The 56,486-nt window shown below is 66.6% G+C and carries 51 protein-coding genes (2 of these 51 running past the window's edge); 23 read left to right on the top strand and 28 right to left on the bottom strand.

What is annotated here, in order from left to right:
- The 5 genes in view from M3G03_RS07175 to M3G03_RS07155 are tightly spaced (at most 22 nt apart) and all read left to right on the top strand, a layout consistent with a single transcriptional unit that may run on beyond the window.
- Positions 1 to 905, top strand: the 3' portion of a protein-coding gene (locus tag M3G03_RS07175) for an ABC transporter permease (RefSeq protein WP_259809004.1). The gene continues 82 nt to the left of window position 1, outside the view; only the last 905 of its 987 coding nucleotides appear in the window; its start codon lies beyond the left edge, outside the window; its stop codon occupies positions 903 to 905.
- On the top strand, positions 902 to 1,975 hold the full coding sequence (locus tag M3G03_RS07170; RefSeq protein ID WP_259809003.1) for an ABC transporter ATP-binding protein: 1,074 nt from the start codon (positions 902 to 904) through the stop codon (positions 1,973 to 1,975). Before M3G03_RS07175 ends, M3G03_RS07170 begins: the two co-directional genes overlap by 4 nt.
- On the top strand, positions 1,972 to 3,006 hold the full coding sequence (locus M3G03_RS07165; RefSeq protein ID WP_259809002.1) for an ABC transporter ATP-binding protein: 1,035 nt from the start codon (positions 1,972 to 1,974) through the stop codon (positions 3,004 to 3,006). The genes M3G03_RS07170 and M3G03_RS07165 overlap by 4 nt, the downstream gene beginning before the upstream one ends.
- Positions 3,006 to 4,418: a hypothetical protein gene (locus M3G03_RS07160; RefSeq protein WP_259809001.1), complete on the top strand. Its 1,413-nt coding sequence runs from the start codon at positions 3,006 to 3,008 to the stop codon at positions 4,416 to 4,418. The genes M3G03_RS07165 and M3G03_RS07160 overlap by 1 nt, the downstream gene beginning before the upstream one ends.
- A gap of 22 nt (positions 4,419 to 4,440) precedes the next feature.
- Entirely contained in the window at positions 4,441 to 5,394 is a 954-nt protein-coding gene (locus M3G03_RS07155) for a dihydrodipicolinate synthase family protein (RefSeq protein WP_259809000.1), read from the top strand.
- A gap of 40 nt (positions 5,395 to 5,434) precedes the next feature.
- Here the strand turns inward: M3G03_RS07155 and M3G03_RS07150 are convergent, their stop codons facing one another.
- From M3G03_RS07150 to glpA, 3 genes are read right to left on the bottom strand one after another with little or no spacing between them, the layout of a single operon-like run.
- Positions 5,435 to 6,700 carry an anaerobic glycerol-3-phosphate dehydrogenase subunit C gene (locus tag M3G03_RS07150; RefSeq protein ID WP_259808999.1) on the bottom strand — a complete coding sequence of 422 codons (1,266 nt, stop codon included), beginning with the start codon at positions 6,698 to 6,700 and terminating at the stop codon, positions 5,435 to 5,437.
- Positions 6,697 to 8,013, bottom strand: coding sequence for a glycerol-3-phosphate dehydrogenase subunit GlpB (gene glpB / locus M3G03_RS07145; protein ID WP_259808998.1), 1,317 nt, complete (start codon positions 8,011 to 8,013; stop codon positions 6,697 to 6,699). The genes M3G03_RS07150 and glpB overlap by 4 nt, the downstream gene beginning before the upstream one ends.
- Entirely contained in the window at positions 8,013 to 9,587 is a 1,575-nt protein-coding gene (gene glpA, locus M3G03_RS07140; RefSeq protein WP_259808997.1) for an anaerobic glycerol-3-phosphate dehydrogenase subunit GlpA, read from the bottom strand. Before glpA ends, glpB begins: the two co-directional genes overlap by 1 nt.
- A 196-nt stretch (positions 9,588 to 9,783) precedes the next feature.
- Between glpA and M3G03_RS07135 the strand changes: the two genes are divergently transcribed.
- Positions 9,784 to 10,686 carry an SDR family oxidoreductase gene (locus M3G03_RS07135; RefSeq protein WP_259808996.1) on the top strand — a complete coding sequence of 301 codons (903 nt, stop codon included), beginning with the start codon at positions 9,784 to 9,786 and terminating at the stop codon, positions 10,684 to 10,686.
- Between the two features lie 124 nt (positions 10,687 to 10,810).
- Here the strand turns inward: M3G03_RS07135 and M3G03_RS07130 are convergent, their stop codons facing one another.
- The 4 genes from M3G03_RS07130 to M3G03_RS07115 all read right to left on the bottom strand — a co-directional run bounded on the left by M3G03_RS07130 (position 10,811) and on the right by M3G03_RS07115 (position 15,003).
- Positions 10,811 to 12,025, bottom strand: a complete 1,215-nt coding sequence (locus M3G03_RS07130; RefSeq protein WP_259808995.1) for an ABC transporter permease — start codon at positions 12,023 to 12,025, stop codon at positions 10,811 to 10,813.
- A complete protein-coding gene (locus M3G03_RS07125; RefSeq protein ID WP_259808994.1) occupies positions 12,022 to 12,906 on the bottom strand; it encodes an ABC transporter ATP-binding protein in 885 nt (294 codons plus the stop codon). The genes M3G03_RS07130 and M3G03_RS07125 overlap by 4 nt, the downstream gene beginning before the upstream one ends.
- A gap of 81 nt (positions 12,907 to 12,987) precedes the next feature.
- Positions 12,988 to 13,686, bottom strand: a complete 699-nt coding sequence (locus tag M3G03_RS07120) for a response regulator transcription factor (protein ID WP_259808993.1) — start codon at positions 13,684 to 13,686, stop codon at positions 12,988 to 12,990.
- Between the two features lie 42 nt (positions 13,687 to 13,728).
- A complete protein-coding gene (locus tag M3G03_RS07115; RefSeq protein WP_259808992.1) occupies positions 13,729 to 15,003 on the bottom strand; it encodes a sensor histidine kinase in 1,275 nt (424 codons plus the stop codon).
- Positions 15,004 to 15,129: 126 nt separating this feature from the next.
- On the opposite strand from M3G03_RS07115, the gene M3G03_RS07110 reads away from it, so the two are divergent.
- Entirely contained in the window at positions 15,130 to 17,490 is a 2,361-nt protein-coding gene (locus M3G03_RS07110; RefSeq protein ID WP_259808991.1) for an ATP-binding cassette domain-containing protein, read from the top strand.
- A 7-nt stretch (positions 17,491 to 17,497) separates the two neighbouring features.
- Here the strand turns inward: M3G03_RS07110 and M3G03_RS07105 are convergent, their stop codons facing one another.
- Positions 17,498 to 19,327: a DEAD/DEAH box helicase gene (locus tag M3G03_RS07105; RefSeq protein WP_259808990.1), complete on the bottom strand. Its 1,830-nt coding sequence runs from the start codon at positions 19,325 to 19,327 to the stop codon at positions 17,498 to 17,500.
- 170 nt (positions 19,328 to 19,497) lie between these two features.
- Positions 19,498 to 20,298, bottom strand: coding sequence for a helix-turn-helix transcriptional regulator (locus M3G03_RS07100; RefSeq protein WP_259809053.1), 801 nt, complete (start codon positions 20,296 to 20,298; stop codon positions 19,498 to 19,500).
- 399 nt (positions 20,299 to 20,697) lie between these two features.
- Between M3G03_RS07100 and M3G03_RS07095 the strand changes: the two genes are divergently transcribed.
- From M3G03_RS07095 to M3G03_RS07085, 3 genes are all read left to right on the top strand, one after another.
- Positions 20,698 to 21,246 (top strand): YceI family protein, encoded by a 549-nt coding sequence (locus tag M3G03_RS07095; RefSeq protein ID WP_259808989.1) that lies wholly within the window; start codon positions 20,698 to 20,700, stop codon positions 21,244 to 21,246.
- Between the two features lie 92 nt (positions 21,247 to 21,338).
- On the top strand, positions 21,339 to 22,217 hold the full coding sequence (locus tag M3G03_RS07090) for an aminodeoxychorismate lyase (RefSeq protein ID WP_259808988.1): 879 nt from the start codon (positions 21,339 to 21,341) through the stop codon (positions 22,215 to 22,217).
- A complete protein-coding gene (locus M3G03_RS07085) occupies positions 22,217 to 23,170 on the top strand; it encodes a PfkB family carbohydrate kinase (protein ID WP_259808987.1) in 954 nt (317 codons plus the stop codon). Before M3G03_RS07090 ends, M3G03_RS07085 begins: the two co-directional genes overlap by 1 nt.
- On the opposite strand, the gene M3G03_RS07080 is transcribed toward M3G03_RS07085, so the two are convergent.
- Positions 23,157 to 23,507 carry a hypothetical protein gene (locus M3G03_RS07080; RefSeq protein WP_259808986.1) on the bottom strand — a complete coding sequence of 117 codons (351 nt, stop codon included), beginning with the start codon at positions 23,505 to 23,507 and terminating at the stop codon, positions 23,157 to 23,159. The genes M3G03_RS07085 and M3G03_RS07080 overlap by 14 nt on opposite strands.
- 22 nt (positions 23,508 to 23,529) lie before the next feature.
- Positions 23,530 to 24,012 (bottom strand): hypothetical protein, encoded by a 483-nt coding sequence (locus M3G03_RS07075; RefSeq protein ID WP_259808985.1) that lies wholly within the window; start codon positions 24,010 to 24,012, stop codon positions 23,530 to 23,532.
- 52 nt (positions 24,013 to 24,064) lie between these two features.
- On the opposite strand from M3G03_RS07075, the gene M3G03_RS07070 reads away from it, so the two are divergent.
- Positions 24,065 to 25,042 carry a ribose-phosphate pyrophosphokinase gene (locus M3G03_RS07070; RefSeq protein ID WP_259808984.1) on the top strand — a complete coding sequence of 326 codons (978 nt, stop codon included), beginning with the start codon at positions 24,065 to 24,067 and terminating at the stop codon, positions 25,040 to 25,042.
- Here M3G03_RS07070 and M3G03_RS07065 read toward each other — a convergent pair.
- Positions 25,039 to 25,509, bottom strand: coding sequence for a GNAT family N-acetyltransferase (locus M3G03_RS07065; RefSeq protein WP_259808983.1), 471 nt, complete (start codon positions 25,507 to 25,509; stop codon positions 25,039 to 25,041). The two genes, M3G03_RS07070 and M3G03_RS07065, sit on opposite strands and share 4 nt — an antisense overlap.
- Positions 25,510 to 25,612: 103 nt before the next feature.
- Positions 25,613 to 26,464 (bottom strand): PIG-L deacetylase family protein, encoded by an 852-nt coding sequence (locus tag M3G03_RS07060; protein ID WP_259808982.1) that lies wholly within the window; start codon positions 26,462 to 26,464, stop codon positions 25,613 to 25,615.
- Between the two features lie 323 nt (positions 26,465 to 26,787).
- Here M3G03_RS07060 and M3G03_RS07055 point away from each other — a divergent pair, with 323 nt between their 5' ends.
- Positions 26,788 to 28,188 (top strand): hypothetical protein, encoded by a 1,401-nt coding sequence (locus M3G03_RS07055; RefSeq protein ID WP_259808981.1) that lies wholly within the window; start codon positions 26,788 to 26,790, stop codon positions 28,186 to 28,188.
- A gap of 98 nt (positions 28,189 to 28,286) precedes the next feature.
- On the opposite strand, the gene M3G03_RS07050 is transcribed toward M3G03_RS07055, so the two are convergent.
- On the bottom strand, positions 28,287 to 28,574 hold the full coding sequence (locus M3G03_RS07050; protein ID WP_259808980.1) for a WhiB family transcriptional regulator: 288 nt from the start codon (positions 28,572 to 28,574) through the stop codon (positions 28,287 to 28,289).
- Between the two features lie 194 nt (positions 28,575 to 28,768).
- On the opposite strand from M3G03_RS07050, the gene M3G03_RS07045 reads away from it, so the two are divergent.
- Positions 28,769 to 29,665: a MerR family transcriptional regulator gene (locus M3G03_RS07045; RefSeq protein WP_259808979.1), complete on the top strand. Its 897-nt coding sequence runs from the start codon at positions 28,769 to 28,771 to the stop codon at positions 29,663 to 29,665.
- Positions 29,666 to 29,671: 6 nt separating this feature from the next.
- Here the strand turns inward: M3G03_RS07045 and M3G03_RS07040 are convergent, their stop codons facing one another.
- Together M3G03_RS07040 and gdhA are read right to left on the bottom strand one after the other, a co-directional pair.
- On the bottom strand, positions 29,672 to 30,502 hold the full coding sequence (locus M3G03_RS07040) for a hypothetical protein (RefSeq protein ID WP_259808978.1): 831 nt from the start codon (positions 30,500 to 30,502) through the stop codon (positions 29,672 to 29,674).
- Positions 30,503 to 30,616: 114 nt separating this feature from the next.
- Positions 30,617 to 31,981, bottom strand: coding sequence for an NADP-specific glutamate dehydrogenase (gene gdhA / locus M3G03_RS07035; protein WP_259808977.1), 1,365 nt, complete (start codon positions 31,979 to 31,981; stop codon positions 30,617 to 30,619).
- Positions 31,982 to 32,144: 163 nt separating this feature from the next.
- Here gdhA and M3G03_RS07030 point away from each other — a divergent pair, with 163 nt between their 5' ends.
- Positions 32,145 to 33,227 (top strand): branched-chain amino acid aminotransferase, encoded by a 1,083-nt coding sequence (locus M3G03_RS07030; protein ID WP_259808976.1) that lies wholly within the window; start codon positions 32,145 to 32,147, stop codon positions 33,225 to 33,227.
- Between the two features lie 30 nt (positions 33,228 to 33,257).
- On the opposite strand, the gene M3G03_RS07025 is transcribed toward M3G03_RS07030, so the two are convergent.
- Positions 33,258 to 34,478, bottom strand: a complete 1,221-nt coding sequence (locus tag M3G03_RS07025) for a CapA family protein (protein ID WP_259808975.1) — start codon at positions 34,476 to 34,478, stop codon at positions 33,258 to 33,260.
- A gap of 148 nt (positions 34,479 to 34,626) precedes the next feature.
- Here M3G03_RS07025 and M3G03_RS07020 point away from each other — a divergent pair, with 148 nt between their 5' ends.
- Positions 34,627 to 35,595, top strand: a complete 969-nt coding sequence (locus tag M3G03_RS07020; RefSeq protein WP_259808974.1) for an IS481 family transposase — start codon at positions 34,627 to 34,629, stop codon at positions 35,593 to 35,595.
- Between the two features lie 103 nt (positions 35,596 to 35,698).
- Complete coding sequence (locus M3G03_RS07015) at positions 35,699 to 36,220, top strand: hypothetical protein (protein WP_259809058.1); 522 nt, start codon at positions 35,699 to 35,701, stop codon at positions 36,218 to 36,220.
- A gap of 30 nt (positions 36,221 to 36,250) precedes the next feature.
- Here the strand turns inward: M3G03_RS07015 and dusB are convergent, their stop codons facing one another.
- The 6 genes from dusB to M3G03_RS06985 all read right to left on the bottom strand — a co-directional run bounded on the left by dusB (position 36,251) and on the right by M3G03_RS06985 (position 43,404).
- Positions 36,251 to 37,420 carry a tRNA dihydrouridine synthase DusB gene (gene dusB, locus M3G03_RS07010; RefSeq protein WP_396121913.1) on the bottom strand — a complete coding sequence of 390 codons (1,170 nt, stop codon included), beginning with the start codon at positions 37,418 to 37,420 and terminating at the stop codon, positions 36,251 to 36,253.
- Positions 37,421 to 37,439: 19 nt separating this feature from the next.
- Entirely contained in the window at positions 37,440 to 39,587 is a 2,148-nt protein-coding gene (locus M3G03_RS07005) for an alpha-galactosidase (protein ID WP_311197501.1), read from the bottom strand.
- Positions 39,588 to 39,845: 258 nt separating this feature from the next.
- Positions 39,846 to 41,237, bottom strand: a complete 1,392-nt coding sequence (locus M3G03_RS07000; RefSeq protein ID WP_396121912.1) for a glycine--tRNA ligase — start codon at positions 41,235 to 41,237, stop codon at positions 39,846 to 39,848.
- A gap of 60 nt (positions 41,238 to 41,297) precedes the next feature.
- Positions 41,298 to 41,612 carry an antibiotic biosynthesis monooxygenase gene (locus M3G03_RS06995; protein ID WP_259808972.1) on the bottom strand — a complete coding sequence of 105 codons (315 nt, stop codon included), beginning with the start codon at positions 41,610 to 41,612 and terminating at the stop codon, positions 41,298 to 41,300.
- A 33-nt stretch (positions 41,613 to 41,645) separates the two neighbouring features.
- Positions 41,646 to 42,869 (bottom strand): Dyp-type peroxidase, encoded by a 1,224-nt coding sequence (locus tag M3G03_RS06990; protein ID WP_259808971.1) that lies wholly within the window; start codon positions 42,867 to 42,869, stop codon positions 41,646 to 41,648.
- A 31-nt stretch (positions 42,870 to 42,900) separates the two neighbouring features.
- On the bottom strand, positions 42,901 to 43,404 hold the full coding sequence (locus tag M3G03_RS06985) for a copper chaperone PCu(A)C (RefSeq protein WP_259808970.1): 504 nt from the start codon (positions 43,402 to 43,404) through the stop codon (positions 42,901 to 42,903).
- 79 nt (positions 43,405 to 43,483) lie between these two features.
- On the opposite strand from M3G03_RS06985, the gene M3G03_RS06980 reads away from it, so the two are divergent.
- On the top strand, positions 43,484 to 43,867 hold the full coding sequence (locus M3G03_RS06980; protein WP_259808969.1) for a Fur family transcriptional regulator: 384 nt from the start codon (positions 43,484 to 43,486) through the stop codon (positions 43,865 to 43,867).
- An 8-nt stretch (positions 43,868 to 43,875) separates the two neighbouring features.
- Here the strand turns inward: M3G03_RS06980 and recO are convergent, their stop codons facing one another.
- The 4 genes from recO to mmsA form a co-directional block, all read right to left on the bottom strand.
- Entirely contained in the window at positions 43,876 to 44,646 is a 771-nt protein-coding gene (recO, locus tag M3G03_RS06975; RefSeq protein WP_259808968.1) for a DNA repair protein RecO, read from the bottom strand.
- 70 nt (positions 44,647 to 44,716) lie between these two features.
- Positions 44,717 to 45,817, bottom strand: coding sequence for a sugar-binding protein (locus M3G03_RS06970; protein ID WP_259808967.1), 1,101 nt, complete (start codon positions 45,815 to 45,817; stop codon positions 44,717 to 44,719).
- Between the two features lie 62 nt (positions 45,818 to 45,879).
- The gene (locus M3G03_RS06965; RefSeq protein ID WP_259808966.1) at positions 45,880 to 47,187 is read right to left on the bottom strand and encodes a sugar ABC transporter permease; all 1,308 of its coding nucleotides are present in this window, start codon (positions 47,185 to 47,187) and stop codon (positions 45,880 to 45,882) included.
- A gap of 27 nt (positions 47,188 to 47,214) precedes the next feature.
- Complete coding sequence (gene mmsA / locus M3G03_RS06960) at positions 47,215 to 48,777, bottom strand: multiple monosaccharide ABC transporter ATP-binding protein (protein ID WP_259808965.1); 1,563 nt, start codon at positions 48,775 to 48,777, stop codon at positions 47,215 to 47,217.
- Positions 48,778 to 49,056: 279 nt separating this feature from the next.
- Between mmsA and M3G03_RS06955 the strand changes: the two genes are divergently transcribed.
- From M3G03_RS06955 to M3G03_RS06935, 5 genes are all read left to right on the top strand, one after another.
- Positions 49,057 to 50,217: an ROK family transcriptional regulator gene (locus M3G03_RS06955; RefSeq protein WP_259808964.1), complete on the top strand. Its 1,161-nt coding sequence runs from the start codon at positions 49,057 to 49,059 to the stop codon at positions 50,215 to 50,217.
- Entirely contained in the window at positions 50,214 to 50,966 is a 753-nt protein-coding gene (locus M3G03_RS06950) for an ATP-binding cassette domain-containing protein (protein ID WP_259808963.1), read from the top strand. Before M3G03_RS06955 ends, M3G03_RS06950 begins: the two co-directional genes overlap by 4 nt.
- Before the next feature lie 113 nt (positions 50,967 to 51,079).
- Positions 51,080 to 52,162, top strand: a complete 1,083-nt coding sequence (locus M3G03_RS06945; RefSeq protein ID WP_259808962.1) for a substrate-binding domain-containing protein — start codon at positions 51,080 to 51,082, stop codon at positions 52,160 to 52,162.
- 13 nt (positions 52,163 to 52,175) lie between these two features.
- Entirely contained in the window at positions 52,176 to 52,955 is a 780-nt protein-coding gene (locus tag M3G03_RS06940; RefSeq protein ID WP_259808961.1) for an isoprenyl transferase, read from the top strand.
- A gap of 118 nt (positions 52,956 to 53,073) precedes the next feature.
- Positions 53,074 to 53,466 (top strand): META domain-containing protein, encoded by a 393-nt coding sequence (locus M3G03_RS06935; RefSeq protein WP_259808960.1) that lies wholly within the window; start codon positions 53,074 to 53,076, stop codon positions 53,464 to 53,466.
- Here M3G03_RS06935 and leuA read toward each other — a convergent pair.
- A complete protein-coding gene (leuA, locus tag M3G03_RS06930) occupies positions 53,450 to 55,174 on the bottom strand; it encodes a 2-isopropylmalate synthase (RefSeq protein WP_259808959.1) in 1,725 nt (574 codons plus the stop codon). The two genes, M3G03_RS06935 and leuA, sit on opposite strands and share 17 nt — an antisense overlap.
- Before the next feature lie 190 nt (positions 55,175 to 55,364).
- Between leuA and M3G03_RS06925 the strand changes: the two genes are divergently transcribed.
- Positions 55,365 to 56,486, top strand: the 5' portion of a protein-coding gene (locus M3G03_RS06925; RefSeq protein ID WP_259808958.1) for an amidohydrolase. Its footprint extends 324 nt past the window's final position; the window shows 1,122 of its 1,446 coding nt (coding positions 1-1,122); the start codon lies at positions 55,365 to 55,367; its stop codon lies beyond the right edge, outside the window.

Genomic DNA, 56,486 nt, shown 5'->3' with positions numbered 1-56,486 from the left:
AACCAGAGTCATCGCTCCACGCCTATGCGAGGTCGTTCCTGCACAATCGCAACGCGATGCTTGGCCTGACGGTCATTGTACTGATGGTCCTGGCTGCCGTGTTCGCTGAACAAATCACGGGTTACAGCCCGACGCAAATGAATCCCGCTCAGTCACGACAGCCACCCAGCGCCGACCATTGGCTGGGTACCGATCAACTCGGTCGAGATGTGTTCGCGCGCGTGCTGCACGGGGCTCGGACCTCTATTTACGTCGGGGTCGCTGCTTCACTACTCGAGACTCTTCTCGGGACGGTATTGGGTGCAATTGCGGGGTACATGCGCGGTCCAATCGATGGCATTCTCATGCGCATCTCTGAGGTCGTGATGACGTTTCCGAACCTGATCCTCGTAATGATCTTCGTGTCCCTGCTCGGCCAAGGCGTCAACAATGTGGTGCTCGTGTTCGCGCTTTCCGGATGGATGACGACATTCAGACTCGTACGTAGTGAGTTCATGTCCCTGCGCGAGGAGACCTTCGTCGAGGCCACACGCTCGTTCGGGTACTCCCGACCGCGGATCGTGTTCAAGCACATGCTGCCGAACGCTCTCAGCCCCATCGTGGTGGCATTCACGATCAACATCGCCCACTACATCATCGCTGAGGCGGGTCTGAGCTTCCTCGGCTTAGGCGTCCCCGTGACTACCCCAACGTGGGGTAACTTACTTTCGGCAGCCGAGTCATCTGAGGTGATGAAGTCCTACTGGTGGCTGTGGGTCGCACCAGCCCTCGCGATCATCATCTTCGTCACTGGAATCAACTTTGTCGGTGACGGTCTGCGCGATGTCCTTGACCCCAAGACGCGTAGAACCCCAGTGCGCAAGATCCTTCGGGACAATCTGCTCGGAAAGAGGGTCGAGTCATGAGTCGGCTTGGGACCGATCCGATCCTCTCGATTCAGGATCTTGATGTGAAGTTCACAACATCCGAGGGGGAGGTGCACATCCTGCGCCAGGTAAGTCTCGACATTGAGCGCGGCAGTTTCCTGTGCATCGTGGGAGAGTCAGGCTGTGGCAAATCGGTGACGGTCCACAGCGTCGTCCAGCTGCTACCCGAAAATGGCGAGATCACAGGTGGACGAGTGTTGTTTACCGTCGATGGTCGAGACCAAGAGATCAGCTCGATGTCGCGATACGGGGCGCAGATCCGAGGGATCCGCGGCGCTCGGATCGGCATGATCTTCCAAGACACCATGTCTTCGTTGAACCCAGCTCACAAGGTCGGGCGCCAAGTTGCAGAGAACCTGCATCAGCACCGCAAGATCTCCCGCCGCGAGGCGCGTGAGTTAGTGGTCAAGATGTTCTCCAGGCTAGGTATCCCGGACGCAGAACGCCGCGTTGACGCCTATCCCCATGAGTTCTCTGGCGGGATGCGGCAGCGCGTGATGATTGCGATGGCGATGATCTGCGACCCGGATCTACTAATAGCGGATGAACCGACTACGGCGCTGGACGTAACGATTCAGGCCCAGATCATGGAACTGCTCAAGACGCTGCAGCAGGAGGCGGGCAAGACGGTCGTTCTGATCACCCACAACATGGGGCTGGTCTCTGAGGTCGCGGATGATGTCGCGGTCATGTACCTCGGCCGCGTAGTGGAACACGGCTCTCGCGAGCAGGTGCTGAAGAATCCTCAGCACCCTTACACACAGGCCCTGCTTCAGTCAGTGCCCTTCATGGGTATGGACCCCAACGTCCCCCTGCGCACGATCGCCGGACAAACGCCTTCACCGGCGTCGGTGACCGACGGCTGCGAGTTTGCTGGTCGCTGTCCCTACGTCCAGGACAGATGTCTGACAGGCAAGATCGCCTTCCGACAAGCCGCAGATGGACATGTGGCCCGTTGTGTGCTGCTCGATGAGGACGGGATGTCGGAATGCTCCAGAAGGGACGACGCCAGAGTCGAAGACTCCTCCGGTCAGGAGGCTCGCACGTGACCGGCACTGAAGCCATCGCCTCCCTCTATCGAGCCAGTAAACTGACCAAGTACTTCCCTGTTCGTAGAGGTGTCTTGCGCCGCCATGTAGGTGACGTAAAAGCTGTGGACGGCGTGGATCTCGAGATCGGCCGTGGCGAGACGGTCGCGGTCCTCGGCGAGTCCGGCTGCGGCAAGACCACCCTTGGGCGGGTGCTCGCTCGATTGGAGCGACCGACCTCTGGCGTACTCGAATACGATTTAGGCCAGGGCCTCGAGGACGTCACGAGAACGAGTGGGAGTGACGAGTTTGCCTTTCGGCAGCGCGTTCAGATGATTTTCCAGGATCCGTACACGTCCTTCAACCCGCGCCAGCGAGTGGGAGACGCGATCGCGGAGTTGCTCTCGGTGCACGGCATGGATTCATCGGAGCAACGTGCTGACCGCATCACCGAGGTCTGCGAGATGGTCAATATCCGCCCCGAGTACCTCCAGCGCTACCCGCACGAGTTCTCTGGCGGGCAGCGACAGCGGCTCTCGATCGCTAGAGGCCTGTCGGTACGGCCGGAGCTGATCGTCGCGGATGAGATCGTGTCCGCGCTCGACGTCTCGATTCAAGCCCAAGTCGTCAATATCCTTCGTACGGTCCAAGGAGAGACGCGCGTATCCATCCTCTTCATCTCCCACGACGTGGGTGTGGCGCAGTACATCAGCCGGCGCACCATGGTGATGTACCTCGGCAAGGTAGTGGAAGTGCTCAATTCGGCCACCCTGCATGAGCGCGCCGAGCATCCGTACACGCAGGCGCTCATCTCGGCAGTGCCAACCATGGACGAAACCGCGCGGCGCGAACGCATCGTGCTGCGGGGCGATGTTCCGAGCCCCATTAACAAGCCGAGCGGATGCCCGTTCCATACCCGCTGCTCTTATGTCATGGAAGTGTGCCGTGTCGAGGAACCCCTCTTGAGAGCCGCGCGCGACGCTGACCATCTGCACCAGGTGGCATGTCACCTGCCCGAACCCCCAGCCATGAGCCCGCTCAGGAGGCAATGATGAACACCTACCGCTTCCTCGACCCGGGAACGATCCTCCACCATTGGTGCTCGGGCATGGTCCTTCGGCCAGGTCCAGTGCGCAAGGATGAACGGGCACCGCTGCTTGAGGAGGAACTGTTCGCGACCCCCAGCCGACCATACGAGCCTCGCATCGACAACGGCTATCCCAATGTCATTCACGACCAGCGGGCTGGAGTGTATCGGCTCTACTACACCGAATTCGTGGTGGATGAGGTCTCAGCCGCAACGCCTCTGGCTGACCGTGCCCACATGGATTATGTCCCCGCCGTAGGTCGCCGTGTGGCGCTCGCCTACGCTGAATCGACAGACGGCATCAAATGGGAAAAACCTAACCTCGGCATCGTGGAACTTGACGGCACAACAGACAACAACATCCTCATCATGGATGCCCATGGCGCCGGGGTGATGCTCGATGAGCGAGACCCGGATCCCGCGCGTCGATACAAGGTGGTGACCCGTATCGACCACCCCGGCGGCGGTCATCACCTCGCGGCCGGCTATTCCGCAGACGGATTGCACTTCGGCGAGCTGGTGCCTTGGCCCGAACATCGCCCCTTGGCGGACACCCACAATGTCGTTTTCTGGGACGAAGAGTTCCAACGCTATGCGGTGATCACTCGAATCTGGGTCGACGCACTGCGCGTCCAGGCGCTTTCTACGAGCACGGATTTCATCCATTGGACCGAGCCCGAACCCTGCGCGCGCGGGGTGGATGCTTGGCACCAGTTGTACTCCTTCCCGGTGATGAGGCTGGATGACCTCTGGATCGGATTCGGCTCGATCTACCACGATGGTGATCGGCTCCGGGAGGACTGGGACACTGTTGACCTTAGCTTGATGTGCGCCCGAGACCTGAGGCACTGGCAGTTCCCCATGGCCTACCGTCCCTTCCTGCCCCGGGGAGAGGGGGCCTACCCCGATGGAGCCTTTGACGCAGCTTGCCTGTACGCCGCAGCGCCGGTCCAGGTGGGGACTCGCTGGTGGCTGTACTATTTTGGCAGCAATGGGCGCCACACCGGCTTTCGCGAAACCGCGTTGGGACGTGCGGAAGTCGACCTCGATCGCTTGGCCGGATACGAACCTACGGGTTCTGAAGGAACGCTTAGTATCGGCCCGTTTCGAGTTTTGGGGCCGGACCTGGAGTTGCATGCGGATGTAAATCCTGGTGGCGTGATCGATGTCGAGGTGATCGACTTGTTGACTCGTGAGCGGGTCGCCACCGGCTCCTCGCTGACGGGTTCCGGCTGGCAGGACCTACCCATCCACTGGCCGGCGGGACTCCCTGATCGGCAGGTAACCATCGTTCTGCGCTGTCGCGACTCTACGGTGTTTGGCGTTCGCGGCGAGCTTGTGCTGCATTCCAGCGATCTAATCCTCCACGAGTCCTGATCCTCTTCACAGAAGGAGTCTGATGTTCCACCCGCTCCGTGGCGTTGTGCCCCCAGTCTCGACTCCCTTCACTCCCGAGTTGTCGATCGACACATCCAGCCTAAGTCGGCTGGTCGATCATCTGCTCAATGGCGGCGTCCATGGCCTGTTCGCTCTCGGATCCACCAGCGAGGCGGCGTTCCTCACCGATCAGCACCGCGACACCGTCGTGGCCACCATCGTGGAAAGGGCAGCCGACCGTGTGCCGGTTGTGGCAGGTGTCATCGATATGACCACACTCCTGGTGGTCGAGCATATTCGACGCGCGAAGGACCTGGGGGCGCAAGGCATTGTAGCCACCGCCCCCTTCTACACGCGCACTCACCCCGTCGAGATTCGCCGCCACTATGAGCTGATCAAAGAAGCAGCCGGTGACCTGCCCGTTTATGCGTACGATTTGCCGGTATCCGTCGGCACAAAGCTCGATGCCGTGGAAGTCCTCCCGCTGCTGGAGGAAGGGATCCTCGCCGGTGTCAAGGACTCCTCAGGCAGCGATGCCGGCCTTCGTGCTCTGATTCTTGGCGCTCAAGAAAAGAACCTGCATGACGTTAGCCTGCTCACGGGCTCGGAGCTCACAGTGGACGGTGCCCTTCTGTATGGTGCCAGCGGAGTCGTTCCCGGTCTCGGCAACGTCGATCCCGCAGGCTATGTCCGCCTGTGGGAAGCTTGTCAGGAGGGCGACTATGGTAGGGCGCGCGCCGAACAGGAGCGGCTGTTTCGGATGTTCGGGCTCGTCAATGTAGCGGCTGGAAACCGCATGGGCCGGGGGTCATCGGCCCTTGGAGCGTTCAAGGCTGCACTGAAACTGCTCGGGCTGATCGATTGTGCGCTCACGGCCCCACCCTATGTTCCGCTGTCGAATGAGGAGATCGCTGCGATCGTGCCCTACTTGCGGGAGGCCGGCCTCACACCGTCTGAGCACGATCCACAGGCATGAGCCTCTTGCGGTTGAACCTTCGTGGGGTCACACCTTCCACCTACACCTTCAGGTCGTTCGACAGCCCCAGCGACTGGTGCAACAGCTCCACCGGGTGCACCATCCGGACGCCGGAGTGCTTCTGAATCTGCCAGCGGCACGTCTCGGTGTCACAGGTGCCCAGATCGGGGTTGGTCTCCTTGACCATGTCGAAAACCGGCTGCCCGACGGCCTTGGCGATCTCGTACTTCTCCTTCTTCAGGCCGTAGGTGCCCGCGATACCGCAGCACGGCTGACCGGACTCGACGACCTTCACCCCTGGGATGGCCTCCATCACCGTGACCGCCGGGGTTCCCATGGCCTGGGACTTCACCTGGCAGGGCTGGTGGTAGGGGATGGTCGCCTCGATCGGCGAGAGCATGTCCGGGGTCAGGATGCCCTCGTCGAGCAGCTCCAGCAGGAACTCCGAGGTCTCCCTGATCCGGCTGCCGACCTCCATCAGGCGGGGGTCGTCCATGCCGAGGATCTCGTGGGCTTCATGCTTCAGCATGCCCGTGCACGATCCCGAGCTGGACACGATGGTGAGGCCCTTGCCTGCCGACAGGAGGGCGTCCACCAGGGCGTTGACGCTGCGCCGGGCACCGGCGAACAGGCCATTGCTCTGCTGCGCCAGGCCGCAGCAGCCCTGCTTGGGGACCAGCACCTCGTAGCCCAAGTGCTCCAGCACCTCGACGGTCTTCTTCGAGGTCTCGACCTCGAAGTAGCCCCCCGCGCAGCCGTGGAAGAAGACGATCGGCTCACGCGTGGGCTGGGTCTTCGGTCGGGGACGCCGCTTGAGCCAGCCCTCGAAGCTCTGCATCTGGGCCGGCGGCATGGGCGCGTCCTCGGCCACCCCGACCACGGCCTGCATGATCTTGCGGACCGGCTTGTTCTTCAGCGCCATGTTCGCGACCGGTGCGAAGGGGGTCATGAACCTGCCCATTAGCGTGGTCTGGACGATCAGGCGGTCGCGCACGGGCATGTGGTCCTCCTTCATGACCGCGCGCGCGACGGTGTTGATCTCTGCGATCTTGACGCCTTGGGGGCAGGCCTGGGTACAGATACCGCAGGAGGAGCAGTAGTCCAACGACTTGTCCACCGATTCGCCATTGCGGAAACGTTCGGCCTGGGGGCCGACGAACTTGGGTCCGGTGAACAGCGGGGTCACGCGCGAGACCGGGCACTGGGTCTCGCAGATCGTGCACTTGACGCAGTTGTCAAGGCTGGCCCTTGCCAGGGTGTTGTGCTCGTGGCTCTCGCCCTGCTGGACGACCTCGTGGCTGGTCATGACAGGTCTCCTTCACAGATGGTTCGTGCCGCCTTGTGCGCACTGCCCAGGGCGATGCCCTCGCCGGACTTCTCGTGCCAGCGGATCGCCCCGGCCAGGATTCCGCCGGCGGCGAAGAGGTTGGGGTACACGGGGTGGCCCTCGGCGTCCAGGATGCGCATCGCCTCGTCGACGCGAACGCCCACTTCGAACAGCGGCTGGGGCGCACCCCAGTAGTCGCCGTGGATGAGTTCGGTCGCGTCGGTGGCGGTGATGGGCAAGTCGAAGAGGGTTTCGGACACGCGGTTGTGGGAATCAACCGCCAGGGCACCGGACTCGAATCCGCCGCCGCAGTGGATGACTGCCTCGGCCGCCAGGGTGCGCACGCGTCCGGCGGTGCGGACGTCAACTCCGGTGACCCGGCCCTCGTGGGCCTGCAGGCCGACGACCTCGGCACCCAGGACGATGCGGACACCGAGTTCCTTGAGGCGCACGGTGAGGTGCTGGTTCATCCGCATGCCGGGGACGCAGGGCGGCTGGCTGACGATCTCGAAGACTTCAGCGCCCAGACCCTTCTCGACCTCGGCATGCACGGTCGGGTCGTTGAGCCCCAGCACCGCCGGGACGCCGACGACCTCGCCGGGCTGGATGACCTTCTTCACCTCGGCGATGAACCTGGCGCGGAACTCCGGGCGGTCCATCGACCTGGCGTACATCACCGGGTTGGAGTCGACTTCACCCTCGCGGGCCGGCAGCGAGATCGAGGCCGCGCGGACGTCCATCGGGTCGCCCTCGGGCAGGGCTGTGCGGGCGAGGTTCCCGGCGATCAGTTCGGGGTGGTAGTCCTTCAGTTCGCGGACGCCGACGATGACCATCCTCCTGCCGACCTCGGCGCGGCCGGCGGCCATGCTGGCGGGCACCAGGGCGGTGGGGCGCAGGGCCCCGACGGCGGTGGGGTAGAGCGCATTGACCCCGGCCTGCCCCTCGAAGTAGCCCTCCCCCAGCTCGCGTGCGAAGGTCTCGACACCGGAAAGGACCGCGTCCTTGCCGATGAGGCGATAGGGATGGGAGTCGGGCAGGCCGTCGAAGGCGTCGAACGCGAAGGGGACGTAGTTGCCGTCGCGGGAGCCCAGGACATCGATGGTGCCCTGGGAGAGCTGCAGGCCGCCAATGCCCTTGGTGACCAGGGTGACCGGCTTCCCGGCGCGGGCGAGGGTGAGGGCAGCAGTCAGACCGGCGATGCCGGACCCGACCACCACCACGCGCTCGGCCGCGGAGCGCTGGGCGGAGGTGGCAAGGCTGCTGTCAGCGATGGGGGCGGTGTGGCTGGTCATCAGAGGGCCTCTTCCTCGGACTGCGGGAGGTGCTCGATGTCGAAGGTTCCGTGGAAAATCCAGTTGTCGAGCGCGGTCTGGCGAACTTGGTCACCGTTGAGGATGGGCCACAGGCCGATCCAGCGGTTCTTGAGGAACAGGCGCATCAGCTCGGTGGAGCGTTCGACGTCCACCATCTGTTCCTCGACGGCGATACCGGTGGCGCGCATGGAGCAGAAGCCGCCCTGACAGGGACCCATGCCCAGTCGCAGCTGGCGCCGCAGGTCGTCGAAGCTGGCGGTGGGCTGCTCAGTCATCAACTGGGTGATCATGCCGCGGCTCATCAGCTCGCACTCGCAGATGATCTGGTCCTCGAAGCGGTCGTGCTCCCGCTCCTCCAGGCGGTGGGTGACCGCATAGGTCTTGCGGTCCTCGTTACCGGGGATGATCTCCTCGGCAGTCTTGCATTCGTTCTGGTTGCCGAGCTTCTCCTCCATGATGTCGACCATGTGCTCGGCCATCAGGCGGTAGGTGGTGAGCTTGCCACCAATGATCGACAGGATGCCGTTGACCCCGTCGCGGGTGTCGTGCTCAAGGATCTTCATGCCGCGGGTCATGTGGCGAGTGTCGCTGGCGCTGACCTTCGGGTCCTTGAACAGGGGACGTGCCCCGGACCAGGCATGGACCGCACGTGCTTCGCGGAAGCCCGGGACCAGCGCCTCACCGGCGTCCAACATCTGCTGGACCTCGTCGCGGGGGATGGCGAGCTGGTCGGGGTCGGTGGCTTTGACGTCGGTGGTGCCGATGATGGAGACCGTGTGCACCGGCACCAGGATGTCACCGTCGGCCGGGTAGATGCAGCGGTTGACGACGCTGTTCACCAGCCGGTGGTTCATCGCGATCATGATGCCGCGGCCGGGGACGACCTCGACCTCCTCACAGCCCGCCATGCCGGCGATCTGACCGGCCCAGGGGCCAGCGCAGTTGAGGACGAAGTTGCAGTCGATCTGGACCTCTTCGCCACGCTTCTCGTCGATCGCGGTGACCTGACGGACTGAGCCGTCGACGACCTCCATGCCGGTGACGCGGTGGTAGGTGAGGATGTGGGCGCCGTGGCGCTTGGCGTCATTGGCCGCACCCCAGACCAGCTGCCAGCCGTCAACGGACGCATCACGGACGGCGAAGGCACGCTTGATGCCCGGGTTCAGTCGAGGCTCGCGGCGCAGGGCCTCACGAATGGTGAGTTCCTCGCAGGGAACCTGGGCGGCTGCTGCCGCAGCGGCAAAGCCATTGGAGTAGTCCAGGTCGTCATCGGGGGTGACGACGAACAGGCCGCCGGTGTCTTCGACCGCGTGGGCCTGGATGCGGCGGACGACCTCGTTCTCCTCGGCACATTCGGTGGCGGAGTGCGGGTCGCTGACCACGTACCGGCCCCCGGAGTGGAGCAGGCCGTGGTACCGGCCGGTGGTTCCCTGGCCGAGGTCGGCCTTGTCGAGGATGGCGACCGAGTAGCCGCGCATCGCGACATCGCGGACGACGCCCGCTCCGGTCGCGCCGCCGCCGATGACGACCACATCCACACTGAGTTTCTTCATGCGTCCTCCCCCTTGAGGTGGTTGCCTCCACCCTAGGACGGATGGAGGTGCTCGCACAGGCTGGGGGCCACAGGTGCACACCCTGCAGGGGTGGTTCGCACATGCGTTCAGGATCCTTCGCTGGCGGTTCCCACCCCTGTGGGCGGGCCGCTGACGACTCCGCACATGCGACGCCATGGGGACGTTGAATGGGTTCATGACTGAGCAGCATCAGGAACCAGACCAGACCGCCGAGGACCTCGCCACCCAGGGAATCCCTGAGCAGTCGCAGAATCCTCCCGGCCACACCGACGACATGACACCTCGCCCCGACCACGGCGAAGAGTCCTACCAGGGCAGCGGCCGCCTCGAGGGCCTCAAGGCCTACATCACCGGTGGCGATTCCGGCATCGGTCGCGCCGTCGCCATCGCCTACGCCCGTGAGGGCGCGGACGTGGCGATCGCCTACCTCCCTGAGGAGGAGGACGACGCCCAGGAGACCAAGACGTGGGTCGAGAAGGCCGGACGCGCGTGCGTCCTGCTGCCCGGCGACCTGCGCGACGAGCAGCACTGCCGTCAGGTCGTCAACCAGGCCGCCGAGCAGCTCGGCGGGCTCAACATCGTCATCAACAACGCCTCCCACCAATGGGCCAAGCGTGACAGCGGCATCGAGAGCGTCAAGACCGAAGAGCTCGACCGGATCATGAAGACCAACATCTACGCGATGGTCTGGACCACCCAGGAGGCGCTCAAGCATCTGGGCGAGGGGGACTCGATCATCTTCACCAGCTCGATCCAGGCCTACTCGCCCAGTGAGAAGCTCATCGACTACGCCGCCACCAAGGCCGCCGAGCTCAACATGGCCATCAACCTGGCCGCGGAGCTCGGACCCAGGGGCATCCGCGTGAACGCCGTCGCCCCCGGACCGATCTGGACCCCGCTCCAGCCGGCCACCCAGACCCCGGAGAAGTTGACCGGGTTCGGTGAGGACACCCCGCTGGGTCGCCCCGGCCAGCCCGCTGAGCTGGCGCCCGCGTACGTGTTCCTGGGCTCCCCGAGTGATGCGTCCTATGTCTCGGGCACCGTGCTCGGTGTGACCGGCGGCAAGCCGACCTTCTGAGCAGCCTTCAGCTCAGCACGCAAACGCACCCATCATTGTCAGCCCTACCTGCCATTGCGGGCAGGGCTGACAATGATGGGCAGGTTTGCGTCCGTCGCTCAAGGAATCGACATGAGGCGACGTTTCAGTCGGTGAGCTTGAGGGCCTGGCGGTAGCTGATCACGCCCTGGGTCTGCAGCAGCGCCCGGCGGTAGATTCGCTCGCCGATCAGCACCGTCACGACCGCGAAGGCCAGGTTCAGCAGCAGGCCCACGACCAGCTCCCACCAGCTGGCGTCCCCAGCAACCAGGCGAGCCGGCATCAGCACCGAGCTGATCACGGGCACGAAGCTGAGAACCTTGGCCAGTGTGCCGGAGGCGAAGAAGCCCGCCATGTAGACCAGCGTCAGGATCATCGTCAGCGGAGTCGTGGTCGACTGCAGGTCCTCCTGACGAGAGGCGAGCGCACCGGCGACCGCCCAGACGCAGGCCAGCGCGAGGAAGCCGGCGATGAAGTAGACCAGGAACCAGACCACGGCGGCGCCGACGGCGGGCAGCATGTCCTTGTACGGGGTGAAGCTCAGGCCGACCAGCCCCGCGATCGCGAACAGCGCCATCTGCCCCAGCGCCATCAGCGTGTTCCCGATCACCTTGCCCGCCAGCAGCTGCCGGACAGGAATTGCGGCGGAAATGATCTCCACGATCCGGGAGGACTTCTCCTCCACCACCGACCCGGCGATCTGCATGCCGAAGGTCAGACTGGACATGAAGAACAGGATCGAGAAGGCGAAGGTGGCGATCATGGTCAGCAGCGCCTTGTCGGTGCCACCGTCGACCAGTTCGGTCTGCACCGTGCCAGCTCTGGTGAGCTGCTCGGGCTTCATTCCGGCCTTGGCCCCGAGCTCACCCATCAGCTGCGTCTGGACCGCCTGACTGATGGCCGAGGTCACCTCCGGGGTGGACTTCTTGTTGAAGACCAGCGTCCAGGCACCGTCCTGCTGGCGCAGCCAGGCGTCCGCATCGCCCTCGCTGACGGCCTTGCGGGCGGCTTCCTCGGACGCCACCTGCTCGACGGTGAAGGAATTCTTGTCCGAGGTCGCCTTCTGCATCTGGTCGGTGGTCCGCACCACGGCGGCGGCCTGGTCGGTGGTGACGGCGATGGTGGCCCTGGTGCCGCGGTTACCCGCGAAGATGCCCAGTGCGGTCGCGCCGATGATGAGCGCCAGGGTCAGGATGGTGCCGCTGAGGAAGGCCTTGTCGGTGAGCTTGGCGAAGATCTCGCGGCGCATCACGATGCCCCAGGCGTTCTTCGGCTGGCTCCAGCGGCGCTGGTGTTCGGTGTGCTGCTGCGGGGTGCTCACTGTCCGGTCACCTTTCGGTAGATCTCGCTGAGGGTGGGACGCAGGGGTGCGAACTCGAGGACCTTTCCGCGTCGTATCGCCTCGGCCAGCAGGTCGTTCTCCACACCGGCGGCATCGAGGGTGAAGGTGGCGGCGTTCCCGTGGACGTCGTCGACGGTGATGCCGCGCATGTCGCGCAGCCAACCGGCGTCGGAGTCGAGGACCATCCGGTGGCGGGTGGTGCCCATCGCGATGAGCTCCTCGCGGGTGCCGGCGGCCACGACACGTCCCTGGCTGAGGATGACCAGCGCATCGCAGAGGCGGTCCACCAGGTCGAGCTGGTGGCTGCTGAACAACACCGGGATACCGCTGGCGGTGCGCTGCTGGAGCATGGCGCTCATGGCGTCCACCGCAATCGGGTCGAGACCGGAGAAGGGCTCATCGAGCACGAGCATCGAGGGGTCAGCCATCAGCGAGGCGGCGATCTGGACGCGCTGCTGGTTGCCGAGCGACAGCTTCTCCAGCTTGTCCTTGGTGCGCTCCCCCAGACCCAGGGCAGTGAGCAGCTCGGTCGCCTCACTGCGGGCGTCCGCTGCCGGCATGCCACGAAGCTCACCGAGGTAGACCAGCTGGGTGAGGATCGGCTGCTTGGGGTAGAGCCCGCGTTCCTCGGGCATGTAGCCGAAACCGCGCCTGTCGGCGTCCGTGGCGGGGCGCCCGTTCCAGAGGACTTCGCCGGCGGTCGGGGCCAGAAGACCCATGATCATGCGCATCGTGGTGGTCTTGCCGGCACCGTTGGCACCGACGAATCCGACTGTCGTGCCGGTGGGCACGGTGAAGGAGACATCGTCGACGGCCACCCGATCGCCGAAGCGACGGGTGAGTCCATGGACTTCGAGCATCAGGTCCTCCTGGGCTGTGGAGCAGTACCCCTCTACTCTGTCGCCGGGTGAACCAGCGGCGGATCAGCCGTGGGACGGAATTCAGCCCTCAGTCCGGAGGGGGAGAAGCCCCACCTGGTGGGCGAGCACGACGGCCTGCACCCGGTCTCGCAGGTGGAGTTTGGACAGCAGGTTGCTGACGTGGGTCTTCACCGTCGCCTCCCCCACGAACAGCTCCGCGGCGATCTCCTGGTTGCTCAACCCGCGTCCGACCAGGACCAGCACCTCGCGCTCCCGCTCGGTGAGGCGCGCCAGGCGGGGATCATCGCCGGGCTCGGGCCTCGAGGGGGACGCCGGAGCAGCCGGCACGCTGGTCAGCTGCGCGACCACCCGCTTGGTCACCTCCGGGCTGAGGAGCGCATGGCCGTGCCCCGCGGCACGCACCGCGTCCACCAGCACCTCTGGTTCGGCATTCTTGAGCAGGAAGCCTGACGCCCCCGCGCGCAGGCCCTCGAAGAGATAGTCGTCGCGGTCGAAGGTGGTGACGATGACGACCTTGGCCGAGGTTTCGGAGCTGATGCGGGTGCAGGCGGCGATGCCGTCCATGACGGGCATCTGCACGTCCATCAGCACCACGTCGGGGTGGAGCTGCTGCACTGCCTCGATGGCCTCGGCCCCGTTGCCGGCCTGCCCGACGACCTCGATGTCGTCCTCCAGATTCAGGATCATCTGGAAGCCGGCGCGAATCATCGCCTGGTCGTCCACCAGCAGGACGCGGAGGGGCTGGTTGGCTTCAGTCACCCGCCGAGTGTACGGCTCAGCCTGATCGCAGCTGAGCACCGGTCAGGAGAGAGGCATCCGGGCGCGGACACGGTAGCCGCCGTCCAGGCGCGGGCCCATGTCCAGTTCACCGCCGAGCGCGTTCACCCGCTCGCGGATCCCCTGCTGCCCGAAGCGTGAGCCCGAGGTGTTGCCCAGCGGACGCCCATCGTCGGTGACCTCGACTTCTGCACGGCTGGAATCGACACGCAGCACCACCCGGGCGCCGTGGGCGGTCGAGTGCCGGCGCACATTCGACAGCGACTCCTGGGTGATCCGATAGAGGCAGAGCCCGACCGGGAGCGGGAGCCGTTCTGCGGCCCCCGGCGCGTCCTCGATGACCTGCAGGTCGACCTCGAACCCTGGCCCCGTCACCGAGTCGACCAGCGAGGGCAGGTCACCGACGGTGGGTTGGTACTGGTCGGCGTCGTCGGCCCGCAGCGTGCCGAGCAGGTCACGCATCTGCCCCACCGCGTCACGGCTGGACGCCTCCACGTTCGCCAGGGCGAGGGCAGCCTGCTCGGGGTCACGGCTGAGCAGTTTGCGGGCTGCCCCGGCCTGGACACCGGTGACCGCCACATGGTGGGCGACCACATCGTGCAGTTCCTGGGCCAGACGCAGACGGTCTGCGAGGACCGCGCCCCGGGCCAAGTCCTCGGACTGCTCCTGGATGATGCGCGCCTGCTCAACCACTGCGGCATGCTGGCGGGCCTGGTTCCACGCCCCCGCACCCATCAGGAAGGCCGCGAAGAAGTAGATGGCATTGCAGATGGCGGTGTAGATGACCGCACCCACGGCAGGACTGAACAGACCGCGCCCCGTCGCCTGCTCGGCGTTGAAGCCCTCGAGAGCCCGACCGAGCGCGAACATCCAGGTCAGCCAGAGGACAAAGCCGAGCGCCAGGCCGATGGCGGCCATGAGCGCGGCCTTGCGCTCCCGCGCCCAGGACATGCCCGAGTAGAGGCCCAGGAAGGGGATCATCTGGTAGGTGAAGGAGTAGCCGACCTCCGGGACCCAGGTGCAGGCGATGAAGAAGTGCAGCCCCAGCGCCACCATCGTGACGATCGGGTAGCGGCGCCGGAAGATGAGCAGCAGACCGGCGGTGGCGAGCGTCAGGTATTGCTGCCAGACGCTGGTACCGGAGGGGCCGACGAAGGAACGGAGTGCCTCCACCGTCATCGCCGCGAGGAGGAAGGAGAAGCCCGCGACCAGCCAGTCCGAGCGTCCGATGCGCGGGCGCGGGCGCTGCCAGTCATCCTCGGCGCCCAGCCAGCGCAGCACACGGTCCACGAATGTCACCCCTCCACCGTAGGCAGTTCATCCCTCGACCGGCATCCGCCCCCGGATGGATTTGACGTTCAGGAGGATTTCACCCCGTGGCCGGTAGAGTCACCTGCGAATCACCAGCGAGGAAAGGCCCGCGTCATGGGACAACCGCCCTATCCGTCCGGTCCCCAGGGGCCGTGGTCGCCCCAGCAGGGACCCTACGGACAGCCCGGCGTGCCCCCGCAGCAGTTCCCACCCCAGCAGTTCCCACCCCAGCAGGTGCCCCCGCAGCACTTCCCGGGGCGGCCCCCCTTCCCCGGCCAGCCCTTCCCCCCGCAGGGGCCGGGCCCCCAGCAGCCGTCCGCACAGCCCTACCAGCAGCCCTCGGCGCAGCCCTACCAGCAGCCCTACCAGCAGCCTTCCGCCCCGCAGCAACAGCCTTCGGCGGCCCCCTACCCGCAGTCGTCAGGGCCAGCGCAGTCCGCGCCCTCCGCAGCTGTGGCCCAGCCCGGCGAGACCGTGCGCATGGTCGTGTCGAAGCGCGAGGACAAGTCCAAGCGCGCCCCGCGGCAGCGTCCCCTGATTAGGATCGACTCGGCCCCTGGCGCCACCGTCACCATTGGGCGTGACCCCTCCTCGACCATCGTGCTGGACGACCCGCTGGTCTCCCGCCACCACGCAATGCTGATGCGCCAGGGCCCGAACTTCCTGGTCCGCAATGCCCAGTCGCGCAATGGCACCCAGATCAACGGCCATGACATCACCCAGGCCGAACTGACCCCCGGCGACCGGCTCACCATCGGGCGCACCAGCTTCGCCAACAACCACGGCATCCTGGTCGAGCTCGACGACAAGGACTCCGCGCTGGTCGCCAACAACATCTCCTTCCGCCTCAAGGACGGCAAGGTGTTGATGGACCAGATCTCCTTCGACATCCCGCCGGGCTCCCTGGTGGCAGTCGTGGGCCCCTCCGGCGCGGGCAAGTCGACCCTGCTCAAGGCGCTGACCGGCACCCAGCCGGCGACCTCGGGACGCGTGAGCTACGCGGGGCATGACCTCTACGCGAACTACGAGCAGCTGCGCACCCGGATCGGCGTCGTCCCCCAGGACGACGTGGTGCACCGTGACCTGACGGTGCGCCAGTCGCTCACCTATGCCGCTGAGCTGCGCCTGCCCTCGGACTACGACAAGGCCGCCCGCGACCGGGAGGTGGCCGAGGTCATCAACGACCTCGGCCTGGCCCAGCACCAGGGCACTCTGGTCAAGAAGCTCTCCGGCGGCCAGCGCAAGCGCACCTCGGTCGCGATGGAGCTCATCACGCAGCCGACCCTGCTCATGCTCGACGAGCCGACCTCAGGTCTTGACCCGAGCCTTGACCGTGACGTCATGGAGCTCCTGCGCGAGCAGGCCCACGGCGACCGCTCGGTGCTGGTGATCACCCACTCGGTGGCGAACCTGGCCGAGTGCGACTACGTGATGGTGCTCGCCCCCGGGGGCAAGCTGGCCTACTTCGGCCCACCGGAGGGTGTGCAGGAGCGGTTCGGCACCTCGAACTACGCCGACATCTTCGACTACATCAAGTCAGAGCCGGATCGCTGGCAGATGGCGGAGCGTCATGCCCAGATGCAGCGCGGTGTCGCCGCGGCCCAGGCCCCGGTGCCGCAGGGACCGCCGCCGCAGCTGACGCGTCCGCGTCCGCCGAAGGTTGATCGCCAGTGGGGGACGTTGGTGCGTCGCCAGCTGCGGATCATCCTGTCCGACAAGTCCTATGCGGCGCTCACCCTGTTGATGCCCATCGTTCTGGGCATCATCTCCTGGGTGATCGAGGGCGACAAGGGCTTCTCCTCGACGCTTCCCGGACGCCCGACCGCGGAGTCCGGCCAGTTGTTGCTCGTGCTGGTGCTCTGCGGCGCGCTGATGGGCATGGCCTCCTCGGTGCGGGAGCTGATTGCGGAGAAGCCCATCCACATGCGAGAACGCTCGGTCGGGGTCTCGCCGGTGATCTACCTGAGTTCGAAGGTCTGCGTCATGGCCGGGTTGACGCTGATCCAGGCGATCCTGTTGGTGTTGACCGTACGGCTCAACAAGGACGCGCCGTCGGGAGCGGCGGCCTTCGGGGATGCGGGCACCTTCGAGTTGATCGTGATGGTCTTCCTCATGACCTTCGCCACCGGAATGCTCGGCCTGCTGTTCTCCTCCCTGGTCACCTCCCAGGAGCAGACGATGCCGGTGCTCGCGGTGAGCGTCATCATCCAGCTGCTGATGTGCGGTGGCCTGATCGACATCACCGGACGCCAGCCGCTGGACTTCCTCTCCCTGTTCGTCCCGGCCCGCTGGGCCTTCGCGATGGGTGCCAGCACGATCGACCTGATCGGCATGAACCCGACACGTCCGGAGGACTGGATGTGGGAGCACAGCGCCGGCATCTGGCTGCTCGATGCCCTCGCTCTGGTCACCTTCTGCGTGATCATGTACGCCGGAACCCTGCAGGTGCTGACGCGTCGCAAACCGACCAGCTGAGTCTCGTTCAGCGTCCCAGCCAGCGCCGCACGGTGCGGATGCGGTGGTCGACCTGGTCAGTGGTTGCCCTGGCCAGCGGCGGACCGCCGCATTCTCGCCGCAGGTCGGCATGGACATGGGAATGCGGCTTGCCGGAGCTCGCCGCGAACTGGCTGACCAGGGAGTTGAGTTCCTTGCGCTGCTGCTCCAGCGCCCGGTGCAGGCTGACCTGCTCGGGGACGCGTTCTCGGCGTTCCTGCTTCTGGTGGCGGGCGAGATGGCGTCGCTGCCGCTCACTCAGCAGACGCGAGATGTCCTGCTGGTCGAGCAGCCCGGGCAGCCCGAGGTAGTCCTGCTCCTCCTCGGTACCGACGGGGGAGACCATGCCGAACTGCTGCGCGTCATAGAGGACGTGGTCGAAGGCCGCTCCGGACGCCAGCGCCTCGAAGCTCCCCAGCAGCTCGTCGGGGTTGTCGCGGGTACGGTTGGCCTCCTCCATCAGCGCCTCGGACTCGTCCCACAGCCCTTCCTCATCACTGCGGGGGCGGCCGAGGACGTGGTCGCGCTGGCGTTCCAGCAGGGTCGCGTGGGCCAGGATCACCGGCACCGTCGGGAGGAAGACGGTCGCCACCTCACCGCGTCGGCGTGCCCGCACGAAGCGCCCGATCGCCTGGGCGAAGAAGAGCGGGGTCGAAGTGGCGGTGGCGTACACCCCCACCGCCAGCCGCGGGACGTCCACGCCCTCGGAGACCATGCGGACGGCAACCATCCAGCGGTCCTCATTGGCGGCGAACTGCTCGATCTTCTTGCTCGACCCCGGGGTGTCGGAGAGGACCACGGTCGGCTTCTGGCCGGTGATCTCGCCCAGGATCCGCGCATAGGCGCGGGCCGTGGTCTGGTTGGTTGCGATGACCAGCCCGCCGGCGTCCGGGACGTGGCGTCGCACTTCACTGAGTCGCTTGTCGGCGGCCGCGAGCACCGACTGCACCCACTCCCCCTTGGGGTCGAGGGCGGTGCGCCAGGCATGGGCGGTGAGGTCCTTGGTGAGCGCCTCGGAGAGGTTGGCCTCGAGCTCGTCCCCAGACTTCGTGCGCCAGCGCATCGGCCCGCCGTAGTTCATGAACATCACCGGCCGCACGACATGGTCGGCCAGCGCATTCGCGTACCCGTAGGTGTAGTCGGCGTGGGACTTGCGGGTGCCGTCGGGCATCTCGTCATAGGTGACGAACGGAATCGGGTTGTCGTCGCTGCGGAAGGGAGTACCGGTGAGCATCAGGCGGTGGGTGGCCAGCGCGAAGGACTGCTTGATGGCGTCCCCCCAGCTGAGCGCGTCACCGGCGTGGTGGACCTCGTCGAGGATCACCAGCGTCCGCGAACCGGAGCAGCGGGCCTCGTAGCTGAAGGTGTTGACCGCGACGCCCGCGTAGGTGACCGCCACGCCGTCGAACTCCCGGCTGCGTCCCTTGCGCGAACTGCCGGACGCCAGACCGGGGTCGATCTTGATCCCCGCACGGGCCGCGGCCTCGGCCCACTGGACCTTCAGGTGTTCGGTCGGGCAGACGATGATCACCTTGCGCACCTTGCCGCGTCGCAGCAGTTCGGACGCCACCCGCAGCGCGAAGGTCGTCTTTCCTGCGCCGGGGGTGGCCACTGCCAGGAAGTCCTGCGGGAGTCGCTCGAGGTAGAGGTTCAGCGCCTCGGCCTGCCAGGCGCGCAGCGACTGGGCGGTACCCCACGGCGCGCGGCCGGGGAAGGCCGGGGAGAGGTGGTCGAAATTCTTGGGGAGGGTGGGCTGCTCGGGGTGGACTGCTCCCGCGGACGCGGCGTCGGAGGGGTCCTCCGGGAGGAAGGCAGTCATGGGTTTCCGAGGGTAGCCGATGTGTGCGACCAGAACGTATCCAACGATGAACGGTCACGTTCCCTTCGGCGGCTCCCTGCCAGACGGCTGGATGACTTCCGGGAGGAGGCGACGCCCTGCACGCCCAACGCGTGAGGCCGCTGGTTGCCAGGTGGGTGGCGTGAGCCTCATCACGCGACGATCCGCGAGCCCTCCACCTCGCACCGGCATTCGCAGGACTCGACGCAAGTGATGGCCTCGTGGCACTCGACCTCGCACTGGCAATCCGGTTCCTCGACGTAGCCCGGGAGCGAACGAAGGAATGCGGCCCGGCGCTCCTGGTATTCCCGATACGACCTCTTCAGCATCAGCAACCAGGCGCGGTGATCTGCGCGGGTCACCGTCTCCCTCAGGCGCCGCACCACCAGTGGCCCACGCACCTCGGGAACCTCCTCCGGGTCGTACCACGGCACCCACCCCCGCAGCCGGTCCCGCCCCGCCCGGTAGGGCACGTGGATGTGCCGCGATTCAGTCCAGTAGTAACGCGTGGGCGACTCCCCACGCGAGGTGAGGAATACGTCGAGGTGGGCGGGCCACCGCCGCCCCAGCGCATCCCTCTCCGTGTCCTCAGGCCACTCCTCCACCTTCTGGACCCATTCCCCGTTGGTAGCGGGCCCCGCTCCACGTCCCGGCGCCGTCGGCCCCCAGTCCTTCAGCTCTCCGTCCCTCGGATCCCCGCCCTTCGGCGCCTCCGCCGCGGACGCTTCCGCCAACTCGTCCAACGACGCTGACGAGGCGGACGGAATCGTGAGCGTCAGTTCCAGGCCCGCCACCCAAGCGATCCGCGCCAGCATCGACGCCACCGGCTCCCGCTCACCCGTCTCCCACCGCGCCACCGTCGACGCGCACACGCCGAGCACCCGCGCCAAGTCACGTTGGCTCATGTCCGCCACCCGACGACAACGCAGGATGAACCCCACCACGTCAAGCATTCCGCCCATTGGCCACCCCCATTCGCAGGGGATGATGCCGACGAAAGCCCCTGCATGCGCCACATTGACAACACCCTGTGGATAACGTTTCGCCTCGTGCTCGTCAGGCACCCCCGAAAGCCATCCACCAGCAGCCGTTCGCCGGAGCGCTACCGCCATCTGCTGCCGCAGAGGCAGCAGATGGCGGTAGGGAGCTGACAGCACCCTCCGCCCCCACGACTTCGGCCCGCCCCCAGCGAGACTGCCCTCCAGTTCATAGGGTCGTGGGGGCGCAAGGGAGCCGTAATGGAGCTCTCCGCCGACCGCGCCGAAGAAAGTTTCGGGGTTCAGGAATAACTCCGCTCAGTGCCTCGTTAGACCCATATAGATTGAACATTCAACGACTCAGGAGCATCCCCCATGACCGGTCTGACCACCATCAACGGAACCTTCGCCATCGACCCCGCCCACTCCCGCCTTGGCTTCGTCACCCGCCACGCGATGGTGACCAAGGTGCGCGGTTCGTTCAACGACTTCGAGGGGACCGCATCGGGTGACGGCCAGAACCCCGAGAGCGCCAAGGTCAACGTCACCATCCAGACGGCGTCCTTCGACTCAAGCAATGAGCAGCGTGACGAGCACGTCCGCGGCGACGACTTCCTCAAGACTGCCCAATTCCCGACCATGACCTTCGACTCCACCAAGGTTGAGGTCGTTGACGAGGACACCCTGAACGTCACCGGTGACCTGACCATCATGGACACCGCTCGCGAGATCACCATTCCGTTCGACTTCGCCGGCGAGGCCACCGACCCCTTCGGCAACGTGCGCATCGGCTTCGAGGGCAAGACCAAGATTTCCCGTAAGGACTTCGGACTGACCTGGAACGCAGCCCTGGAGACCGGCGGCGTCCTCGTCTCCGACGACGTCACCCTGGAGATCGAGATCTCCGCAATCAAGCAGGCCTGAGCCGGCACCGGCGCAAGGGCCGCATGCGGCACTGTCGCGGGCGTCCCATCCGGGCCCTGCCGCAGCCGGCTGATGCTGGCTAGTGTGGGCGCATGACTGCACAGCAACTGGTCGGGGTGGTCGGACGGGGAGTGTTCCCCGCCGGCCACCTCGTCGTCTCTGCCGACGACCTGGGCTTCACCCGCGGCGATGGCGTCTTCGACGCCACCCGCGTGGTCACCGACCGCGACGGACGATCCAGCGTCGACCACCTCGAGCTCCACCTGGACCGTTTCGATGCCTCCATCACCGGCATCGGTGGCACGTTGATCAACCGTCGTGCCTGGCAGGCCACCATCGACGAGGCCCTCGAGCAGTGGACGCTCCCCGGCGAAGCGGTCCTCAAGATCATGTACTCCAACGGGCAGGAGTCCCAGCACCCGCTGGGCGACGACCTCAGCCCGACCGAGCTGTTCACCCTCACCCAACTCACCGAGGGCGCGGTCCGCGACCGGCTCGGCGTCCACGTCGCGATGCTCAGCCGCGGGATGCCCAGCGATGCCTTCCATGACCGACCCTGGCTGCTCGGCGGGGTCAAGACCCTGTCCTACGCGGTCAACGTCGCCGCCAAGCGCGAGGCCCTGCGCCGCGGGGCCCAGGACGTCCTGTTCACCACCACCGACGGCTACTGCCTCGAGGCACCCACCTCAGCCCTGGTCTGCCTCCTCGACGGTCGTCTGGTCACCACGCCGATCGAGGGCACCGGCATCCTTCACTCGATCACCCAGCGCGTGGTCTTCGACAACGCGGCCCGCGATGGCTTCGAGACCGACATCGGCCTGATCACTACCGACGAGGCCCTGGGCTGCGAGGGTGCCTGGTTCCTCAGCTCCGTGCGTGGCGTCGTCCCGATCCTGACCCTGGACGGGCACGAGCTTCCCCAGCACGACAACCTGACCGCCAGGATTCGCCAGTGGGCGGGCTTCGCCTGATGACGCCCCCGTACCAACCAGCGACCCGTCGCCTCATCCACACCGCCCAGGCCCTCGTCGACGCCGTCGCGGAGGTCCCCACCCTCCCCCGCCGGGGTGGCAATGTGATGGCCACCGACTTCCGCCGCTATGCGGCCAGCGCTGTCAACATCTTGCTGGCCGCCAGCCGGCAGGGCGCGCACTGCGTCCACGCCGGCGCCATCGGCACTGGCCCCAACGGCGACCTGATCCGCACGACCCTCGGGGAGGCGGGCGTCGAGGTCGCCGGTCATCCGGTTGCCGACAAGGACACCGGGATCTGCTTCGTGATGTTGGAACCCGGCGCCGAGCGGACCTTCGTCACCACCCTGGGCGCCGAGCGCGACCTGTCAGTCGAGCAACTCCAGGCCAGCGACCCCCAGCCCGGCGACGTCATCTGCGTCAGCGGCTACAGTCTGGGCATCGAGTCCACCCGGACGCCCCTGCTCACCTGGTTGGCGATGCTCCCCGAGGGCGTGGCCGTCGTGCTCGACCCGGGAGCAATCTTCGAGGACCTCCACGCCGACCTGCAGGAGACCGTGCTGCAGCTCACCTCCGTGTGGACCGGCAACCTCGAAGAGAGCACCGCCCTCACCGGCATCGACGACATGGCCGAGGCCGCCACCGCCGTGGCCGCCCTGCTTCCCCCGGGAGCAGTCGCCATCGTGCGCGACGGGGAGAACGGATGCGCGGTCCACGCCGATGGCCAGACAACCGTGGTTCCCGGGTTTCCCCAGGTCCCGGTCGACACCAACGGCGCGGGGGACTCACACACCGGCGCGCTCCTGGCGTCCCGAATCAGCGGCGACAGTTGGGTCGAGGCCTGTCGTCACGCCAATGCGGCAGCAGCCATCAAGGTGACTCGCAAGGGACCGGACACCGCACCGACCGCCGCCGAGGTCGACGACTTCCTGGCAGCGCTCACCAACCCCTGAGCCGACGGACCGCCTCGATCACCCGCGTGCGGCGCCAGCAGACGAACTCCAGCACGTGCCCGGTTGTCGTGGTGATGACGAGCAATGCTGAGGCCATCCGCCAGCTGGTGCGCATGTCGGCGATCTCCTCAAACCGGATCACCCCATCAGGGCGGCTGAAGTTGACACTGTGCGACTGGAAGACGAGCGCTCCCGGGTAGACGTGCAGCCGGCCGCCGATCGCTACGCGCCCGTACTGTCCTACCAGCGCCATGAAGGGGTTGCGGGCGAGCAGCCGCTCCTCCGGTGTAGTCGGAGGCACGATGAGGTTCGCTCCCGCCGACACGACGGGTTCCATCTGGTTCACCCGATCAACCCGTTCAGATGGAGGCGGGGATCTTCTTACGCGTCATCATCACCAGACCGACAGCAGCGATCAGGATCGCGATGCCCAGGGCCATGTGGATGTGCTTCTGGTGCATCTCCCCCAGCGCGATCTGGAGCAGCATCAGGATCGGCAGCGAGAGTGCGTGGTAGAAGACACCCTTCTGGGCGGTTGCCTTCGAGAAGCGCCAGGCCGCCACCGCAGCCAGGATCGCCACCAACAGAGTGGAGTAGCCGATGATCGAGTGCATCGTCCCCAGCCCCCCGACACCGCCGGCGATCATCAGGCCCAGGATTGCCATCGCCAGCATCAGGACGCTCAGGCCGACCGCGAGGTAGAACAGGCCCTGGCGAAGGGGCTCCTGCTGCGGGATGCCGACGTTGTACTGCGGCGTGCTGTTCTGGGAGGTGCTGCCGTGGGCGGTGCTGCCCTGGGGGGTTCCATTGTGGGAGGTTCGGTTCTCGGGTGCGCTGCTCATGCCCGCCAGTGTAGTGATCGACCCCCAAGCCAACACGCCATAAGCTGGGCCCGTGAAGGACATCGTCGTGTTCAGCGGCTCCGCCCACAAGGCGTTCGCGGAGGAGATCTGCGAGAACCTCTCCGTGCCACTCTCCGGCACCCACCTGAGCCGCTTCAGCAACGACTGCCTGCAGGCCCAGCTGCTCGCCAACTGCCGCCGCCGCGATGTCTACATCATCCAGCCGCTGGTCCCTCCGACCCAGGAACACCTGGTCGAACTGTTGATGATGGTGGACGCAGCCCGCGGCGCCTCGGCCGATTCCATCACTGCGGTCATCCCGCACTATGCCTACGCCCGTTCGGACAAGAAGGACAAGTCGCGCATCTCCCTGGGCGGGCGTCTGGTCGCTGACCTGCTCAACACCGCCGGGGTCACCCGGGTTCTGACCATGAACCTGCACGCGCCCCAGGTGCACGGCTTCTTCAGCTGCCCGGTCGACCACCTCACCGCCATCGGCGAGCTGGCCAACCACTACCGCGGACGCGACCTCTCCAACCACATCGTGGTCAGCCCGGACCTGGGCAATGCCAAGCAGGCCACCGTCTTCTCCCGCCTGCTGAACCTGCCGGTCGCTGCGGGTTCCAAGCAACGACTGGCCGACGACCGGGTCGTGATCGACTCGATCGTGGGCGACGTGGACGGCAAGAAGGCGATCGTGCTCGACGACGAGATCGCCACCGGCGGCTCCATCATCGAGCTGCTGGAACGTCTCGAGGAGTTCGGCGCCACCGGGGCCTCGGTCGCCACCACCCACGGCCTGTTCACAGGCCGGGCCGTGGAGCGGCTCAGCAACCATCCGTTCATCGAGGAAGTGGTCGCGACCAACACCGTCCCGCCGCCGAAGGACTGGCCCCAGCTGGTCACCCGCTCGGTCGCCCCGCTGTTTGCCGATGCCATCCGCCGCATCCACGAGGGACGCTCAGTGTCCAAGCTGTTCAAGGGCGTCGACCCGACCCACGCCCCGCCGACTCCCGAGGGCCTGTTCTAGGCCGTCCGCTCCTGCTCCACCTCAGGATTCACCTGCTTGGCCATCTCCACATGCCAGATGCGGGCGTCCAGGAAGCGCTCACGGGGGGTGCGCTCGTACCCGAGTGAGGCGTAGAACCCCTGGGCATACTCCTGGGCGTCCAGGACCAGGGTCAGCGACCCGGTGGTGTTCTCGACGGCGAGTCGTTCGAGACCGCGCATCAGTTCGCGGCCTAGCCCGGTGCCGCGAGCCGATGCCAGCACCGCGACCCGTCCCACGTGCACGACCGGGGTGCCGAGGTCCAGGAGGCGTCCGGCCGCGATCACCTCGCCGTCAACGATGCCCACCGCACACAGGGTGCCGGGCTCCTCATCGCGGCCGTCGATCTCCTCGGCCGCGGTCACGCCCTGCTCGCCGCAGAAGACCTCGCGACGCACCCGCAGGTGGGCATCCATCAAGTCGGGGGAACCAGCGGGGATCACGATCACGGCCCCACGATAACCGCCCCCACGTGACCTGACATTCACTGTCGTGAACGCCACGGGACGCCAGGGGCCCTCGCCTGGGGTGCGGTGGCTCTGGTGCGGATGGTCAGGCGGGCGGCTCGCCCCCACTGACCGATCTCCCCGCGAGCACGTCACCGAAGGGCCAGCCAACACGCATCGGAGTCACACCCTGTTCGATGTAGTACTCCCAGCCGAAGGCGGCCGCGAACCAGTTCTCCGGCATCGACAGCATCTGGGCGGCATCGCTCTGCGAGGAATGCTCCACCAACGCCTGGCGCTTGACCTGGACGACCTCGGAGACGTCGACAGCCCAGGACAGCTCCACCTCGGGGGTCCCGATCGGGTTGCCGTCGTCGGCGGGAGCGTCGGGGTTGAAGTCGATCTCGCCCTCCGGGAGGTCCTGGCCATCGCCGGACTCGCGCATCGTGGCGAGAAGCTGCTCGAACTGCCGCCGGGAGGCGTCCCGGTTCATGGTCGCCTCGAGCACTCGCGGACGCCGGGCAGCCAGCTCGGCGGCGGGGTGGGTGACCCGGTGCACCATGATGTGGTCGGGGTGACCATAGTTGCCGTGCCAGTCGTAGCCGACCAGGAAGTCCGCGTCCTCCTCGTCGAGGATGTCGGCGACCTCGCGTGCGACCGCCGCGACGTCGGCATTCATGAAGGACTCGGGGGCGGCATTGGATTCCCAGCCGGTCATTCCGGAGTCGCTGTGCCCAAGGAAGATCAGCCGGTCAACACCCAGGACGCGGGCGCTGCCCTCGGCCTCCCGGCGGCGCATCACGGCCACCGGCTCGTGCTCGCTGGCAGTGCCCAGGGAGCCGTCTGTGCAGCAGATCCACACCACGCGATGCCCGCGCCGGTGGGCCAACGCCATGGACCCGCCGGTGAGGGTGGACTCGTCGTCGGGGTGGGCGTGCAGGTAGACGATCGTCGACATCTGTGACCTTTCAGGGGCGTCCGCGGCGGCGGGATTCACCTGCTCGGGGCCCCCGGCCATTGAAGCAGCTGGCTTTCGATCATGACCACTCCTGACCTGCGGCACCATGGCCGAGGTCGGCGAGGAGGACCACCGGATGGTCTGCGTCACCCGGGAGACGTGCTCTCGGTGGCCATCACGGTGGCGACAGGTCACAATCATGTGATGAAAGTGCAGATCGACGTCTGTTGAGACCTCCGTCGCACCCACCTCAAAGTACCCTGTTACGGACGAATGGCCGGGCGAAGGAGCTCTCCGGGCCCCCACGCGCAGGAGGATGAACGATGACGACTTCTGGTGGAAACCAGGGCAGTGACTGGAGCCAGCAGAGCTGGGGCAGCGCGAACCCTCCCTCCAGCGCGAACCCGCCGCAGCAGGGGTGGGACCAGCAGGGGTGGGACCAGCAGGGCCAGGCCTGGAACTCCCAGCAAGGATGGGACGGCGGCCAGCAGAATGTCTGGGGCAGCGCGAACCCCCAGCCGAGCGCCAACCCTCCCACCAGCCACGACGGCGGGTGGGATCGCCCGACCTTCCAGGGCGGCCAGGACCAGGCCTGGGGCAACCAGCAGAGCCAGCAGGCCTGGGGCAACCAGCAGGGCCAGCAGTCCTGGGGCAACCAGCAGCCCCAGGGACATCAGGCCTGGGGGCAGTGGGACGCCAGTGGCGCCCAGGCTGTGACCCCCGAGAAGAAGAAGATCAACCCGATCATCCCCATCGTGGTGGCGCTGGCGGTCCTCCTACTTGGTGGCGGCATCTACGCCCTGACCCGCAATGGCGGCGATGAGGGTGGTCAGGGTGGCGAAGGCACGTCGAGCTCCCCCAGCCCCACCAGTGCGGGCATCTCGAAGGCCGTGGAGGGCTTCTTCGACCTGCTGAACACCCAGCAGCCCAACTCGAATGACTTCGAGAAGTTCGTCACCGACGTCGGCACCATGGGCTTCTACGAAGCCACCAACAATTCCCCCGGCGGCCAGTACAAGGTGAGATCAGTGGGTGATGTGGCCAATGGCAAGGTCCCGGTGACCTTCTCCCACGACGGCACCGAGATCAAGGCCGACATGGCCGTGAAGCAGGACGGTGAGGACTGGAAGCTGGTGCGTCCCTTCGCCTCGGTGACCTTCACCTCTGACGAGAAGGACCTCTACTTCAAGGTCAACGACAGCGCGATCTCGAAGAAGCAGCCCGGCAAGAAGGAGCTGTACTACCCCGGCGTCTACACCATCAAGCCCGACGCCGGATACAGCAGCGACAGCACCATCTTCTGGAAGCCCAAGAAGGAGAAGGTGACCATCAAGCCCGGTGACACCGTCTCGGTCCCGCTGGACGCCGAGCCGACCAAAGAATGGCTCGATGACACCAAGAAATCGGTGCAGGAGGCCTTCAAGACCTGTCTGGAGGAGACCACCTTCTACCTCTACAACTGCCCCTTCACCGCGCGGAACACTCCGACCGACGCCCAGTACCCCACGGACATGAAGTGGGAGGCGAGTCCTTCGGATGCCGCATCCAGGGCCGAGTACGTCAAGGGGAGCATCTCCCAGCCGTGCTACGTCATCAAGGCCACGATCAACTACAACTACCTGGCCACCAACGGCAGCCGCAGGGATTCGGAGAAGAAGCCCCTCACCATGAAGGGTTGCTATTCCTCCCTGCTGCAGAGGGTCAAGTGGACCACCACCAGCTGAGTCGCTCACCCCAGGAGACAAGGAAGGCGCCCCGCCAGTGTGGGGCGCCTTTTCCTGTACGTATGAGGGGTACGTACGTATGAGGGGTATGGGGAGGCTCAGCCGGCGGCGGTGGCGGTGCGCTCGGGCGAGAGCACCTCACGCCACGAGGTCACGTGGGGATGCTGACGCAGCAGGGCACGGCGCTCGCGCTCGGTCAGACCACCCCAAATGCCCCACTCGAGCTTGTTGTCCAGGGCCTCGATCAGGCACTCGGTGCGAACCGGGCAGCCCATGCAGATCGCCGCAGCACGCTTCTGCTGCTTGCCCTCGGGGAAGAGATCATCCTCGGCACCCCGGCACCGCGCGAGTTCCACCCACGACTGGTGCACATTGTTCTGCGTCATTCGTTGCCTCCATCTTCTGCGCGGACCACCGAGAGCAGTCCCGCGACGTACAATGTTTGTTCAACGTTGAGACCACCATTCCACACCGGGAGTCGCCTGTCCAGACCCCTGAGCCTGCAGGCTCTTTCCGGTGCCACCCGCAGGGGTGTGGGATGCAGAGCGCGATATCCGCCATGGGAGGGCTTCCGAGGGACATGTACACCGTCAAGCAGGTGGTGGCGATGACCGGCCTGACTGCGGCGACCCTCCGCATCTGGGAGCGTCGCTACGGAGTGGTCAACCCTCGACGCACCGCGGGCCACTACCGCATGTTCAGCGAGGCGGACGTGGCTCGTCTGCGAGTGATGGTGCAGCTGATCGAGGCCGGGGCCACCGCCGGGCGCGCGGCCGACTTGGTCATGAATGACCCCTCGTTGAGCCCCACGCCTGCGCCCGACCCTCCCTCGCACGAGCCGGACGCCCTCAGCGCGCTGGCCGGCAGGTTCGACATCGAGGGCATCACCCGGCTGCTCACCGACCTGCTCCGGGTGGAGGACTTCGACACAGTGGTGAGCGACTGGGTGCAACCCGCCCTGGTGGAGCTGGAACGACAGCACCAGGAGGGCAACCTGACGGTCGCTCACGTGCACGCCGCCGAGCGCGCACTGAAGCGACGCCTCGGCACCCTGCTGGACAGCCTGGGGACTGCCTCGGAGGAGGGAAGTTCCCGCCCGATCGTGCTGGTGGGCCAGGAGCAGGAGGGTGGCTCGGAGCTGGCCCCGCTGCTGTTCAGCATCGCCCTGCGCCGGCACGAGGTCGACGTCCGCTATCTCGGCGGTGGGATTGACCATGAGTCGTGGACCGCGGCCGCCCGGCAGCTGCGACCACGTGCCGTCATCCTCGCGGTGGCAACGCCCGCAGGTGTGGAAGCGGCGCAACGCCTGGCCGAGGAGGTCTCAGGGATGAACCCCCCCATCACCGTCTGGCTCGGGGGGCCGGGCCTGGCCGGTGCGCCCCGAGAGCTTCGCCGCCGCCTCCCGATGGACCTGCGACGGGCCACGCGCGTGGTGGTGAGCCATCTGCGGGCGGGCTACGGGCGAGCGACCCACTGAGCCACCTCAGCGGAAGCCGCGGGGTGCACTCCACGGGGTCGCGGGGCTGGAGGTTGCGCTGGGGGCCTCCGTGGTTTCGCAATGGAGCGGCCCGCCGGGCTCACCCCCGAACTCGACGCCGTTGAAGACGACATCGCGGGCGTAGGCGTAGTAGGCACCAAAGCCGGGTTTGTCGAAGGGGTTGTCCTTGGCACAGCGACCCACGTAGTAGCCCAGCACGTCGCTGAAGGTCTCCTCCAGGTTGGTGCCATAGCTGCTGAATCGGCCCTCTCGGGCATAGAGCTCGGCGAACTTGTTCCAATAGGGCGGCTGCGAGAAACGATTCACGGTGTAGGCGTGCCCCATCTCGTGAATGAGCAGCCGCACCAGCCGACCGGTGTCACCCTCGTCGAGGGCGGCGGTCCACTTGGAGAAGTCAAGGGTGAGAGCACCCGGCTGAGTGAGGCTCCAGTCGCCCCAAGCCCACCCGCTGATGGGGGCTGCGTTGAGCACGAGCACCCCGTGGTTGCGGGCCTTGATGGTGGTGACGTAGTCGGTACAGGAGACGGCATCAAGGGTCTGCCAGACCACCTTCACCAGAGGGCGGTAGTGGTGGTCGGTCCACCACTGCCCCATCAGCACCACGCCGAACTTCTTCTGCAGGCGCTCGGCAGTGGTTTCGGGGGCGAGGTCGGTGGGCCAGGCGGACGTGGAGACGCAGGGCTCCGGAATACCCGGCACTGGGGTGGGGCTGGGGGGCTGCACAGGCAGCGACGCCGTTCCGGCGGCTGGCATGCCAGAGGCCGCCGAGATGGCCCCCGCCAGGACCACCACCAGTGCAGCGAACCAGCGACGCATTGTGCCCCCATCCCTTCGACATGTCACGCCAACACGCCGAATTCTAGAGGCCGGGGGACAACGGTCCAAGGCCACCGGGGTGCCCTGTGGATGACTCTCCGGTGAAATCTGTGATCAGATGACGCCCAGTGCGGACATCGCGGTCGCGACGCGCATGAATCCGGCGAGGTTGGCCCCCGCCACGTAGTCGCCGTCGACGTTGAACTCCTCGGCGGTCAGCACGCACTCGTCATGGATGCCGATCATGATCTCGCGGAGACGGTCCTCGGTGGTCTCGAAGTCCCACGTGTCACGGCTGGCGTTCTGCTGCATCTCCAGCGCCGAGGTGGCAACGCCACCGGCATTGGACGCCTTGCCGGGGGCGTACAGCACCCCGGCGTCCTGGAACAGGTGCACTGCGGCCGGGGTGGTGGGCATGTTGGCACCCTCGGCGACCAGCTTGACCCCGTTGGCGACCAGCTCGCGAGCGTGCTCCTCGCCCAACTCGTTCTGGGTCGCGCAGGGCAGCGCGATGTCACAGGGCACGTTCCAGATGGAGCTGTTATCCCCGACCTCGGTGTAGATGGTATGGGGACGCTGCGCAGAGTATTCGGTGAGTCGCTCGCGACGCACCTCCTTGACATCGACCAGCAGGTCCACGTCGATGCCGTCCTCATCCACCACGAAACCGGAGGAGTCGGAGACGGCCACCACGTGCGCCCCCAGCTGGGTCGCCTTCTGCACCGCATAGATCGCGACGTTGCCTGAACCGGACACGACAACGCGCTTGCCGTCGAAGGAGTCGTTGACCCGACGCAACATCTCTTCGGCGAAGAAGACCACGCCGTAGCCGGTGGCCTCCTTGCGGGCCTGGGAGCCGCCCCAGGTGAGGCCCTTTCCGGTGATGACACCGGCCTCGTAGCGGTTGGTGATGCGCTTGTACTGGCCGAACAGGTAGCCGATCTCGCGTCCACCCACGCCGATGTCACCGGCGGGCACGTCGGTGTACTCACCGAGGTGGCGGTACAGCTCGGTCATGAAGGACTGGCAGAACCGCATGATCTCGTTGTCCGAGCGACCCTTGGGGTCGAAGTCCGAACCGCCCTTGCCGCCGCCGATGGGCATGCCGGTCAAGGCATTCTTGAAGACCTGCTCAAAGCCGAGGAACTTGATGATCGACAGGTTCACCGAAGGATGGAATCGCAGGCCACCCTTGTAGGGACCCAGTGCAGAGTTGAACTCGACGCGGAAGCCGCGGTTGATGTGGACCTCACCCTTGTCGTCGACCCAGGGCACTCGGAAGATGATCTGGCGCTCCGGCTCGCAGATGCGCTTGATGATGGACCAATCCGTGTATTCCTTGCGGCGCTCGGCGATGGGGCCAAGGCTCTGGAAGACCTCGAGGACCGCCTGTTGGAACTCCGGCTCACCGGCATTGCGCTGGAGCACGGTCTCGAACATCGGGACCAGCATGGGATGCAGGGACGCGGTTCCACTCATGGTGCGTACCTCTCGGGGAGGAGGGCTGTCGAACATGACGCCGCTCACGATACCTGCCGCCATCCCTGCGACCGCACCCGCTCCCGACGCGGTCCGCCATTCGAGATGTCCGTCCACATGGTAGATGCCGCGGAAAACGGCGAGGCGGGGATACGCTGGGGGCATGGTCGAAAACCCCGGTACGCTGCCTGTCACCCGTAACCAGAACGCCCTCTCGGAGGCCCAGCTTGCCGAGATTCTGACCAATCCCGGGTTCGGCGCCCACTTCACCGACCACATGGTGCTGATCAACTGGGACGAGGGCCAGGGCTGGCACGATGCGCGCATCGTCCCCACCGCTCCCCTACCCCTGCACCCCTCTGCCGCCGTGCTCCACTACGCCCAGGAAATCTTCGAGGGCCTCAAGGCCTATCGCTGGGACGATGGGTCGATCCACCTCTTCCGCCCCGAGTTGAACGCTGCACGCTTCAATCGGTCCGCGCAGCGCCTCGGCATGCCCGAACTGCCCGAGAGCCTGTTCCTCGACTCGATCCACGAGCTGCTCGCCCTGGACGGCCGCTGGGTCCCGGGCAATGCCAACGAGGAGAACCTCTACATCCGCCCGTTCATGGTCGCCAACGAGAACCTGATCGGGGTGCGTCCTTCGAAGTCCTACCTCTTCTGCGTCCTGCTCACCCCGGCCGGCGCCTACTACAACGCCCCGATGACGCTGTGGCTGACCCCGAACTTCACCCGCGCCGCGGTCGGTGGCACAGGCAAGGCCAAGTGCGGCGGCAACTATGCGGCGTCCCTCATTGCGGCCGACGAGGCCGCCGAGCACGGGTGCGGGCAGGTGCTCTGGCTGGACGGCGCGGAGCGCCGCTGGCTGGAGGAGTGCGGCACCATGAACATCATGTTCGTCACCTCCGATGGCGAGCTGCTCACCCCCGAGTCGCCCAACATCCTGGAGGGCGTGACCCGCGACTCGATCCTCCAGCTCGCAGAGGACCACCACCTGCGCGCCGTGGCGCGTCCGATCGATGTCGACGAGCTGAAGCAGCGACTGGAGGACGGCACCATCACCGAATGCTTCGCCTGCGGCACTGCTGCGGTGATCACGCCCATCATCGGCTTCAAGGCTCCCGAATGGGAACTCGCGGTAGGCAACGGTGAGGTGGGCCCGAAGACTGCTGAGCTGCGCGAGGCGCTGCTGGGCATCCAGTACGGACGCCGCGAGGACGCCCGGGGTTGGACTCGCCCCGCCTGAGGCTCCCACCCCCCTGGGCGGCCCGGCCGATCAGGCCTCGATGAGCCCGCTGGGCGGATCGAGGGAGAGCACGGCCTTGCGTGTCCTGTCGAGGGCGACCTGGAGCCGATCCTTCGGACCCCTGCCCTCCGCCAGGGCCTGCTTGACCGGGTAGAGACGGCAGGAGCCGCTCTCCCGCAGGTTGGTGATCATGGTCGGGATGTACTCGCACTTCTCCACCACGAAGCGACCGACCTTGCCGTCACGGGGCCTGTCCTGTTCGGCCAGCGTCCAGCGGATCGTGATGCCCTCGTAGCCGCGCGGCACGCTGGTGAGGTGCTGGGCGACCATGTTGCCCATGCCGTAGGCGACCCAGGTGCCGTCGATCTGGGTGATCGGCTGGACGACGTGGACGTGTTCGCCGAAGACGAGGTCGATCTCGGGGGTGTTCGCGAGCGCTGTGGCCCGCGTGACCTGGTCGGCATTGGGCTGGGTCTGGTACTCGTCCCCGCCATGGAGGTGGGCCATCACGATGTCGGCGCCGGCCTTCTTGGCTGCTTTCGCCTCGGCGATCATGCGGTCGACATCCCACATGTCGACGCACCATTCCTTGCCGGCCGGGGGGACGTACCCGTTCAGGTCATAGGTGCCGGAGACCACGGAGACCTTGACCCCCTTCTTCTCGACCATGAACGGCTCGTCCTTCGCGGCCTTGCTCGGGTAGGTGCCGACCACCTTGATCCCGTTGTCGGTGAGCAGCTGGTGGGTGCGCACCAAGCCGTCGAAGCCCTGGTCCAGCGAGTGGTTGGATGCAGTGGTGGCCAGGTCCCAGCCCATCGTCGACATCCACGGTGCGATGTCGGAGGGGGCTGCGAAGCTCGGATAGCCGGTGGGCTTGCCACCGGGCTTGGCGAAGGGCACCTCGTTGTGGGCGATGGCCAGGTCGGCCCCCTCGATGATGGGCTTCATCATCGCGAACATGGGGTCGAAGTCGTAGGTCTCCCCTTTGCCCGTGCGGGAATGGTCGGCGGCGGCGGCCAGCCAGAGGGTGTTGTGCCAGAGCAGGTCGCCGCTGGTGACGATGGTGAGACGACGGCCTTGGTTCGGTGATTCCGAGGGGCTCGCAGCTCCGGACGAGCCTGCCTCGGAGGGCGTCTCCGAGCTCGGCCCCGTCGGAGTGCTGTTGACATCTGGGGGGGTCTCGCCCCCAACGCATCCCGCCAGACCGGCGAGGCCCCCTGCCAGAACCGCGCGGCGTCCGATGTTGCCCATGCTTCCCCCCCTCGTGAATACGAAGACTCCTCCCAATCCTAGGTGTTGGTGGCAGGGACGTTCATGACAGTTGTGCGGTTGACGTGAAGGGAGGACCCCCGCTGGGCTGTGGCTTGTCGAAGGTCACATCTCAACAACGGAGGTCCTCATGTCCCACCCTAAGGCCCGGTTGAACGTCAACGGGCGACTGTTGCTGGTCCAGCGTGTGCGCGTGCAGGGTTGGCCTGTCGCTCACGCCGCGAAAGCGATGGGCATCTCACGCCAATGCGCCCACCACTGGCTCAAGCGCTACGACCAGTACGGCGAGTCAGGTCTTCACGACCGTTCCAGCCGGCCCCACACCATGCCACGGCGCACCAGCCCAGCCGTCGAGGCCCGGGTCCTGGCCCACCGCGCACAGTATCGCCGAGGCCCTGCCCGGATCGCTGCTGCCACCAACGTTCCCGCCCGGACCGTGACCGCGATCCTGCGCCGCCACCACATGCCGCCCCTGGCGCACCTTGACCCGATCACCGGCGCGGTGATCCGCGGCAGTCAGGCCAGCAGGCGCCGCTACGAACGCCAACGCCCCGGTGAGCTCATCCACATCGATGTGAAGAAGATCGGCAAGATCCCCGACGGCGGGGGCTGGCGCCTGCACGGACGTGCCGCCACCAGCGCCGCCAAGAACAAGCGGGAACGGATCGGCTATGACTATGTCCACGCCGCCGTCGACGACTGTTCCCGGCTGGCCTATGTCGAGATCCACGACGACGAGAAGGGCACGACCTGCGCAGGCTTCCTCACCCGCGCCGCAGCGTTCTTCGCCAGCCAGGGCATCACCCGCATCGAGCGCATCATCACCGACAACGCGTTCGCCTACCGCAACAGCCGTGACTTCAAAGCAGCAGTCAAGGCCATGGACGCGAAGCAGAAGTTCATCAAGCCCCACTGCCCCTGGCAGAACGGCAAGGTAGAGCGCCTCAACCGGACCCTCGCGCTCGAGTGGGCCTACCGGCAGCCCTTCACCAGCAACCAGGCCCGCCGCGATGCCCTTGCCGACTGGCTCACCTTCTACAACACTGAACGAGGCCACAGCGCCCTCAACGGGAAACCTCCCATCACCCGAGTGTCATGAACCTGTCCGCCACCAACACCTAGGGGCCTTCGGCCCACGCCAAACCCCCGACTTCGACGAGCCTGCGGCCGACTAGAATCGGCAGCTCCAAGAAAGGTGGCAGATGAGCTACAACACCGACCCCTATCGGCAGCAGTACGGGCAGGGATGGGAACAGCAGGGCCAGCCCTCCCCCTACGGGCAGCCCTATGGACAACCCGGCTACGGCCAGCAGGGCTACGGAGGCATGCAGCCCTATGGTGGCTACTACGGCGTTGAGCCTGAGAACCCCGGCCCGGGGTGGATCGCGCTCATCTTGTCCCTCATCGCCCTGGGCCTCGGGCTGGGGCTGGCGATCTGGGGCGCACTGGCCTATGTGGACATCGTCCGGGAAGTGGGGACGGAGTTTGACAGCGAAACCCTCCCCGACCACCTGCAGGGCGAGTTGCTGACCGTGGGCCTTACTGCGATGGGCCAGCTCGTCCCCACCGTGTTGGGCATCATCTCGCTCGTCCTCGCCGGGCGCGCCATGGGGAAGCGCGGCTCGAAGGGAACCGGGGGCTTCGCCCTGGCGATCGCGTTGGCCGCGCCGGTCATCTGCTTCGTGGTCTTCATGGCGATCCTCATCCCCGAGATGCCCGCCTGACCCGAGATGCCCTCCTGGGCTCGCCCTCGCCTAGCCGCCGCTGGTGTCGAGCTCGGCCTCGCTGAGGTCGAGGTCCATCCCGCGCTCGGAGGCCAGCCAGCCCTCGGGCATGGCGACCTTTCCGCGCGGGGCACCTTGGCGCCCGCGGGGGCGCCCCAGTTCACGGTGGGGAAACGGGACGTCGTCGGGCAACTGGGCGAGGCGTTCGTCGAGTTCGGCGAAGCTGGAGATCATCGCCAGCGAATGCCGAAGTTCGCCGCCCACCGGGAATCCCTTGAAGTACCAGGCCATGTGCTTGCGCAGGTCGGTCAACCCGTGCTGTTCGCCCATCACGGACGCCAACAACTCACCGTGGCGTCGCACGATTCGCTTGACCTCACCGAGGCTGGGCAGGGCGCGTGTCTGGCGCCCCGAGAATGCGGAGGCCATGTCGCCGAAGAGCCAGGGACGCCCCAGGCAGCCGCGTCCGATGACCACTGCGGCGCAGCCGGTCTCGCGCAGCATGCGCACGGCGTCGGGCGCTTCCCAGATGTCGCCATTGCCCATGACCGGGATGTCGACCAGTTCCACCAATTCGGCGATGCGGGACCAGTCCGCCTGCCCGGCATAGGCCTGGGAGACGGTGCGGGCGTGCAGGGCGATGGCGGCCAGCCCGCAGTCCTGGGCGATGCGTCCGGAGTCGAGGAAGGTGGTGTGGTCGGCGTCGATGCCGATGCGGGTCTTCATGGTGACCGGAACCCCGTGGGCATCAGCCGCCTCGACGGTGGCGGTGAGGATCGCGGCGAGCAGGTCACGCTTCCAGGGCAGCACTCCCCCACCGCCCTTGCGGGTGACCTTGGGGACCGGGCAGCCGAAGTTGAGGTCGACGTGGTGGACGCCGTATTCCTCGCACAGGATCGTGGTGGCGTCCCTCATCATGGCCGGGTCAACGCCGTAGAGCTGCACCGAGCGGATCTTCTCGGCCGGGGAGAAGGTGAGCATCTCGCGCGTCTTGGCGTCCCCGTAGACGAGCGCGCGGGAGGTGATCATCTCGCAGACGTAGAGGCCGGCGCCCTGTTCGAGGCAGAGCTCGCGGTAGGCGGCGTTGGTGATGCCGGCCATCGGCGCGAGGACGACCGGGGTGTCGACGACCACGGCGTCCCGGCGACTGGGGGCGCTCAGCCGCAGCGGCGCAGTCAGGGTGGAGGTCGCAGAAGTCACAAAGGACGATTCTACGTGCTCACACCCGATCGGCGATGATGATCCTTGTCCGCTCGGGATTGACCAGCGGTGCGCGGACGCCGACGGTGGCGAGCTGGCGCCCGGTCAGCTCGATCGGTTCGGCGGACCCGGCCACGGGGTGTTCCCCGCCGTCCAGGGTCAGGTCGAGCTCGGTGAGGCGGTAGCGGGCGTCCGGGTCGAGGCCGGGAAGCGGCACCATGCCCAGGCTCCAGGTGTGTGGCCTTTCGAGGGTCGTGAAGGAGTAGATCGCCTGGTCCTTGGTGACCACGCCGTGGAGGTAGACGCCGGGGACGGGGAGGTCGACACGGACCAGGTCACCGGCCAGCAGCACGTCGCGATGCTGCTTGTACCAGGCGATCCAGGCCCCGAGGCGCTCCAGCTCGTGCTCGGTCGCCTTCGCGAGGTCCCACTCCACGCCCAGGTGGCCGAAGACGGCGGTGGCCGCCCGGTAATTGATGTCGTGGTGGCGTCCGGTGGTGTGGGACGCGCCAGACGCGATGTGGGAGCCCAACATCTCCGGCGGGAGCAGCTGGGTGGTCCAGCGCATCATCTGCTGCCGGTCGGTGGGGTCGATGTTGTCGCTGACCCAGACCCGGTCACAGTGCTGCATCACCTCGAGGTCGATGCGGGCGCCACCGGAACTGCAGGACTCGATCTCCAAGCCAGGGTGGGCGACCTTGAGCTCGTCGACCAGGCGGTAGAAGGCGATGGTCTGCTCGTGGACGCCGGGGACGCCGGCGGGCATTGTCCCCGCGTCGAAGACGTCGCGGTTGTGGTCCCACTTGATGTAGCTGATGTCGTACTCGTTGAGCAGGGCCATCATCTGGGACTTGACGTGTTCATAGGCGCCGGGGATGCCGATGTTGAGCACCCACTGGCGGCGGGCTTCCAGGGGTCGGCGTCCGGGGACCTGCATCACCCAGTCGGGGTGGGCCCGGGCCAGGTCGGAGTCGGGGTTGACCATCTCGGGCTCGAACCACAGGCCGAACTGCATGCCCAGGCCGGTGACGTGGTCGACCAGCGGATGGAGACGATCCGGCCAGACGTCGCTGCTGACCACCCAGTCGCCCAGCCCGGCCCCATCGTTGCGGCGAGCACCGAACCAGCCATCATCAAGCACGTAGCGTTCGATGCCGAGCTGCGCAGCCCGGTCGGCGAGGTCCCGGAGGCGGTCGACATCGTGGTCGAAGTAGACCGCCTCCCAGACGTTCAGGGTGACCGGGCGCCTGGTGTTGACGGGGTTCGCACGGTCGCGGAGGTAGCGGTGATGATTGCGGGCGATCTCGTCCAGACCGGTGCCGTGGCCGGAAATGACCCAGGGGCTGATATAGCTCTGGCCGTGGTCGAGCACCATCTCGCCGGGGAGCAGCAGTTCGCCGCCGCCGATCACCTGGTCGCCGGTGAGGGTCTTCTCGGCGTAGTGGACGTGGTTCCCGCTCCAGGCGGTGTGCACCGACCAGACCTCGCCACGGCCGAAGTCGAAGCCGGCCTCGCCCAGGTGCAGGACGTAGGCGGAGTCGGCGCCCGTGCGTCCATGGCGGCCCTCGCGCCAGTGTGTGCCGACCGGGAGGGTGGTGCGCTGGGGGTGGCGCTCCTTGCCCCAGCGTCCGGCGAAGTCGAGGACCTCGGTGGCGCCGGCGGGGACAGGCAGGCAGATCAGCAGCTGGTCGAGCTGGTAGCCGTCCTCGCCGGTATTGGTGAGGGTGGCGCGGGTGCGCACCAGGTCGGACGCGGTGAGTTCGACGGTGAGTTCCAGGTCGAGCCCTGCCAGCTCATCGTGCGCGTGGAAGACCGCGGTGCCGCGGTCCGCGGAGGCGAAACCGGTGACGTCCTGGCCGTCGAGGGTGGTGCGGGTGACCTCGAAGCGCGGCGCCCAGCCCTGACCCTTGCGGGAGCCGCTGATGCCGGGGTGGCCGCTCCAGCCGGTCCACTGTTCGGGGAGCATCGAGAGCCGGTACCCGGTGTCGGGGAGGCCGTTGTGGAGGCCTGCGTGCTGTGAGACACGACGCAGCGTCTGGACGGTCTCGGCGTCGAGCTGGCCCAGGGGCTTGCCCCAGTGGACCACCTCGGGCACCAGCCCGTCACTGGCGAGCAGCAGGCTGACACGGTCGTTCTGCAGGGCGATCAGGGTCGAGTTCACGGTCACCTCCGGAGACTTTGTTACACGGCGCAACAAATCCTACGAGGTGGGACCTCGCTTGGGAAGGGCGCCCAGGATCGCGACCTGGGGGTCGGCCGGGGGGCGTCCACTGAAGCTGCGCGGCCCTGCCCCGCCCTGCCTTTGCTCGGCTGCTAAGCCCTCGCCCGCGATATGTCGGGGGCGAGGGCATGCAGGTCGGGCAAACCGGGAAAGGCCTGGAGCCGCGAAGGGGCGGGAGCCGGGAAAGGCCGGTAGCCGGAGAACTCAGCAGCCGATCAGGCGCTGGGCGAGGTAGCCCTCGACCTGGTCCAGTGCCACCCGCTCCTGCGCCATGGTGTCGCGCTCGCGGATGGTGACGGCCTGGTCCTCCAGGGTGTCGAAGTCGACCGTGATGCAGAACGGCGTCCCGATCTCGTCTTGGCGACGGTAGCGCTTGCCGATGGCCTGGGAGTCGTCGAAGTCGACATTCCAGTTCTTGCGCAGCTGGGCGGCGAGGTCACGCGCCTTGGGTGAGAGGTCCTCATTGCGCGAGAGCGGCAGCACGGCAGCCTTGACGGGGGCCAGGCGGTTGTCCAGGCGCAGCACGGTGCGCTTGTCGACCCCGCCCTTGGTGTTGGGTGCCTCGTCCTCGGTGTAGGCCTCGACCAGGAAGGTCATCAGCGAACGCGACAGGCCGGCCGCCGGCTCGATGACGTAGGGGACGTAGCGCTCGTTGTTCACCTGGTCGAAGTACGACAGGTCCTGCCCGGAATGCTTCGTGTGGGTGGACAGGTCGAAGTCGGTGCGGTTGGCGATCCCCTCGAGCTCGCCCCACTCCGAGCCGGTGAAGCCGAAACGGTACTCAATGTCGACGGTGCGCTTGGAGTAGTGCGAGAGCTTCTCCTGCGGGTGCTCGTAGAGGCGCAGGTTGTCCTCGGCGATGCCCAGGTTGACGTACCAGTTCTTGCGCTCGTTGATCCAGTACTCGTGCCACTCCTCATCGGTGCCGGGCACGACGAAGAACTCCATCTCCATCTGCTCGAACTCGCGGGTGCGGAAGATGAAGTTGCCCGGGGTGATCTCGTTGCGGAAGCTCTTGCCGGTCTGGGCGATGCCGAAGGGGGGCTTCATCCGCTGGGTCTGGACGACCTGCTTGAAGTTCACGAAGATGCCCTGGGCAGTCTCCGGTCGCAGATAGTGCAGGCCGGTCTCGTCCTCGATGACGCCCAGGTAGGTCTTGAGCATCATGTTGAATTCGCGGGGCTCGGTCCACTGACCCTTGGTGCCGCAGTGCGGGCAGTTGATCTCCGACAGCGGGATCGAGTCGGGGTCGACATCGCCCTTCTTGGCGGCCAGCGCCTCCTGCATGTGGTCCACACGGAAACGCTTGTGGCAGCTGGTGCACTCGGTCAGCGGGTCGGTGAACTCACCGACGTGGCCCGAGGCAACCCACACCTGACGAGGGAGGATGATCGAGGAGTCCAGGCCGACGACGTCATCGCGTCCGGTCACCATCGACTTCCACCACTGGCGCTTGATGTTCTCCTTGAGCTCGACACCCAGCGGTCCGTAGTCCCAGGCGGCTCGGGTGCCACCGTAGATCTCACCGCAGGGGTAGACGAACCCGCGTCGCTTGCACAGGCTGACGACCGCATCGAGCTTGCTGTCAGGGGCCACGATTCTTCTCCAAGTCCTCATTGGCACACGCACCAGGCGGGAGCGTGCAGTGGGCCCAGCCTATCGGTGAAAACCTCGCGGACGGTTGGAGCCCACATCGGCCGGGTCGGCATAGGCCGAGGGTTCGTCAATGGCCAGGCTGAGCAGCGGGACGATGGTCATCTTGGACTCGAAACCGCCGAGCGCACGGCGGTACGACCCGACCTGGTCCCAGTGCGTCACGATTGCCCACAACTCCGGGTCATCGAGGTTTTGCACCAGGTCCGCGCTCTGCAGGCCGGGTTTGGTGCGAAACAGCTCGACCGCCGCCTGGGCGCGTCCTTCGAAAACGGGACGCTCGGACTCGGGCACACGGAACCTGTTCACGACAAGCACGTCAGCAGCCTAGTGGTCCCTGCAACGCCACGATTAGGCGAACAGCCCGTGCGCCAGGAACTTGCCCTGGGGCCAGCCGCCCGGCACGGCGAAGACGGCCGAGCCGATGGCGGTTGTCCACTCGTTCAGGGCGTCGGAGGCGTCCAGGCGCTTCTGCACCGGGGTGAACACCCCGGGGATCGAGGTCTGGAAGCTGACGAACATGAGTCCGTGGGTGGTCTTGCCGCCCTCGTCGTGGGTGTAGTTCGTGGAGCGGCGGAACATGGTGCGACCGCCGTTGCTGGCCGGGTTGGACAGACGGGCGTGGGAGTCGATGGGCACCAGCAGCTTGCCGTCCTGGTCACGGGCGCTGAAGTTGAGCGGCTTCATCTCCTCGTTGGGCCCGCTGAGGGGGCCGCCGACGTCGAGGGTGCGGCCCATCGCCTTCTCTTGTCGCTCGCGGGTGAGCTCGTCCCAGGTGGTGAGGTTCATCTCGATACGGCGTACCACCATCATCGTGCCGCCGGTGAACCAGGACTGGCCCGCGTCGGTCCAGATCTTGTTGCCGGCGTCCTCCAGGACATTGCCCGTGCCGTCGACCTGGCCGAACAGGTTGCGTCCGGTGATCGGCTTGCCGTCGCCGCCGATGGCTCGCCAGGAGCCATGTTGGACCCAGCGAGGGGTGGCGAAGGGCTTGGCATCGCGGACCAGGATGCGCTGGGCATAGGCCGCCGAGGTGGGGTCGTCGGCGCAAATCTGGACAACCAGGTCTCCACCGCTCCAGTCTTCGACCAGCTTGTCGTGCTTCATCGGCGCGATCTCGGCCAGCCCGTCGGGCAGGTACTTCTCCAGGCCGGGAACCCTGAAGAAGCCGAGGCCGAAACCGACCGTGACCGAGAGCGAGACATTGGGCTGGGCCATGTCCTGCAGCGGGTCACCGGGCACCTTGCGCCCTGCCATCAATGCCTCGATGTCGGCCGACCACATCTTGAGGAACCGGCGCAGGGCGTCCCGGTCGGCGCCCTTCACCAGGTCCAAGGAGACAATGACGGTCACCGCGGGGGTGGGCGAGGTGATGCCGGCCTGGTGCTCCTGATGGGGGCTCCAGGTTCGGCCGCGCGGGTCGCGGGGGTCATCGCCGTTCAGTTCCGGGGAGCTCGCATTCTTGCGGGTGCAGCCTGCGGCCATGGCGGCCACCACCGATCCGCCCGCGACCACGCCGAACAGGCCACGGCGATCCATGCCGTGGCCTGTCCGCGGGAAACTCTCAGAGGTCATCGTCCACCACTACAGCACATGCCCGAAACGCTCATGGCTTGGGCGTGTGGTAGTGGTCCTCCTCCTCGACGAACTCCTTCACCATGGCGGTGACCTCGATCTTCTCGCCCTTGTCGAATTCGAGGGTGATCTTCACCTCGTCACCGACCTTGAGCTCCTTCTCAAGCTTCATGATCATGATGTGGTAGCCGCCTGACACCAAGTGGCGGTGTCCCTCCTTGGGAACGGTGATGCCGTCCTTGGCCTCGGACATCACCATCGTGCCGTCGACCTTCTCCATCTTGTGGAGCTCGGTGTGATCAGAGGCATCGGTGCTGACCTTCAGGAGCACGCGGTCCTCGCTGGTGGGGTTGGTGATGTCCATGAAGGCGCCCGTCATCATCGGGTCCTTCTTGCCCGTGGTGGTGCGCACCCAGGGATCGCTCACCATCAGCTTGGCCTCGTCGCTGCCGGCCTGGTCGTCGGAGGTGCCACAGGCACCCAGCACGAGGGCGGCTGCGGACACACCGGAACGGAGGAATCCACGTCGCTGCATGGACGCAGGGTACCCCCAGCCCCACCCGGAACCCGAATCCCGTTGAACGCTGAAACCATGCCGTGGCTACACTCGACGCATGTCCGCTCCCGTCCGCCAGACCCGCCAGCGTGCGGCGATCCGCCATCTGTTTTCCCGCAACGAGGAGTTCCGCACCGCCCAGCAGGTGCACGCCGCCCTGGCTGCGGCCGGGGACAAGGTCGGACTGGCCACCGTCTACCGCACCCTGCAGAGCATGGTGGAGTCCGACGAACTGGACGCGGTGCGCTCTCCCGATGGCGAGATGACCTACCGGGCCTGCTCATCGGGGCACCATCACCACCTGATCTGCCGCAACTGTGGCAAGGCGGTGGAGATCGAGGCCCATGCCGTGGAGGCCTGGGCCGCCAAGGTGGCTGCGGAGTACGGCTTCCGCGATGCCGGCCACGAGCTGGAGATGTTCGGCCTCTGCTCCGACTGCTGAGTCCCCGGCTAGGTCTCGTAGCCGCGCTCCAGGAAGCCCATCGTTCGCAGGCCATGCTCCATGTGCCACTGGGTGAAGGCCGCGACGAGACCGCTCGCCTCCTTCTGCTCCGGTACTCCGGCCGCCCGTGTGGCCTCCCAGTCCCCGGTCAACAGCGCCACCAGCAGGTTCTGTGTGGGCGCCGACACCCGCGCGGCCCCTGGTGTCCGATGCCGACGGCAGACCATGCCGCCGGCCTGCGGGGAGAACCACACCGCCGCCGGGGTGTCCGGCTCCGGCAACCCCACTTCGCACCGAGCGCATGAATCCAGCGTCGCCGCATAGCCCGCCACGGCCTGGGCACGCAGCAGGTAGGCGTTGAGGACCATGGACGCGGGGCGCGGACCATCGGGCGTCCCTTGGCCCAGCGTGCGCAGTGCGCCAGCCAGGAGCAGGTAGTGCTGCAGGGCCGGTTCGCCCTCGACCGGCACCAATTTGTCGGCGGTCTCGAGCATGACCTGCCCGGCGGTGTAGAGCTCGTAGTCGGCAGCAAGGGGGTCGGCCCAGGCGTGCAACTGGACGGCCTGGGTGATGATGTCAAGGCTGCGCCCCTCGACCAGTTGCAGGTCGACGTGGGTGAAGGGTTCCAGCCGGCCCCCGAACTTGCTGGAGGTGCGCCGTACGCCCCGGGCGACTGCCCGCACCTTGCCGTGTCCACGGGTGAACAGGGTGATGATGCGGTCGGCCTCCCCCAACTTGTGGGTGCGCAGGACGATGGCCTCGTCCCTGTAGCTCGGCATGGGTTCAACTCTAGGGCGAAGCGAAAGGGCCCTGCGCCGATGCCCAGGGCCCTTCGAGGTTCACTTCACATCACTTGAGCAGCTTCATGCGCTCCGGATCGTTGGCGAAGACCTCCTTGGCGTTCTTCTTGGTGACAACGACCGGGTCGAGCTGGAAGATCGGGACGTCGATCTTGCCGTTGTTGCCCTTCTCCTTGGTCTCGGGCAGCTTGCCGTCCTTCTGGAGGGCCTTGATGATCTCCATCGTCTTGCCGACCAGCTTGTCGGTGGGCTTGGCCACGGTGCAGTACTGCGTGCCCGCCCACACCAGGGCAACCGACTCGTTCTCGGCGTCCAGCCCGGTGATGACCGGGACTGGCTGGCCCGCCTGCTTGCAGGAGGTCAGGATGGCCCGGGCAATGCCGTCATTGGGCGAGAGCACGCCGTCGATCTTCTTGCCGGAGTAGTTGCCCGAGAGCAGCGAGTCCATGCGCGACTGTGCCTTGGCGTTGTCCCAGTCGGTGGTGGCGCACTGGGTGAACTCCTTCTGGCCCGAGACCACCACAAGGGTGCCGTCGTCGATCTTGGGCTGCAGCACCTTCATCGCGCCCTGGAAGAAGAGGGGGGCGTTGGGGTCTGCCGGGCCGCCACCGAAGAGCTCGATGTTCCAAGGGCCCTTGCCGCCCTTGACCTCGGCGAGGCCGTCGAGCAGGGCCTGGCCCTGGAGCTCGCCGGTGCGGATTGAGCCGAACTGGATGACGCCGTCGACGGCATCCGTGTTCTCGAGCATGCGGTCGTAGCCCAGCACCGCGACGCCGGCCTCGCGGGCCTTCTTCAGGGTGGAGCCGAGCTGCTTGCCGTCAACGGGGCCGACGACGATGACCTTGGCACCCTGCTGGATCATGGTGTCGATCTGGGACTGCTGCTGGGGCACCTTGTTGTCGGCGGACTGGACGAGCGCCTTGAATCCGGCCGACTCGAGCTCCTTCTTGAACATCGCCTCGGCCTCCTTCCAGTTCTGGGTGCCCAGCCACGGCAGCGCCACGCCGATGGTGGAGTCGGCGGCGAAACCGCCACCGGCATTGCTCGAATTGCCAGTACCCTCGCGGCCTTCGCCGCCACAAGCGCTCAGGGTGGTCAGTGCAGCGAGTCCGGCGATGGACCCGAGAATGCTTCGACGGTTGAGATTCATTGCGTTCCTTCTTTCGGTGGTCATCGGAAGGTCTCCGATGGGGGTGGGCAGCGTTGCGCGGGTCAATTGGTGCTGGTGGGGATGCCGGTGTTCGGCATCGTGTCCTCGGCGGTGACCACGGGGCCGGCGTCCACGGCGGGAGCGTCGGTGGACTGGGGGTCCTTCTTGCCGAAGTTCTGGGTGATGCGCCCGATGATGGACGGCCTGCCCTGCTGCTTGTTGTAGACGTCGAAGGCGACGGCGGCCAGCAGGACCAAGCCCTTGATGACCTGGGTCTTGTCGGCGCCGACACCCATCAGCATGAGGCCGGAGTTGAGGACTGCCATGACGAGCCCGCCGATGACAGATCCGACGACGGTGCCGATACCGCCGGAGACCGCTGCACCGCCGATGAAGACGGCCGCGATGGCGTCGAGCTCCCAGTTGGTGCCGTCGCCGGGGCCGGCGGCGGTGGAGCGGCCGAGGAAGAGGATGCCGGCCAGGGCTGCCAGGAAGGACATGTTGAGCATGACCAGGAAGTAGGTGCGCTGGGTGTTGACCCCGGACAGCGCGGCTGCAGCCTTGTTGCCACCGACGGCGTAGATGTGGCGACCGAAGCGAGTCCGCTCGGTGATGATGTGGTAGATCACGACCAGAACCAGCAGGATCACACCGGGCACCGGGAAGGAGGTGCCGGGACGACCGGTGCCGAACAGGTAGGTCAGGTAGCCGATGACGCCGACGATGAGTGCAATGCGGACAAGACTGGCCCACAGCGGGGCCTCGTGGCCACGACGCACCAGACGGGAGCGGCGGCGCAGTTCACTGACGATGAAGAATGCGCAGCCCAGAATTCCCAGCAGCAGCGTTGAGTTGTTCATCTGGGTGAAGGCCGGGCCCCATTCCGGCAGGTATCCCGAGCCGTAGAACTGCAATTCGGAGGGCGCGGCCACCGAGATGGACTTCGAGACCCAGATGACCAGACCACGGAAGATCATCATGCCGGCCAAGGTGGTGATGAAGCCGGGGATGCCTACCTTGGAGAGCCAGAAGCCGTGCCAGGCGCCGATGGCCAGGCCGAGCAGGAGGCCGAGCCCCACGGCGACGAGCCAGTGGAGGTTGTAGTCGACGGCAGTGAGCGCCACCATCATGCCGGTGAATCCTGCCACCGATCCGACAGAGAGGTCGATCTGCCCGATGACGATCACCATGACCATGCCGATTGCCAGGATCAGCACGTAGGCGTTGCCCGAGACCAGGTTCTGCAGGTTGGAGGGCGTGAGCATGCGCCCGCCCGAAATGACGTGGAAGACGACGGCCAGGGCGACCAAGGCCAGCACCATCGTGTACTGCTGGAGGTTGGATCCGAAGATCTGCTTGAGGGCTTTCATGTGTCTGCTCCGTTGGTGGTGCGGCGGTCAGGCCGGAATGGCTTCGTTGGGCTGGCCGACAGTGGTGGTCATGCGGCGCATGAGGGTCTCCTGGTCGGCTTCACCGGCTGCCAGGCAACCGGTGATCCGGCCCTCGCAGATGGTGTAGATCCGGTCGCAGATGCCCAGTACCTCGGGTAGCTCCGAGGAGATGACGATGACTGCCTTGCCCTGGTCGGCCAAGGCTTGGATCAGTTTGTAGATCTCGTACTTGGCGCCGACGTCGATGCCGCGGGTGGGCTCGTCCAGGATCAGCACCTTGGGCTGGGTGTACATCCACTTGGCCAACACGACCTTCTGCTGGTTGCCACCCGAGAGAGTCGCGACCCCGACGTCCACGCTAGGGGTCTTGATGCGGAGGTCGTCGCGGTAGCCGTTGGCAACCTCGGTCTCCTTCTCCAGGTCGAGCAGGCCCCGCTTGACGATGTTCTTCAGGTTGGCCGAGGTGATCGTGGTCTTGATGGTGTCGAGCAGGTTGAGGCCCAGCACCTTGCGGTCCTCGGTGACATAGGCGAGGCCGGCATCGATGGCCTGGGAGACGTTCTTGGGCGTGATCTCCCTGCCCTCAAGCATCATCCGACCGCCGCGGTGGATGCCGTAGCTGCGGCCGAACAGCGAGCGGGCCAGCTCGGTGCGCCCGGCGCCCATGAGGCCGGCGAAACCGACGATCTCCCCGGCGCGAACGGTGAAGCTGGCGGACTTGCTCGTAAGGCGTCCGGGCAGGTCGGGATGCTCGACGGTCCAGTTCTCGACCTCGAAGAGCACCTCTCCGGGGTTCGACTCGTGGTCCGGGTAGCGATTCTCGATCGAGCGACCGACCATCGCGCGGATGATGCGGTCCTCGTCCACCTGACCGGCCACCACGTCATAGGTCTCCACGGTTCGGCCGTCGCGGATGACGGTGACCGCATCGGAGACGGCGGCGATCTCGTTGAGCTTGTGGCTGATCATGATCTGAGTGATGCCCTTGCCCTGCAGGCCCCGCATCAGGTCGAGCAGGTTCGCCGAGTCGTCCTCGTTGAGGGCCGCAGTGGGCTCATCCAGGATCAGCAGCTTCACGTTCTTGTTGAGGGCCTTGGCGATCTCGACCAACTGCTGCTGGCCGACACCGAGCTTCTTGATGGCGGTGTCGGGGTTGATGTCCAGGCCCACGCGAGCGAGCAGCTCGAGTGCGCGGGAGCGGGCCTCCCCCCAGTCGATCAGGCCGCCCTTGGTCACCTCCTCGCCCAGGAAGATGTTCTCCGTCACCGAGAGCTCCGGGATCAGCGCCAGCTCCTGGTGAATGATGACGATGCCCTCCTGCTCCGAGGACTTGATGTTGTTGAAGTTCATCGTGCGACCCTCAAACAGGATGTCGCCGGTGTACGTGCCATGGGGGTACACGCCCGAGAGGACCTTCATCAGGGTCGACTTGCCGGCACCGTTCTCGCCGCAGATGGCGTGGACGTCACCCCGCCTGACCTTCATCGTCACACCGTCGAGCGCCTTCACACCAGGGAAGACCTTGGTGATGTTGGCCATCTCGAGGATGATGTGCCCGTCATTGGACATGCCGTCTCCTTTGACTGCCCCAGCATCTGCCGGGTTAACTCAAAGTAGACCTTTTTGCCGTCATGAAGTCAAGACTTGAAGCCAAGCGTGACCGTTCCGTGACGAGACGCTCGTCTCCCCTTGACGCTTCGGACGCTGAGGCGAGCCCTGCCCAACACGACACGAGCGTGCGGCGTTCCGCCCATCTTGGCTTCAGTCTTTGAAGCCAGCTCCTCGCTTTTGGCTTCACGAGGGCGCACAATGGTGACTCAACGGCCGATCCGAGGAGGTGTGTGTGCCATGAGGGCACCGGGCTCGCAGTCTTCCCTGCGGGAGGCCAACAGCCAGCGCATCCTTGAGGCGGTCCGCACCTTCGGCGCCATCACCCAGGTCGAACTCGCCGCCGCCACCGGGCTCTCCGCGGCCACCGTCTCCAACATCGTCAAGCAGCTGGAATGCGATTCCGTGCTGGTGACAAGCGCCACGACGCGGTCAGGCAGGCGCGCCCAGCAGGTGTCGCTGGCTCCCACCTCACAGCTCGCCTTCGGCGTCCACATCACCGCCAGGTCGCTGCGCACCTATCTGGGAGACATTTCCAACACCGTCCAGCACAGCTCCGAGCTTCCACTGCCCGTGGACCATCGCTTTGACACCACGCTCGATCGGGCTGCCCTGCTCCTCGGCGAAGCAGTCGAGGAGGTTGGCGCCACCCTCGACGACGTGGTCGCCGTGGGTGTGGCCCTTCCCCCGAATCTGCTCGCGACCATGACCGGGGGGGCTCTGCACGGCTGGGAGGACGTCGACGTGGCCGAGACCCTCAGTCGCAGGGCCAACCGTCCCGTGGTCCTGGAGCAGCAGGCCGACGCCGCCGCCATGGCAGAAGCCCGCTTCGGCAGCCTGCGCGGCTCCTCCTGCGCCATCTACGTTCGCGCGGAGGAGACGATCGAAGCCGCGATCCTGATCCGTGGACAGCTGCATCGGGGCATCCGCGGGCCGGCTGGCGCGCTGGGTCATGTCCAGGTCGACCCGAGCGGGCCCATCTGCCGCTGCGGTGCCCGTGGCTGCCTCAACACCGCCGTCTCCGAAGATGCCCTGGCCGACCTACTGCGCCTCAGCCATGGCCCCATGAACCTGCGCCAGATCGTCGCGTCGGCGCAGCGTGGTGATGCTGGTTGCCGCCAGGTGATTGCCGACACCGGCGCGGTGGTTGGCCCGGTGCTCGCCAATTCGGCCCTGATGCTGCATCCCGAGGCGATCGTCATCGGCGGTGCACTGGCCACCGCCGGAGAGCTCTTCCTCGGGCCAATTCGTGACGCGCTGCGAGCACGCCCCCTGCTGGGGTCGGCCGATGAGCTCCTGGTGGCCAGCGAACTCACTCGCCACGCCGAGGCGATCGGCGCGGCGGCACTTGCGTATGACAGCGTCCAGACACCGGGCCCGGCAGGAAGGATTGTCGGATGAGCCCATCAGCACCGCTGCTCCGACTCACCGGCATCAGCATGTTCTTCGGTGGCGTCCACGCGGCCGAGGACGTCGACCTCGTGGTCGAGGCCGGCGAGGTCGTCGCTCTCGTCGGGGACAATGCCGCCGGCAAGTCGACCCTCGCGCGCGTCATCGGCGGGGTGTACCAACCGACCGCCGGCACCATCGAGTGGCACGGGCGCCCGGTCTCGATCTCATCCCCACGTGCAGCCACCGAACTCGGCATTGCCTCGGTCTTCCAGGAGTCCTCCCTCGTGGAGAACCTCGACGTCACCGACAACGTCTTCCTCGGCCAGGAGCTGCGCAGTCGGTGGGGGCTGCTGGACGCGACCCGAATGACGGAATTGGCCAAACAGCACCTGGGTGCCGTCAACTCCCGCATCCCGGACCTCACAGTGCCGCTGCGGACGCTCTCGGCGGGCCAACGCCAGTGCGTCGCCATCGCTCGCACTCTGGTCTCCAGTCCCTCCCTGGTGGTGCTGGACGAACCCACGGCCTCCCTGTCAGTCAGCCAGACCGCCGACGTCCTGTCCTATGTGCAGGACCTGCGAGACCGCGGCCTCGGAGTCATCCTCATCGGCCACAACCTGACCGACATCCGGGCAGTGGCGGATCGCGTCGAAGTCCTGCGCCACGGCCGAAACAACGGTAGCTTCTCGGCCACCGCCGCCAGCTACGAGGACGTTCTCGCCGCCATCACCGGTGCCACGCACGTGGCGCGCACCTGAGCCCAGCGACCCCGGTGGGTACCATGTCCAGCATGAGTCCCAAGCGCCACGAGTCGTCGCCCCGCTGACCAAGGGCTGATCCACATCGCCTTCGTGGCGGTACCATTTCCGTCATGACGACAGCCGCCCCCACCCGCCGACAGGTGCTGGTGGGGGCGGTTTCCGTCGGCCTGCTGGCCGCGTGCGGAGAGCCACGAACCACCACGGCCAGCACGAACGTCTCCCCCCGCGCCGCGACCGTCGAGGTGCTGTTGGACGCCACCGCGACCCAGCCCCCCGGCACTACCCCGATGGCCGAACTGGTCGCCAAGGCGCTCCCCGACGCGGCAGTCACCAGCCACCGCGCCCATGCCGACCAGGCGAAGCAGCTGCAGACGGCCGCTGACCGCGGCATCGGCCTGGTGGTCCTGCAGTCCATCGACACCCAGGCGATCGGCAAAGCGATCAAGAAGGCGGCCGACGACGGGGTCCAGATCATCGCCCTCGACGCGATCCCCCAGTCCCACCAGGGGCTGGCCCTGGTCCTAGGCTGGGACGAGTTCAGCGCCGGGGAGAAGGAGATCGCGGCCGTCGCGAAGGAAATGGCCCGGCGCACCTCCGAGCGTCCCCCCCACCACATCGAACTGTTCGCCGGCGCACCCGAAGACCTGCGAGCCAAGGGCCGGTTCGATGGTGAAGCGTTCGCGATGAAGGCCCTGTCCAAGGAGGGCAGCCTGATCGTGAAGTCCGGGCAGACCTCCTTCCAGACCGCAGCCGTGGCCCCGGGCAGTCACGAGGCGTTCGTGCAGCGCCTCACCACCACCTTCGAGGTGACCTACCCCCGGCACACGCTGGATGCCCTGGTAATGCCGGGCGATGCGTACCGCAGCACCGTCGAGGCGACCTGCCGCAAGCTGAAGAGGAAAGTACCCCTGCTGCTCGGCTCGGGCGCCACCGTCGACGGGGTGAAAGCAGTCGCTGCGGGAACCCAGTTCAGCACCATCTACCGGGACCCCGCCCCGCTCGCCTCGCGGTTGGCCAAGGTCGTGGCAGCGATGCAGGAGGGCCGGTCCATCGCCTACAACCCCAAGACCAGCTATCGCAATGAGGTGCGCTCCGTGCCCGGGGTCTTCCTCCTGCCCACGCTGGTGACGAAGGCGACCGGTGGCGCCGCCCTCGCCGGGAACCCCGTGCTCGCCTCGCTGCTCAAGCCCTGAGGAGGACCTCCCCGTGACGCCCGTTCCGCCACCTCCGCACCCCAGTGGCGCCCGTCCGCCGCAGCTGCCCCGCGAGGCCATTCCCCGCCATGTCGCGATCGTGATGGACGGCAATGGCCGCTGGGCCAAGCAGCGCGGACTGAAGCGCACCGAGGGCCATGCTCGCGGCGAGGCCTCCCTCATGGATGTCCTGGCCGGAGCCATCGAGATCGGCGTGGAGTACGTCTCCGCCTATGCCTTCTCCACCGAGAACTGGAAGCGCTCGCCGGACGAGGTCGCCTGGTTGATGAACTTCAACCGCGACGTCATTCGTCGGCGCCGCAATGAGCTGGGCGACATGGGCGTGCGCATCGTGTGGGCTGGGCGTCCGCCGAAGCTCTGGCCCGGTGTCACCAAGCAGTTGGTGGACGCCGAGGAGTACTCGCGTGGCAACACCACCCTCACCCTGCAGTTCTGCATGAACTACGGCGGACGCGCCGAGATCGCCGACGCGGCCGCCCGCATCGCCCAGGCCGCCCGGGAAGGCAGGCTGGACCCGAAGAAGGTCACCGAGGAGACCTTCGCGAAGTACCTGTACCACCCCGATGTCCCCGACGTGGACCTGTTCCTGCGGTCTTCGGGCGAGCAGCGCACGTCCAACTTCCTGGTCTGGCAGGCCGCTTATGCCGAGATGGTATTCCTGGACCGGCTGTGGCCCGATTTCGACCGCCGCGACCTCTGGCGGGCCATCGAGACCTATGTCTCGCGCGACCGGCGCTTCGGCGGGGCGGTTCCCAACGAGGTCACCCGCTAGACGAAGCCCGCGCACAGCCCACATTTCCATGGCCTGGCCTGTTGAGCGCCTGTCCATGTGAGGCGTACCGTAACAGTGTGGAGCAACGGCGCTCCCAGATCCACAGGAGGACCCGAAGATGCTCAGCAGATCCAGTTCCGTCAAGCTTGTGGGGACTCTTCTACTCGCCCTCACCCTGGCGTCCTGCACCGACTCCTCAGGGGTCAAAGGCAACTGGCAGCTGGCCAGCCCTGCCGCCGACCTGCCGGAGGGGGCCACGCTCAAGACCGAGGACTCCCGGATCAGCTGGTACGACGGCTGCAATACCTACGAGGGCCACTATGAGCTCAAGGACGGACGCCTCGTGGTCAGCGAGGTCCAGTCCACCGCGGCCGGCTGCCTCGGTCCGAAGGCAGAGGCAGCCGAACGCTACGTCTCAGTCATGATTGGCAACCCGACCTACCGCCGCAATGGCTCCAAGCTGGAGCTGAGCCGCGGCGATCGGACGCTGACGTTCAGCCCGCGCGGTTGACCGCAGCCACCACGGCCTTCAGGGACGCGGTCAGGATGTCGTGGTCGACTCCCACGCCCCAGAGCACCTGGGTGTCGTCGCCCTCGCCGACCTCGGCCTCGACGTAGGCCGCAGCCTGGGCGTCACCGCCTGCGGTGAGGGCGTGCTCGGAGTAGTCCAGGACGCGAACCTGGATGCCCAGGTTGCCCAGGGCGTCCACGAACGCTGACAGCGGGCCATTGCCCTCACCCTCGATGGTCTGTTCCTCACCACGGAAGCGCACGGTCGCCTGCAGCGAGTAGCGACCGTCCTGGCTTGTCTGACGCGAGGCGACCAGCTGGAGCGGCTCGGTGGCGGCCAGGTACTCGGTCTGGAAGGCGTCCCAGATCTGGGCCGGGGTGATCTCGCCGCCCTGGCTGTCGGTGTGGGACTGCACGACGCGGCTGAACTCGATCTGCAGGCGGCGGGGCAGGTCCATCTTGTACTCGGACTTCATGATGTAGGCCATGCCGCCCTTGCCGGACTGGCTGTTGACCCGGATCACGGCCTCGTAGGTGCGTCCGACGTCATGCGGGTCGATGGGCAGGTAGGGGGCCTCCCAGGCGATCTCGTGCAGGCCCTTGCCCTCGGCCTCGGCCTGGCGCTCGAGTGCCTCCAGGCCCTTCTTGATCGCGTCCTGGTGGGAGCCGGAGAAGGCGGTGTAGACCAGGTCGCCGGCGTAGGGGTGGCGCGGGTGGACCGGCAGGCCGGTGCAGTACTCGACGGTACGACGCACCTCGTCGATGTCGGACAGGTCGACCTGCGGATCGATGCCCTGGCTGAACAGGTTCAGCGCCAGGGTGACCAGGTCGACATTGCCGGTGCGCTCGCCGTGGCCGAACAGGCAGCCCTCGACGCGATCGGCGCCGGCCATCTGGCCGAACTCGGCGGCTGCCACGGCAGTACCGCGGTCGTTGTGCGGGTGCAGGGAGACGGCCACGTTCTCCCGGTTGTCGATGTGACGGGTGAAGTACTCGATCTGGTCGCCGTAGGTGTTCGGGGTCGACCGCTCGACGGTGGCGGGCAGGTTGAAGATGATCTCGCGGCCGTCGCCGGGCTGCCAGACCTCGGCGACCCGGTTGCAGACCTCGACAGCGAACTCGGTGGGGGTCTGGGTGAAGATCTCGGGGCTGTACTGGTAGCCGAACTCGACATCGGCCAGGTTCTGCTCGGCGTACTTCATCACCAGTTCGGTGCCCTGGGTCGCCAGCGCGATGCACTCGGCCTCGCTCATCTTGAACACCACGCGACGGAACAGCTCTGCGGTGGCGTTGTACATGTGGATGGTGGCGCGATGGGCACCGACCAGGGACTCCGAGGTGCGCGAGATCAGGTCCTCACGGGCCTGGGTCAGTACCGAAATGGTGACGTCCTCGGGGATGGCGTCATCCTCGATCAGGTGGCGAACGAAGTCGAAGTCGGTCTGGGAGGCCGAGGGGAAACCGACCTCGATCTCCTTGTAGCCCAACTTCACCAGCAGGTCGAACATGCGGCGCTTGCGGGCAGGGGTCATCGGGTCGATCAGGGCCTGGTTGCCGTCACGCAGGTCGGTGGACAGCCAGCGGGGGGCCTTCTCGATGCGCTTGGTGGGCCAGGTGCGGTCCGGCAGCGAGATCGGCTCGAAGGGGATGTAACGGCCGAACGGCATCGGGCTGGGCTGCTGCACGGGGGTCGGCTGGGGGCGAGGCATGATGTGTTCCTTCACTAGGAGTGGTGGAGCGGCAGGGCAGGTCGAACTCCGCAGCGAGGGGGCCGCAGGATCACTGGGCCTCGCTGCGGCAGTGAAGGAGCCGCCGACCACACATGTCCCACAACCTACACTCCTGTCCACGGTGCGGATGGGAATTCCACAGTGCGGCCATTGGGGATTGACTGTTCCCATGCCCGGCTCGATGACCATCACCAATGTCCGCCACCTCGACCTGACCAGCGGAATCGTCGGTGAACCCACGGACCTGCACATCGCCGGGGGCATGATCACGCGGATGGCACCGGAGCGGGCTCGTGTCATCAATGCCGATGGTGCAGTGATCATGCCCGGCCTCTGGGACGCCCACGTCCACATGTCGCAGTGGGCCACCAGCTCGCGATGGATTGACGTTTCGGCCGGGTCGAGCGCGGTGGAAGTGGCGGCGATCCTGGCCGAGAAGGTCGATGCGGTGCAGGACGACGTGGTGATCGGTTTCGGCTTCCGCGACTCCACCTGGCCCACACCTCCCACCGCCGAGGCACTGGACGCCGTGACCGGGCAGCGTCCCTGCGTCCTCATCAGTGGTGACGTGCACTCGGTGTGGGTCAACAGCGCCGCCATCGACCGGTTCGATCTCGGCGAGTGCGACGGGGTCCTGCGCGAAGAGCCCGCTTTCGCGCTGCAGCGTCGCCTGCAGCAGGTCTCCGACGATGTGCTCGACCAGTGGGTCGCGGATGCCGCCTGCCGGGCCGCCGAGCTCGGGATCGTCGGCATCTACGACTTCACGATGGAGTGGAACATCGGCCACTGGGCCCGCCGCTTCGGCAAGGGCTTCGAGACGCTGTGCGTTCGTGCCGCGACCTACCCGAAGTGGCTGGACCAGTTCGAGGAGGAGGGCCTGCACGGCGGTGACCTGCTGGGCACTGACCTGTTCGCGGTCGGACCGCTGAAGATCATCTCCGACGGATCGCTCAGCTCAGGCACCGCGTGGTGCCACGACCCCTATGGGACGCACGAGCACGGTGTGGCCACCGTTGACCTGCCCGAACTCGTCGAGCTGATGGGACGCGCCCGGTCCGCGCGACTGGAGTGTGCCGTGCACGCCATCGGGGACCGCGCTCTCGCCCAGGCCCTCGAGGCCTACACCGAGACCGGGGCCCGCGGCAGCATCGAGCACGCCCAGCTCGCCCAACCCCAGGACGTCGCCCGCATGGCTGACCTGGGCATCCGCGCCAGCGTGCAGCCCGCCCACCTGCTGGACGACCGCGACGCCATGGACTTGCTGTGGGCTGATCGCGGTGAGCATGCCTTC

The sequence above is a fragment of the Aestuariimicrobium sp. p3-SID1156 genome, assembly GCF_025144225.1.
Classification (GTDB): Bacteria; Actinomycetota; Actinomycetes; order Propionibacteriales; family Propionibacteriaceae; genus Aestuariimicrobium.
The sequence above is the reverse complement of the archived record's forward strand: the minus strand, read 5'-3'. Positions and strand labels throughout refer to the sequence as shown.

What these genes read in the sequence shown, in the direction of transcription:
- M3G03_RS07170 (WP_259809003.1), top strand. Translation starts at nt 902, where the DNA reads ATGAGTCGGCTTGGGACCGATCCGATCCTCTCGATTCAGGATCTTGAT.
- M3G03_RS07160 (WP_259809001.1), top strand. Translation starts at nt 3,006, where the DNA reads ATGAACACCTACCGCTTCCTCGACCCGGGAACGATCCTCCACCATTGG.
- M3G03_RS07155 (WP_259809000.1), top strand. Translation starts at nt 4,441, where the DNA reads ATGTTCCACCCGCTCCGTGGCGTTGTGCCCCCAGTCTCGACTCCCTTC.
- M3G03_RS07150 (WP_259808999.1), bottom strand. Translation starts at nt 6,700, where the DNA reads ATGACCAGCCACGAGGTCGTCCAGCAGGGCGAGAGCCACGAGCACAAC.
- glpB (WP_259808998.1), bottom strand. Translation starts at nt 8,013, where the DNA reads ATGACCAGCCACACCGCCCCCATCGCTGACAGCAGCCTTGCCACCTCC.
- glpA (WP_259808997.1), bottom strand. Translation starts at nt 9,587, where the DNA reads ATGAAGAAACTCAGTGTGGATGTGGTCGTCATCGGCGGCGGCGCGACC.
- M3G03_RS07135 (WP_259808996.1), top strand. Translation starts at nt 9,784, where the DNA reads ATGACTGAGCAGCATCAGGAACCAGACCAGACCGCCGAGGACCTCGCC.
- M3G03_RS07125 (WP_259808994.1), bottom strand. Translation starts at nt 12,906, where the DNA reads ATGCTCGAAGTCCATGGACTCACCCGTCGCTTCGGCGATCGGGTGGCC.
- M3G03_RS07110 (WP_259808991.1), top strand. Translation starts at nt 15,130, where the DNA reads ATGGGACAACCGCCCTATCCGTCCGGTCCCCAGGGGCCGTGGTCGCCC.
- M3G03_RS07105 (WP_259808990.1), bottom strand. Translation starts at nt 19,327, where the DNA reads ATGACTGCCTTCCTCCCGGAGGACCCCTCCGACGCCGCGTCCGCGGGA.
- M3G03_RS07100 (WP_259809053.1), bottom strand. Translation starts at nt 20,298, where the DNA reads ATGCTTGACGTGGTGGGGTTCATCCTGCGTTGTCGTCGGGTGGCGGAC.
- M3G03_RS07095 (WP_259808989.1), top strand. Translation starts at nt 20,698, where the DNA reads ATGACCGGTCTGACCACCATCAACGGAACCTTCGCCATCGACCCCGCC.
- M3G03_RS07090 (WP_259808988.1), top strand. Translation starts at nt 21,339, where the DNA reads ATGACTGCACAGCAACTGGTCGGGGTGGTCGGACGGGGAGTGTTCCCC.
- M3G03_RS07085 (WP_259808987.1), top strand. Translation starts at nt 22,217, where the DNA reads ATGACGCCCCCGTACCAACCAGCGACCCGTCGCCTCATCCACACCGCC.
- M3G03_RS07080 (WP_259808986.1), bottom strand. Translation starts at nt 23,507, where the DNA reads ATGGAACCCGTCGTGTCGGCGGGAGCGAACCTCATCGTGCCTCCGACT.
- M3G03_RS07075 (WP_259808985.1), bottom strand. Translation starts at nt 24,012, where the DNA reads ATGAGCAGCGCACCCGAGAACCGAACCTCCCACAATGGAACCCCCCAG.
- M3G03_RS07060 (WP_259808982.1), bottom strand. Translation starts at nt 26,464, where the DNA reads ATGTCGACGATCGTCTACCTGCACGCCCACCCCGACGACGAGTCCACC.
- M3G03_RS07055 (WP_259808981.1), top strand. Translation starts at nt 26,788, where the DNA reads ATGACGACTTCTGGTGGAAACCAGGGCAGTGACTGGAGCCAGCAGAGC.
- M3G03_RS07050 (WP_259808980.1), bottom strand. Translation starts at nt 28,574, where the DNA reads ATGACGCAGAACAATGTGCACCAGTCGTGGGTGGAACTCGCGCGGTGC.
- M3G03_RS07045 (WP_259808979.1), top strand. Translation starts at nt 28,769, where the DNA reads ATGTACACCGTCAAGCAGGTGGTGGCGATGACCGGCCTGACTGCGGCG.
- M3G03_RS07040 (WP_259808978.1), bottom strand. Translation starts at nt 30,502, where the DNA reads ATGCGTCGCTGGTTCGCTGCACTGGTGGTGGTCCTGGCGGGGGCCATC.
- gdhA (WP_259808977.1), bottom strand. Translation starts at nt 31,981, where the DNA reads ATGAGTGGAACCGCGTCCCTGCATCCCATGCTGGTCCCGATGTTCGAG.
- M3G03_RS07030 (WP_259808976.1), top strand. Translation starts at nt 32,145, where the DNA reads ATGGTCGAAAACCCCGGTACGCTGCCTGTCACCCGTAACCAGAACGCC.
- M3G03_RS07025 (WP_259808975.1), bottom strand. Translation starts at nt 34,478, where the DNA reads ATGGGCAACATCGGACGCCGCGCGGTTCTGGCAGGGGGCCTCGCCGGT.
- M3G03_RS07020 (WP_259808974.1), top strand. Translation starts at nt 34,627, where the DNA reads ATGTCCCACCCTAAGGCCCGGTTGAACGTCAACGGGCGACTGTTGCTG.
- M3G03_RS07015 (WP_259809058.1), top strand. Translation starts at nt 35,699, where the DNA reads ATGAGCTACAACACCGACCCCTATCGGCAGCAGTACGGGCAGGGATGG.
- M3G03_RS06990 (WP_259808971.1), bottom strand. Translation starts at nt 42,869, where the DNA reads ATGACCTCTGAGAGTTTCCCGCGGACAGGCCACGGCATGGATCGCCGT.
- M3G03_RS06985 (WP_259808970.1), bottom strand. Translation starts at nt 43,404, where the DNA reads ATGCAGCGACGTGGATTCCTCCGTTCCGGTGTGTCCGCAGCCGCCCTC.
- M3G03_RS06980 (WP_259808969.1), top strand. Translation starts at nt 43,484, where the DNA reads ATGTCCGCTCCCGTCCGCCAGACCCGCCAGCGTGCGGCGATCCGCCAT.
- recO (WP_259808968.1), bottom strand. Translation starts at nt 44,646, where the DNA reads ATGCCGAGCTACAGGGACGAGGCCATCGTCCTGCGCACCCACAAGTTG.
- M3G03_RS06970 (WP_259808967.1), bottom strand. Translation starts at nt 45,817, where the DNA reads ATGAATCTCAACCGTCGAAGCATTCTCGGGTCCATCGCCGGACTCGCT.
- M3G03_RS06965 (WP_259808966.1), bottom strand. Translation starts at nt 47,187, where the DNA reads ATGAAAGCCCTCAAGCAGATCTTCGGATCCAACCTCCAGCAGTACACG.
- mmsA (WP_259808965.1), bottom strand. Translation starts at nt 48,777, where the DNA reads ATGTCCAATGACGGGCACATCATCCTCGAGATGGCCAACATCACCAAG.
- M3G03_RS06955 (WP_259808964.1), top strand. Translation starts at nt 49,057, where the DNA reads ATGAGGGCACCGGGCTCGCAGTCTTCCCTGCGGGAGGCCAACAGCCAG.
- M3G03_RS06950 (WP_259808963.1), top strand. Translation starts at nt 50,214, where the DNA reads ATGAGCCCATCAGCACCGCTGCTCCGACTCACCGGCATCAGCATGTTC.
- M3G03_RS06945 (WP_259808962.1), top strand. Translation starts at nt 51,080, where the DNA reads ATGACGACAGCCGCCCCCACCCGCCGACAGGTGCTGGTGGGGGCGGTT.
- M3G03_RS06935 (WP_259808960.1), top strand. Translation starts at nt 53,074, where the DNA reads ATGCTCAGCAGATCCAGTTCCGTCAAGCTTGTGGGGACTCTTCTACTC.
- leuA (WP_259808959.1), bottom strand. Translation starts at nt 55,174, where the DNA reads ATGCCTCGCCCCCAGCCGACCCCCGTGCAGCAGCCCAGCCCGATGCCG.